Source organism: Nocardioides mangrovi, assembly GCF_020073815.1.
In the GTDB taxonomy this organism is placed as follows: domain Bacteria; phylum Actinomycetota; class Actinomycetes; order Propionibacteriales; family Nocardioidaceae; genus Nocardioides; species Nocardioides mangrovi.
This window is the reverse complement of the sequence record NZ_JAIQZJ010000005.1, coordinates 111198-166399: the sequence shown is the minus strand read 5'-3', so window position 1 is coordinate 166399 and position 55202 is coordinate 111198. Positions and strand designations below refer to the sequence as shown.

The window sequence follows — 55202 nt, the reverse complement described above, 5'->3', positions numbered from 1 at the left end:
CAGCCCGTCGACCACGTTGCGCCAGTCGACGCCGTGCGACCGGGCCGCCGCGACCTGGCCCTCGAGGAAGGCGGCCATGCCGTCGGCGGTGAGCGGCCCCGGCGGGACGTCGCTCACCCACGCGGTGGACTGCTGCTCGATGTGGGCGAAGGGCAGCAGCCCGTGACGGCTGACCATGATCGCGCGACGCGCCGGCTCCTCCTCCAGCAGCGTGATGACGGTGTCGACGGCGGTCAGGCCCATGCCGACGATGACCACGGTCGCGTCACCCGGGAGCGCGCGGATCGCGGCGAGGTCCCACGGGTTGGCGATCAGGCCCGGCACGCCGGCGAGCTCGCGGAGCTCCTGCGGGGCCTGGTTGCCGTAGGCGAGCACGACGGTGCCGGCCGTGGTGACCCGGTCGCGGGTGTGCAGCTCGAAGCCGCCGGGCACCGGCACGACGTCGTCGACCCGGCCGGCGCTGATCGTGAGCCGGTGGTCGGCGACGTCCGCGAGCGTGTCCTGCAGGTAGGCCGCGAACTCCATGCGCGGCAGGAAGCCGAGCGGGTCCGGGTCGCGGCCGGCGCGGCGCGCCCAGTCGAGGAGGTCGGAGGGCGCGTCGGCGTACGCGCTCATGTGGCGCGCCCGGACGTTGAGCAGGTGGCGGGGGTCGGAGGTGCCGTAGGCGACGCCGCGGCCGAGCACCCCGGTGGCCTCGTGGACGGTCACGCGGACCGGGTCGTCCGGGCGCCTGAGCAGCTGGAACGCCGTGAGTACCCCGCTCGCGCCGCCACCGACGATGGCGACCTCGTCAACCGTCATGCGGTAAGTCTAGCGACACAGTTGGCTTAGTCAGCGCTGGGCCGCGGCGAGCCGTCCCTTGAGCAGGGGGACGGCGGGGTGCGGGGTGCCGGAGAGCCGGTGGAGACAGGCCTCGACGACCTCGGTGTCGTACGGCGCGAGCTCGCTGTAGCGGACCACCGCGTCGGGCTGGGGGTCGGCGAGCAGGGCCTCGCGGACCGCGACCGCGACGTACTCGGCCAGCTCGGCGAGGGCCGGGGAGTTGGTGCCGGGCAGCAGGTCGCCGCCGTAGGCCTCCACGGCGGCACCGACCCGGCCGCCGCGCAGCAGCGAGAGGACGAGGTCGACGTCGGTCTGCACGGGCATGGTCAGTCGGTAGGGCCGGGACGCGAGCTGGCCGCCGAGCGCCGCCCGCAGGTGGGAGACCTCCGCCTTGAGGGTCGAGAGCGTGACCGCCTGGTCGCCGTAGACGAGCGCGTGGAGGTGCTCGAGCGAGAGTCCCTCGGGGTGCATCGCGAGCAAGGTGAGCACCTCGGTCTGGCGGCGGTTGAGGAGCAGCCGCTGACCGTCGAACCACGTCTCCGCCGTGCCGAGCACCCGCAGCACCAGACCCGGATCGGTGGCCTCGTCGAGGACGCCCGCCACCGGGTGACCGTGCGAGAGCGGCATCGCGGTCTCGATCAGCCGGGCCAGCACGCGGGCGGTCGCGAGGCCGATCGGGTGGGTGCGGTCCCAGGTGGTGGAGATGTCGATGACGCCGAGCTGGGTGCCGGTGACCGGGTCGTGCAGCGGCGCGGCCCAGCACACCCAGTTGTGCACGATCGGCGCGTAGTGCTCCGCGCTGAAGACCATCGCCGGCGTGGCGGTGCGGTTGGCGAGGTCGAGCGCGTTGGTGCCGACCGACTCGTCGTCCCAGCGACCGCCGACCACGAAGTTGACGGTCTCCGCCTTGCGGCGCATCACGCGGCCGCCGTACGTCCAGAGGATGCGGGTCTCGGGGTCGGTGACCGCGACGACGAGGTCGCCGTCCTCGGCGGTGCGGCGCAGCTCGGCCTCGACCCGCTCGACCGCGGTCTCGAGCGGTGAGCCGCGCCAGTAGGCCGCGGTCTCGGACTCGTCGGCCAGCGGCGCCTCGCGGACGTCGGTCGAGATGGCCGCCTCGGAGCGGGTCCAGCTGGTCAGGATCTCGGGCCGCACCAGCGACGCGAGGTCGTCGCCGTGCTCGACGAACGCCGTCCAGGCACGGACCGCGTCCGTCCTGCGCGTCTGGAGCTCGCCGCGAGGCATGTCGCCGAAGGTAGCACTGGCACCGTGACGGGGGTCACACGTCGTCAGCGCGGCTCACGCGAGGTCCCGGTGGATCCTGCCGTCCAGGGCGGCCAGCGGCTCTCCGGTGCCGCCCCAGCGGCCGGCGACGATCTCGGCGGCGATGCTGATCGCGGTCTCCTCCGGCGTCCGGGCGCCGAGGTCGAGGCCGATCGGGCTCGAGAGCCGGGCGATCTCCTTGTCGTCGATGCCGGCCTCGCGTAGCCGCGCCAGCCGGTCCTCGTGGGTGCGTCGCGAGCCCATCGCGCCGACGTACGCGACCTCGGGAAGGCGGAGCGCGACCTCGAGGAGGGGGACGTCGAACTTCGGGTCGTGGGTGAGCACCGTGATCACGGTGCGGCCGTCGATCCGGCCGGCGTCGGCCTCGGCGCGGAGGTAGCGGTGCGGCCAGTCGACGACCACCTCGTCGGCGTCGGGGAAGCGGGTGGCGGTCGCGAAGACGGGCCGGGCGTCGCAGACGGTGACGTGGTAGCCGAGGAAGCTGCCGACCCGCGCGACCGCGGCCGCGAAGTCGATCGCCCCGAAGACGAGCATCCGCGGCTTGGGCGCGAAGGCCCACACGAAGACCCGCATCCCCTCACCGCGGCGTTCGCCGTCGGGTCCGTAGGTCAGGGTCGCGTTCGAGCCCGAGGCGAGCAGCCCGAGCGCGTCGTCGTGGACCGCGTCGTCGGCGCGCGCCGAGCCGAGCGAGGAGGCCAGCGGCTCGTCGGGTCGTACGACGAGGCGCCGGCCCAGCCAGGCCGGGTCGGGGTGCTCGATGACGGTCGCCAGAGCCACCGGGCGGCCGGACTCGATGTCCGCGGCGATCGCCTCGAGCTCGGGGAACGAGTCGCGGCTGATCTTCTCGACGTACACGTCGAGGATGCCGCCGCAGGTGAGCCCGACCGCGAAGGCGTCGTCGTCGGAGACGCCGTAGCGCTCCAGGACCGGCGTGCCCGAGCCGACCACGGACTCGGCCAGCTCGTAGACCGCGCCCTCGACGCAGCCGCCGGAGACGGACCCGACCGCGGTGCCGTCCGGACCGACCAGCATCGAGGCGCCGGGCGGGCGCGGCGCGGACTGGAAGGTCGCGACGACGGTGCCGACGCCGATCGTCTCGCCGGCGCGCCACCAGGTCAGCAGCTCGGGGAGGACGTCACGCACGCGAGACCACCTCCGTCAGCTCGGCGAACGTGGCCAGCGAGTGACCGGCCACGAAGTCGTCGCAGTGCGGCAGCGCGGCGAGCACGCCCTGCTGGACCGGCTCGTAGCCGTCCTTGCCGCGGTGCGGGTTGACCCACACGACCCGGTGCGCGACGCGGCGCAGCCGCGCCATCTGCTCGCCGAGCAGCGCCGGGTCACCGCGCTCCCAGCCGTCGCTGAAGACCACCACCACCGCGCCGCGGGCCATGCCGCGCTGCCCCCACCGGTCGAGGAAGAAGCGCAGCGTCTCGCCGAGCCGGGTGCCGCCCGACCAGTCCGGGACCGTCTCCCCCGCCGCGACCAGCGCGCGCTCGGGGTCGTGGCTGCGCATCGCCCGCGTCACGTGCGTGACGCGGGTGCCGACGGTGAAGGTCTCCACCGACGGCGAGGCCTGGGTGAAGCGGTGGGCCAGGCGCAGCAGCGCGTCGGCGTACCCGCTCATCGAGCCGGACACGTCGATGAGCAGCACCATCCGGCGCGGCCGGACGCCCCGCCGGCGCCACGCGATCTCGGCGGGCTCGCCCATCCGGCGCAGCGACGCCCGCAGGGTCGCCGGCGCGTCGACCTGGCCGCGGTGCCACCGCTGGTGCCGCGCCGTACGACGGAGCGGGGGCCGCGGCCGCAGGGTCGCGAACATGCCGGCCAGCCGGTGCTTCTCCGCCGCCGAGAGCGTCGCCACGTCACGGTGCCGCAGCACCTCGGTGTCGCTGGCCCGGGCGCGGACGACGTCGTCCTCGGCCGGCCCGCCGTCCCCCGAGCCGTCGGTGTCCGGGAGGCCGGAGAAGCCGGGCACGCCGTCGCTCTGCGCGGGCCGCGGGCGGGGCAGGCCGTCGCGACCGAAGAAGGCCGTGAAGACCCGGTCGTAGCGGTCCAGGTCGTCCGGACCCGCGCAGAGCGTGGCCCGTCCGGCGAGATAGGTCGCGCGCTGGTCGTCGAGCCCGAGCACCGCGGTGGCCTCGAGGAAGCCCCGGGCACGGTCGTGGGTGACCGGCACCCCGGCGGCACGCAGGGCACGGGTGAAGGCCAGGAGGAGCTCGTCGCCGCCGCGGTCCATCAGGCCCTCAGCATCTGGTCGAGCGCGTGCCGGACGCGGTCGGCGTCCTCGCGGTACTTCACCAGCGCCCCCAGCGTGGCGGACGCGGCGGCGAGGTCGATCTCGGCGGTGCCGAGGTAGGTCAGCGCCCGGGCCCAGTCGAGGGTCTCGGCGACACCCGGCGGCTTGACCAGGTCGCCGCGCTCGCGCAGGCCCTGGACCACGCCCACCACCTGGCGGGCCAGCTCGGCCGACACCTCGGGCGCGCGGGAGCGGACGATCTCGACCTCACGCTCCAGACCCGGGTGGTCGATCCAGTGGTAGAGACAACGGCGCTTGAGCGCGTCGTGCAGCTCGCGGGTGCGGTTGGAGGTCAGCACCACGACGGGCGGGGTCGCGGCCCGGACGGTGCCGAGCTCGGGGATGCTCACCTGGTAGGTCGAGAGCACCTCGAGCAGGAACGCCTCGAACTCGTCGTCGGCCCGGTCGACCTCGTCGACCAGCAGGACCGCGGGGCTCTCCTGGAGGGCCTGGAGCACCGGTCGCGCGAGCAGGAAGCGCGCGTCGTACAGGCTCTTCTCGGCCTCGGTGACGTCGGCACCACCCGCCGCCTCGAGGGCGCGCAGGTGCAGGATCTGCCGGGGGAAGTCCCAGTCGTAGAGCGCCTGCGTGGCGTCGATGCCCTCGTAGCACTGCAGTCGCACCAGCGGCAGGTCGAGGCTCTCGGCGACGGCCTCGGCGAGCGCGGTCTTGCCGGTGCCGGGCTCGCCCTCGAGCAGCAGCGGGCGCTGCATCCGCAGCGCGAGGTAGGTGACGGTGGCCAGCGCGTCGTCGCAGAGGTACCCGGTGGCGCCGAGGCGCTCGGCGACGGCATCCGGGGACTCGAGGACCATGCCTCCAGGCTACGCGGCGAGGTGTTGGCCCGAGGTTGGCAGAAGTCGCCAGAGCTCGCCGTCAGCGACTGTCGCGGCTGTCGACGTCGGCGCCGCTGGCCAGGTCGCCGCACTCGACGAGGTCCACGGGCCGGGTGGCGAGGTAGTCGCGGGCGCCGCGGTCGCCGGCGGCGGTCCCGACGATCGCGTCCCAGTGGTCGCGGCCGATGACGACCGGGTGGCCGGGCACCCCGTCGTACGCCGCGCGCCGCAGGGTGGCGCCCGTGACGCCCGGCTCGAGGACCCGGCGTACGACGGCCGCCGTGACGTCGGGGAGGTCGACCAGGGTGACCACCACGGCGTCGGCGTCCGTGCCGAGCGCGGCCGTGAGGCCCGCTCGCAGCGACGCCGACATCCCCTCGTCCCAGTCCGCGGCCACGACGGCGGTGGCACCGGTCCCCTCCAGCAGCGGGAGCGCCTCCTCCGCCCCGGCACCGAGCACCACGTCGACCTGCGCGCACCCGCCGTCCTGCAGCACGCGCACCGCGCGGAGCAGCCATGGGGTGCCGTCGGGATCGGTGACCAGCGCCTTCGGCATCCCCATCCGGCGACCGGCGCCCGCCGCGAGCAGCAACCCGTGCATCGACCCCTGCATCGACCCCTGCATCGGCCCGTGCATCAGCCCGGGAACGCCTCGTCGTAGAGCACGGCGAGCTGCGGGGAGTAGGGGCCGCTGAGGCCGCAGACCGCGACCTTCCCGCCCTGGGCCGCGACCAGGTAGCGCTGCCCGGCGCGGAAGTCGACCGACACCAGGAGCTGGGACAGCTCCTCGGCGGGGGCCACCACGCGGGCCAGGTCGGTCTCGGTGCCGGCGTACCAGTGGGTGACGTCGAGGGTGACCATCTGGTCGGTGACCGCGGTGACGGTGCCGTCGAAGGCGACCGGCAGGCCGCGGAGCACCTCGGCGTCGGGGACCATGCAACGACCGTCCGCGGCGCTGGCCGAGGGGACCGCGAGGTCGGTCACGGTCTGCGCGTCGGCCGCGGTCGGCGGCGCGGCGGGGTCGTCGCCGTGGCCGACCAGGGCGAAGACGCCGATGCCGGCGATCACCACGAGTGCGGCCGCCGCGACCAGCCAGGTGAGGGTGCCGCGACCCCGGGTGCCGGTGGCGCGGTTCTCGCTGGTCAGCTCGGTCGCCATCACGTCCTGGAGCAGCGCCTCGACCCGGGCCGGTTCCTCGACCGGCAGGTCGCGGGCCGGGTCGGCCGCGCGGAGGCGGTCGCGGAGCTCGTCATCGACGGGGTCGTTCACGGGGTCGGTCATGCCTGCTCATGTCCGGCACGGGCGCTGCTCTTTCGCAGCTCGTCGCGGAGCTTGGCGCGCGCCCGGGTCAGCCGGACGCTGACGGCGTTGGGGGTCGTCTCGAGCACCTCGGCGATCTCCCGCGGCTCGAGCCGCTCCCAGGCCCAGAGTCGCAGCAGCTCGGCGTCCTCGGCGCGCAGCCGGCCGAGCGCGACGTGCACCTCGACCGCCTCCGGCGGCCCGGGATCGACCGGCTGGGCCGCGAGCCGGGCGGCGGCCCGACCCTGCCGCCGCGCGGACCGTTCGGCGTTGCGCAGGCAGTTGCGCGCGACGCCGTACGCCCACGGCAGCGGCTCGTCCGGCAGCTCGGTCACCCGACGCCAGCAGACCAGCAGCGTCTCGGCCAGGACGTCCTCGGCGGTGTCCGGATCGGTCCGCCGGGCCAGGTAGCGGCGCAGCGGCTCGACCAGTCCCGGCGCGATCTCCTCGAAGCGATCTCGTCGGCTCTCGTCCACGGCTCCAGCCTCACACAGCCCGGGTCACGGACGTACGGCGACCGCCTCGACCACCCGATGCCGTCGTACCTGACGGGATGGTCGTGGATCGGCCCGGATCGCGACCACTCGGTCAGGTACGACGAACGGCCCCGGTCCGCAGGGGACCGGGGCCGTTCGGGTGGTGCTAGGGAGCGGGGGTGCTCAGAAGTCCATCCCGCCCATGCCGCCGGTCGGGTCGCCACCCATGGGCGCGGCCTTCTCCGGCTTGTCGGCCACGACGGCCTCGGTGGTGAGGAAGAGCGCCGCGATGGAGGCGGCGTTCTGCAGCGCGCTGCGGGTCACCTTGGCGGGGTCGATGATGCCGTTGGCCAGCATGTCGACGTACTCGCCGGTGGCCGCGTTGAGGCCGTGACCCGGGGTCAGGTTGCGCACCTTCTCCGAGACGACGCCACCCTCGAGGCCGGCGTTGATCGCGATCTGCTTGAGCGGGGCCTCGGTCGCCACGCGGACGATGTTGGCACCGGTGGCCTCGTCGCCCGACAGGTCGAGCTTGTCGAAGGCCGTCGCCGACGCCTGGACCAGCGCGACGCCACCGCCGGGGACGATGCCCTCCTCGACGGCCGCCTTCGCGTTGCGAACGGCGTCCTCGATGCGGTGCTTGCGCTCCTTGAGCTCGACCTCGGTGGCCGCGCCGACCTTGATGACGGCCACGCCGCCGGCCAGCTTGGCGAGGCGCTCCTGGAGCTTCTCGCGGTCGTAGTCGGAGTCCGACTTCTCGATCTCGGCGCGGATCTGGTTGACGCGACCGGCGATCTGGTCGGCGTCGCCCGCACCCTCGACGATGGTGGTCTCGTCCTTGGTGATGACGACCTTGCGGGCCTGGCCCAGCAGCTCGACACCGGTCGACTCGAGCTTGAGGCCGACCTCCTCGGAGATGACCTGGCCACCGGTGAGGATCGCGATGTCCTGCAGCATGGCCTTGCGGCGGTCACCGAAGCCCGGGGCCTTGACGGCGACGGACTTGAAGGTGCCGCGGATCTTGTTGACGACCAGGGTCGACAGCGCCTCGCCGTCCACGTCCTCGGCGAGGATCAGCAGCGGCTTGCCCGACTGCATGACCTTCTCGAGGAGCGGCAGCAGGTCCTTGACGTTCGAGACCTTCTGGTTGGCGATGAGGATGTAGGGGTCCTCGAGGACCGTCTCCATGCGCTCCGGGTCGGTCACGAAGTAGGCCGAGATGTAGCCCTTGTCGAAGCGCATGCCCTCGGTGAGCTCGAGGTCGAGCCCGAAGGTGTTCGACTCCTCGACGGTGATGACGCCTTCCTTGCCGACCTTGTCCATCGCCTCGGCGATGATCTCGCCGACGGTGGTGTCAGCGGCCGAGATGGACGCGGTAGCAGCGATCTGCTCCTTGGTCTCGATCTCGGTGGCCATGCCGAGCAGCTGCTCGGAGACCGCCTCGACGGCCTTCTCGATGCCGCGCTTGAGGCCCATCGGGTTGGCGCCGGCGGCCACGTTGCGCAGGCCCTCGCGGACCATCGCCTGGGCCAGGACCGTCGCCGTGGTGGTGCCGTCACCGGCCACGTCGTCGGTCTTCTTGGCGACCTCCTTGACCAGCTCGGCGCCGATCTTCTCGTAGGGGTCCTCGAGCTCGATCTCCTTGGCGATGCTCACACCGTCGTTGGTGATCGTGGGGGCGCCCCACTTCTTCTCGAGGACGACGTTGCGGCCCTTGGGGCCGAGGGTGACCTTGACGGCGTCGGCGAGCGTGTTCATGCCACGCTCGAGGCCGCGCCGGGCCTCCTCGTCGAATGCAATCAGCTTCGGCATAACTCCAGCGATTCCTTCGCGTGCTGAGTATGTGGACCGGGGCGGCGGGTTGCCCGCGACGGAACGGTTCCACTGGCCCCGGCGAACCCTTTCTCGCCGGGCAGGGAGACCTCAACGTCGCCGTACCGGGTTGTCACTCTCATGGCGAGAGTGCCAGCGTCATGTTTAGCACTCGACCCCTACGAGTGCAAGCGCCGCCCGGCCCGCTCGACGATGGTCAGGACGGCGTCGGCGAAGGGCTCGGCGTTCTGCGGTCGTACGTCGAGGTAGAGCCCCGGCTCGGTCACCTCGATCTCGCTGACGACCAGGCGGCCGTGGTGGCGCATCAGGTCGACCCGTGCGTAGACGATCTCGGTGCCGAGCAGCTCGGTGGTCACCGCGACCGCCTCGGCGGCCAGCCGGGCCGCCTGCGGGTCGAGGGTGACCGGGCGCGAGGTCCCGCCGAACTGCTCGTGGACCCGGATGTCGGTGGTGCTCGGCAGCTTGTCGACCTGGGAGACGGGACGGCCGGCGAAGACGAAGACCGACGACTCACCGTCGTGGTGGATCGACTCCACCAGCGGCTGGACGATCCACGGGCCGACCGAGGCCGGGCCGGGCTCCCACGCGAGCGGGGCGTCGATGACCGCGAGACCGCGGCCGCCCGCGCCCACCCGCGGCTTGACCACGGAGAGTCCGAGCTCGCGGGCCGCGGCACGCACCTCGAGCACGGTGTCGGCGGCCCGCGTCGGCACCACCGGGAGGGCAGCCGCGTGCAGGTCGAGGAGGTAGCGCTTGTCGGTGTTCCAGCGGAACGCCTCGACGCCGTTGAGCAGCGCCGGCCCGATCCCGGAGGCCCAGCCCAGGAACTCCCCGACCCGGCCGTCGTAGTCCCACGTCGAGCGCACGGCGACGACGTCGGCCTCGGCCCAGTCGACGCCCTCGTCGTCCCAGCAGGCCCACCGGCTGTCGAGGCCGCGCGCGTCGAGGGCCGCGTCGAGCGCCGCGTGCCCGGGCTCGCCCTCCGGGAACCACTGACAGGTCGCCAGGAGGACGAGCGGGCGCGAGGTCATGGCGTGACCCTACTGTCCGCGGGCGTGCGGACAGGGGCGGTTCAGGTGGTGGCCCGGACCACCAGGTGCGTGCTCAGCATCCTCCCCGCGGGAGCCTCGGCGGGCACCGTCGAGGAGGCGAGCAGCATCTCGACCATCGCCCGGCCCATGTCCTCCGGCGACTGGTGCACGGTGGTCAGCGGCGGGGTGGTCGAGGCGGCGATCGGGGCGTCCTCGAAGCCGACCACGGCGACGTCCTCGGGCACCCGGCGACCGGCGTCGGAGAGCGCCCGCAGCGCACCCGCGGCCATCAGGTCGTTGGCGCAGAAGACCGCGTCGAGGTCGGGCACGCGGTCGAGGAGGGCGTGCATCGCCTGCTCGCCGCTCGCCTGGCCGAAGTCGCCGCGCGCCACGAGCCGCTCGTCGAGCGTGCGGTCGGCCGCGGCCAGACCCTCGACGTACCCCTGCAGGCGCGAGCTGCCGGCGACCATGTCGGCCGGGCCGGCGATGGTGGCGATCCGCTGCCGGCCGCGCTCGACGAGGTGGGCGACCGCGAGCTCGGCGCCCTGGACGTTGTCGACGTCGACGTAGCCGACAGCGCTGCCACCGCTCGGCCGGCCGCCGACGACGACGGGCAGGCCGTGCGCGCGGATCCGGTCGGGGAGCTCGTCGTCGTCGTGCAGCGAGAGCAGGAGGACGCCGTCGACGTGCTGGCGGGTGAGGTACTGCTCGAGGTCGCCGCGCCGGGCCGAGGCCTGGGCGAAGAGCAGCACCAGCTGGCGGTCGGCCTCGTTGAGCGCGGTGCCGATGCCGCGGATGGTGCCGGCGAAGAAGGGCTCGCCGAAGACCCGCTCCTCCGACTCCGCGATGACCAGCGCGACGGTGTTGGTGCGGCGGGTGACCAGGGCGCGGGCCGCGGCGTTGGGCACGTAGCCGAGCTCCTCGATCGCCTCCTCGACGGCCTGGCGGGCCCGCGCGGAGACCTTGTCGCCGCCGTTGATGACGCGCGAGGCGGTGCCTCGGCCGACGCCCGCCCGGGCGGCGACCTCCTCGAGCGTCGGGCGGGTCCGTGGCGGGCGCGTCATGGCGTCAGTATGGCGGGCTGCCGACCGGGAACGGCCGCAGTGGGACCGAACGGCGGGCCCGGGACGTCGAGGAGTTCCCGGGCCCGCCGCACGCAGGGTCCCGCCGCGCAACCGCTGCTGCGGGCGGGTGCTCCCCCACGGGACTGCGAGGCCATCACGCGGTCCACCCCTCGTTCGTCCGTGGATGTGGGAGCGTTCCCACTGCTCACTCTGGGACCTGCCGGTTGCGGTGTCAAGGGATCGCCTGTCGATTTCACCGGGGCCCGCCCGTCATCGCGGTGACAGACTCACCAGCACACGAGAGGACACCACCATGACGACGTACGTCGTGCTCCTGCCCGGGGACGAAGCCACCTGGGAGAACGCCTCCGAGGAGGCCCGTTCCGCCATGTACGCCCGGCACGGGGAGTTCGCCCGCATGCTCGCCGAGCGCGGTCACCAGGTCACCGGTGGCGCCGAGCTCACCCACTCCCGCGAGGCCCACGTGGTCCGCCGCAGCGACAGCGGCATCACCGTCACCACCGGCCCGTACGCCGAGACCGTCGAGCAGCTGACCGGCTACTACGTCGTCGAGAGCGACGACCTCGACGACCTGCTCGAGGTCGCCGGCCACCTCGCCGGCGCCGAGGGCGTGGTCGAGGTGCGCGCGGCCGTCGGCGGCGGGGACGGGCCCGACGCGTGAGGTTCCTCGTGCTCCTCACCGAGGACGACCACTTCGCGAGGTGGGAGGCCCTCGACGACGCGGAGCGGGAGCGCGCGTTCGCGGACTACCGCGCCTTCTCCGGCGCGGTCCGCGAGCGCGGCTCGATCCTGGCCGGCGACGCGCTCCACGAGCCCGGGGCCGCACGCACCGTGCGACCCGGCCCCGAGCGCGCCGTCACCGAGGGCCCGTACGCCGAGACCGTCGAGCAGCTCGGCGGCTTCTACCTCATCGACGTACCGACGCTCGCGGACGCGCTCGCGGCCGCCCGGCTGCTGCCGGAGGAGTACACGATCGAGGTCCGGCCCACGCTCGAGGTCGAGGTCTGACCCCGCTCGAGCGGCTGCTGCGCGAGGAGTGGGGCCGGCTGCTGGCCCTGCTCGTCGCGCAGTACCGACGTCTCGACCTGGCCGAGGACGGCCTGGCCGACGCGTTCGAGGCGGCGGCCCGGACCTGGGACGCCGTCCCCGGCAACCCACCGGCGTGGCTGCTCACCGCCGCCCGGCGGCGGATCGTCGACCGGCTGCGCGCCGAGGCGGTCGCGGCCCGCAAGCTGCCGCTGCTCGCCGTGGAGTCGTCGCTGCAGGAGGAGGCCGCACGCGTGCTCGCCGACGACGGCACCATCGCGCTCGACGAGCGCCTGCGCCTGGTGCTGCTCTGCGCCCATCCGTCATTGGCGGCGGAGTCGGCGGCCGCGCTGACCCTGCGGCTGGTGCTCGGCGTCTCGACGGAGGACGTCGCGCGGCTCTTCCTGGTCCCGACGCCGACGATGGCGGCCCGGCTGACCCGGGCCCGCAAGCGGCTGGCCGGCGAGTCCTTCGCGGTGCCGGTTGACGCGGCCGAGCTCACCCCCCGTGTCGCCGGGGTGGCCGCGATCGCCTACCTCGCCTTCACGGCCGGCTACGCACCCGGCTCGGGCCCGGACGTGGTGCGCGCCGAGCTCGCCGGCGAGGCGATCCGGCTGGTGCGGGTGCTGCGCACCGTGCTCCCGTACGACGACCCCGAGCTCGACGCGCTGCTGGCGCTGATGCTGCTGCAGCACTCACGCCGCGACGCCCGGATCGCGGCCGACGGCACGCTCGTGCTGCTGCCCGACCAGGACCGCACCCGGTGGCGCGTCGAGGAGATCACCGAGGCGCTCGACCTGCTGCGCCCGCTCGTGGGTGCGCCGCCCGCGCCGTACCTCCTCCAGGCGCTGGTGGCCGCCGAGCACGCGATCGCGCCGACGGCCGCGGCCACGGCGTGGGACCGGATCGTGCTGCGCTACGACGAGCTGCTCGCCCTCGGCGACTCACCCGTGGTGCGGCTCAACCGCGCGGTCGCCGTCGCCGAGGCGTCCGGACCGGAGGCCGGTCTGGCCGCGCTCGACGGCGTCACCATGCCCGGGCACCGGCTGCCCGCCGTCCGCGCCGAGCTCCTCGCCCGGGCGGGCCGGGCGGACGAGGCGCTCGCGGCGTACGACGAGGCCATCGGCCGGTGCGCCAACCTCGCCGAGCGCGACCACCTGGTCGCGCGGCGGGCAAACATGTAACGCGGGGTTATGGGGTCTTCCGAGGCGTTGTGCCGGCTCAGCAGGCCCCATAACTCCGCGTTACATATCTCGCCGGACGCGATTCAGCCTCCGGCGACCGCCGGAATGACCGAGATCTGGGTGCCGTCCGGGGTGGGCGTGGCGAGGTTGTCGAGGAAGCGGACGTCCTCGTTGCCGACGTAGACGTTGACGAAGCGGCGCAGCTCGCCGGACTCGTCGAGGATCCGGCCCTTGATGCCCGCGTGGTGCGCGTCCAGGTCGTCGAGCACCTCGGCGAGCGTGCCGCCCGCGGCCGACACCTCGGACTCGCCACCCGTGTAGGTGCGCAGGATGGTGGGGATCCGGACGGAGACGGGCATGAGCTCCTCTTTCAGGCGAGTTTCAGGCGAGGCCGGTGGCGGCGAAGGCGGCGTACGTCGGGTCGATGGTCGCGGCGGGGCCGACCGAGCCGGAGACGGCGTCGAGCGTCTTGAGGCCGTGGCCGGTGTTGATCGCGACCGTCTCGAGCGTCGGGTCCAGCTGACCCGTCTCGACGAGCTTCTTGAGGACCGCGACGGTGGTGCCGCCCGCGGTCTCGGTGAAGATCCCCTCGGTGCGCGCGAGCTGCACGATGCCGGCGCGGATCTCGTCGTCGGTGACGTCCTCGACGGCGCCGCCGGTCTGCTTGCAGATGTCGAGCACGTAGATCCCGTCGGCCGGGTTGCCGATCGCGAGGCTCTTGGCGATGGTGTCCGGCTTGACCGGGCGGATCGCGTCGACACCGGCCTTGTAGGCGACCGACACCGGCGAGCAGCCCTCGGCCTGGGCGCCGAAGACCTTGTAGGGCTTGTCCTCGACGAGCCCGAGCTTGATCAGCTCCTGGAAGGCCTTGTGCACCTTGGTCAGCTGCGAGCCGCTCGCGACCGGGATGACGATCTGGTCGGGCAGCCGCCAGCCGAGCTGCTCGGCGATCTCGTAGCCGAGCGTCTTGGAGCCCTCGGCGTAGAAGGGGCGCACGTTGACGTTGACGAACGCCCAGCCCTCCTCCTCGCCGGCGATCTCGGAGGCCAGCTTGTTGACGTCGTCGTAGTTGCCGTTGACGGCGACCAGCGACTCGGTGAAGACGGCCGAGTTGACCTGCTTGGGCTGCTCGAGGTTGCTCGGGATGAAGACGACGGTCTTGATGCCGGCGCGGGCGCCGGCCGCGGCCACGGCGTTGGCGAGGTTGCCGGTCGAGGGGCAGGCGAAGACCTTCGCGCCCAGCTCGCGGGCCGCGCTCAGGGCGCAGGCGACGACGCGGTCCTTGAAGGAGTTGGTGGGGTTGGTCGAGTCGTCCTTGACCCACAGGTTCGTGATGCCGAGCTCCGCCGCGAGGTTGTCGGCCTTGAGCAGCCGGGTGAAGCCGGGCTCGGTGTTGGGGCTCGACTCGATGTCGTCGGGGACCGGCAGCAGCGCCTTGTAGCGCCAGATGTTCCGCGGACCGGCCTCGATCTGCTCGCGCGTGACGGTGCCGAACTCGTAGGCGATCTCCAGCGGGCCGAAGCACTCCGGACACGCGTAGTGAGGGCCCAGCTCGACCTGGTGGCCGCACTCGCGGCACGACAGGGCCTGGGCGTTGCCGAAGGCGCCCTCGCGCAGGGCCGGCTTCTCTACAACAACGGCGCTCATGAAGTCCTCCTTCTCATCTTCCCCGGCTGCGACGGTCGCGCCGGGCGGAATTGGCACCGTTTCCGCGAACCGCTTCCGACTGTCGTCGGGGGCGGAGGCTCGCGGCGGTTGCCGGGACTTCATCGGGCCGTATCCCTCAGTCCCTCTGGATGAGCTGAGACAGACAGTACGCCGCCCGTCTCACATGGTGCACATCGGTCCCAGATGCTGGGACCTGAGCGAAGCCAGGCAGTGAGACGGGCGGCGTACCGGGTCGAGCAGGGTCAGGCGGCGGTGGAGGCGGCGGCCTCCGAGGCCGTGGCGAGCGCCCCGCGGACGACGTCCATGACGTCGCCGACGACGTGGACGGTGAGCGCCTCGAGGACGTCGGCGGGGACGTCGTCGAGGTCGGGCTCGTTGCGGAGCGGGACGAACACCTCGGTCAGGCCGGCCCGCTGGGCGGCCAGCAGCTTCTGCTTGAGCCCGCCGATCGGCAGCACCCGGCCGTTGAGGGTGACCTCGCCGGTCATGCCGACCTCCGAGCGCACCGGGCGTCCGGTGAGCAGCGAGGTCAGCGCGGTGACCATCGTGATGCCCGCGGACGGTCCGTCCTTGGGCGTCGCGCCGGCCGGCACGTGCACGTGGATCGCCCGCTCGAAGACCGACGGGTCGATCCCGAGCTCGGCCGCGTGCGACCGGACGAAGGACAGCGCGATCTGCGCGGACTCCTTCATCACGTCGCCCAGCTGGCCGGTCAGGGTCAGCCCAGCCGTGCCGTCGGCGGCCGACGCCTCGATGAAGAGGACGTCACCGCCCAGGCCGGTGACCGCGAGACCCGTCGCGACGCCGGGGACCGACGTACGCTCCGCCGACTCCGGCGTGAACCGCGGCCGGCCGACGAGGTCCTTGAGGTCCGCCTCGTCGACGTCGACGTGCTCGGCCCCCGTGGCCAGCCTGGTCGCGGCCTTGCGCAGCGCCTTGGCGAGCAGCCGCTCGAGCTGGCGTACGCCGGCCTCGCGGGTGTAGTTGGCCGCGAGCTCGCGCAGCGCGGCGTCGGTGACGGTCACCTCGTCGGCGGTCAGTGCCGCGCGCTCCAGCTGCCGGGGCAGCAGGAAGTCGCGGGCGATGGCGACCTTGTCGTCCTCGGTGTAGCCGTCGAGGGTCACCAGCTCCATCCGGTCCAGCAGGGCCGAGGGGATCTGCTCCACGACGTTGGCCGTCGCGATGAAGACGACGTCGGAGAGGTCCAGGTCGAGCTCGAGGTAGTGGTCGCGGAACGTGTGGTTCTGCGCCGGGTCGAGCACCTCGAGCAGCGCCGCCGCGGGGTCGCCGCGGTAGTCGGAGCCGACCTTGTCGACCTCGTCGAGCAGCACGACCGGGTTCATCGATCCGGCCTCCTTGACGGCCCGCACGATCCGGCCGGGCAGCGCGCCGACGTACGTGCGCCGGTGGCCGCGGATCTCGGCCTCGTCGCGGACGCCGCCGAGGGCGACGCGCACGAACTTCCGACCGAGCGACCGCGCGACGGACTCGCCGAGCGAGGTCTTGCCGACGCCGGGAGGGCCGGCGAGCAGGATCACCGCGCCGGAGCCCCGGCCGCCGACGACCTGCAGGCCGCGCTCCGCGCGCCGGGCCCGGACCGCGAGGTACTCGACGATCCGCTCCTTGACCTCCTCGAGGCCGTGGTGGTCCGCGTCGAGCACGGCCCGCGCGGCCGCGATGTCGGTCGAGTCCTCGGTCGTCACCGACCACGGCAGCTCGAGGACGGTGTCGAGCCAGGTGCGGATCCAGGCCGCCTCCGGGTTCTGCTCACTGGCCTGCTCGAGCTTGTCGACCTCCTTGAGCGCCGCGGCACGCACGTGCTCGGGCAGGTCGGCGCCCTCGACGCGGGTGCGGTAGTCCTCCGCACCCTCGGGCTCGCCCTCGCCGAGCTCCTTGCGGATCGCGGCCAGCTGCTGGCGCAGGAGGTACTCCCGCTGCTGCTTCTCCATGCCCTCGCGCACGTCCTCACCGATCTTGTCGGTGAGCTCGGACTCGGCGAGGTAGTCGCGGGTCCAGCCGATGACGCGCAGCAGCCGGGACTCCACGTCGGGGTCCTCGAGCAGCTCGCGCTTGCGGTCGACGGAGAGGTACGGCGCGTAGCCGGCCGTGTCGGCGATCGCGCTCGGGTCGGTCATCTGGTGGACCTGGTCGATGACCTGCCAGGCCTCCCGGCGCTGGAGGACGGCGACGACGAGCCGCTTGTACTCGTCGGCCAGCTCGTGGGCGCGGTCGGTGACCACGTCCTCGACGGGGTCGACCTCGACCCACAGGGCGGCGCCGGGGCCGGTGACCCCGCTGCCGATGCGGGCACGGGTGCCCGCCTTGAGGACCGCTGCCGGCGATCCGCCACTGAAGCGGCCGACGCGGTCGATGGTGGCGATGACGCCGTACGACGCGTAGCGGTCCTCCAGGCGCGGGGCGACCAGCACCCGGTTGTCGGAGCCCGCCCGGGCCGCGTCGATGGCGGCCTGCGAGGACTCGTCCAGCTCCAGCGGCACGACCATGCCGGGGAGCACCACGACGTCGTTGACGAAGAGAACGGGAAGCTTCTGGGACATGCCTCCACAACGTGCCGCCGTCGGCGGGTGTTCCGGAGGGAGCCTCCAGTTCACCGTGGGCGAACAGGCGGTCGCGATACTCCCGCACGTTTTCGCGGTCGAAAGCGGTGCTGACCGCGAAAACGTGCGGGACTACCGCGCTCAGGCCTCCCGCGACCGCATCCCGTCGAGCAGGACGTCGAGCAGGCGGGGCACCCGGGCGGCCCACTCCTCCTCCTCGACATGTGCGAGGAACCAGGACAGGAGGATCACGTCGCGAGGGTCGAGGTCACCACGGAGCACCCCTTGCGTACGGCCGGCCTCGAGCAGCACGCCGAGGGCCTGGCCGAGCTTGCCGGGTGTCCGGGCCGAGATGTCGCGCCACACGGAAGCCTCCACGACGGCCATGACGCCGAGCTTCACCCGCGCGTACGCCGCGAGCTGGGCGAACCACCGCTCGAGCGCGACGTCGGGCGGGTACTCCTCGAGCAGCCGGTCCGCATGGGCGACCAGGTCGTCGATCTCGTCGTCGTAGAGGGCGCGCAGCAGGTCCTCCCGGGTGGCGAAGTGCCGGTAGAGCGTGGCCTGACCCACGCCCGCCTCCCGCGCGACGGTGCTCAGTCGGAGCTCGCCGGGTCGCGCGGCGGCGGGTCCGGCCACCAGGTCCCGCGCGGCAGCCAGGATCGCCGCCCGGCTTCGCGCCGCGTCCTTGCGCTCGCCCATCTGCCCTCCTTGAAAACGGACACATTGTCCGCTTTGATGAAACGGACAATGTGTCCGTATCGATCAGGAGGCTAGTGATGGGCTCGCTCGACGACAAGGTGGTTGCCATCACCGGCGCCAGCAGCGGGATCGGCGCGGCGACCGCGCGGCGACTGGCGGCCGCGGGTGCCGCCGTGGTGCTCGGCGCCCGGCGGACCGAGCGGCTCGACGCGCTCGCCGAGGAGATCCGGGCGACCGGGGGCAGAGCGGCAGCGGTGACCATCGACGTCACCCGCGCCGACGACCTGCACCGGCTGGTCGAGACGGCCCGCTCGACGTACGGCCGGCTCGACGTGCTCGTGAGCAGCGCCGGCATCGGCCCGATCTCGACGCTGTCCTCGCGGCGCTCCGCCGACTGGGAGGCGATGGTCGACGTCAACCTCCGCGGCGTCCTCCATGGGATCGACGCCGCACTCCCGGTCTTCGAGGAGCAGGGGCGCGGTCACTTCGTCACCATCGTGTCGACGGCCGGGATCAAGATCGTGCCGACGATGGCGGTCTACGCCGGCACCAAGAACGCCGTCCGCACGCTGCTGGAAGGCCTGCGCCAGGAGTCGACGGACGGCAGGGTGAAGACCACCGCGATCTCACCCGGGTACGTCGCCACGGAGTTCGGCGACTCGGTCACCGACCCGGCGATACGCGCGCAGGTAGGCCAGGGCATGGCCGAGTTCGCCCTCGACCCCGACGCCGTCGCCCGGACCGTGGAGTTCTGCGTCGACCAGCCGTGGGAGGTCGAGATCGGCGAGCTGTCGATCCGACCCACGGTGCAGGGCTAGGCCTCCCGCGCGTCGGCGGTCAGCCGACGAAGGAGGTCGAGGACGCCCTCGGGGCCCTTGACCACGACGTCGGAGAGCGGGACGAGCGCGCTCTCCTCGGAGGAGGCGGAGCAGACGAGCAGGGTGGGCATCCCGCCGTCGCGGAGGGCGGCGACGGCCTCGAAGGCCTCCATGTCGCCCAGGTCGTCGCCGGCGAAGAGGAAGCCGCCCGCGTCGAGCTCGTCGACCAGGGTCTGGACGGCGAGGCCCTTGTGCATGCCGTGCGAGCGGACCTCGAGCACGTTGCGGCCCGGCTCGGCGATCAGGTCGTGCTTGGCGGCGAGCTCGGTGAGCACCGGGCGGATCCGCTGGAAGGCCGCGTCCGGGTCGGGCAGCCGGCGCGTGTGCACGGCGACCGCGAGGCCCTTGTCCTCGATCCAGGCGTCGGCGGCGTCGGCCCGGCGCAGGACGCCGGTCAGCTCGCGCTCGAAGGAGGCCAGGCCGCGGGGCGGGCGGGGCGAGTGGATCCGGCGGTTGCTGGAGGACCAGCGCTCGTTGCCGTACTGGCCGAAGACGTAGAGGTCCGTGCCCTCCTCGGCGAGCGCGATCCCGACGTCCTCCAGGCCGCCGAGGTCGAGCACCTGCCGGGCCGGGCGTCCGGTGATCACGGCGACCGCCGCGACCGCCCGGGCGAGGTCGACGAGGACCTCGGACGCGTCCGGGTGGATGTGCGCGGACTCGGGGTCGTCGACGATCGGCGACAGGGTGCCGTCGAAGTCCAGTCCGACCACGGTCCGCGACGCCGCCCGGACGAGCGCGGCGTACCGCTCTTCGGCCTCAGCGGAGGTGAACTCCATGACCCCAGCCAATCATCCGGCGCCGTCCGCGTGGGAGCGGGCCGGTGAAATGTGGCCGACTCCTCAGGACAGGTCGCCGGTGAGGATGATCGTCAGCCGGTCGCGGCGCATCGGGTCGACCGCGGGCGCGGTGCGGTGGATGCCGAGGTCGAGGGCGAGCTGCTTGGCCGCCGCCTTGAGCCGGGCCGGGTAGTAGACGGTCGTGGCCGGGATGGTGCCGTACCAGTTGTCGGTGCCGACCACGCGCCAGCCGATGCCGCTGGCGCGCTCGCCCACCCGACCAGCCAGGCCGGTGATGCCGGAGTTGTTGTAGACCTCGACGTAGACGCTGCCGCGGCGTACGGCGGGCTGCGTCGGCTTCGGGTCGGGCTTGGGGGTCTTCGAGGTCGAGGCCGACGGGTCGGCCGTCGGGCTCTCGTGGGCGACCTGGGTGGCGACCTCGCGCTCGGTCGGGTCGCCGCCGCGGGTCGCGACGAAGGCGATGCCGGCCATGGCGACCGCGACGACGCTGAGCATCACGACCGGGGACGGCGCGGCGACGCCGCGCTGGTTGCGGACTCGGGGGGAAGGACGAGTCATCGCGATCAGACCTCGAAGCCGAGACGGCGGGCCGAGCGCTGGCGCTGGCGGGCGGCGCGCAGGCGCCGCAGGCGGCGAACCAGCAGCGGGTCGGCCTCGAGCGCCTCCGGGCGGTCGATCAGGGCGTTGAGGACCTGGTAGTAGCGGGTGGAGGACATGTCGAACTTCTCCCGGACCGCGGTCTCCTTGGCGCCGGCGTACTTCCACCACTGCCGCTCGAACTCGAGGATCTCGCGGTCGCGCTCGCTCAGGCCGGGCGTGGCCTCGGCCTGGCTCTCGAAGGCGTTCGCGGCGTCCATGGTGCTCCTCCCCGGGAGGCTCGGCCGACGATGTCGACAGTGCTGGTCAGCGTCACTATAGAGCGGCGAACCACAGCCGTGTGATTCGCCGGCGGCGAGTCGCGAAAGGGAGGACCACCGCTCACAGGAAGCGCACAAGCGATCCACAGCGCAGGGCCGGACTCCCCGGGCAGGTTGATCCTCGTCCACCGCACCCGACGCAGGAGCTCCCCATGTCGCACATCCCCGACCCCGACCAGACCCCCGAGGGCCCGGCCTTCGAGGGCCGCGTCCTCCCGCGGCCCGAGGACGAGGTGGTCGACCAGGGCGCCCGCTTCGACATCGCGACCCTGGTCACCCGCCGCCGGGTCCTCGGCGTCGTCGGCGTGGGCGCCGGCGCGCTCGCGCTGGCCGCCTGCGGCTCCGACTCCTCGGGGTCCTCCGGCTCGTCGACCGCGTCAGGATCCACGGGCTCGGGATCCACGGGCTCGGGATCGACGACCAGCTCGACCACCTCCGACGGCGAGATTCCCGAGGAGACCAACGGCCCCTACCCCGCCGACGGCACCAACGGCGTCAACGTCCTGGAGGAGTCGGGCATCGTCCGCAGCGACATCACCTCGAGCCTGGACGGCGGCACCACGGTCGACGGCGTCCCGCTCACCTTCACCTTCACGCTGACCGACATGGTCAACGACGCACCCTTCGAGGGCGCCGCCGTCTACGTCTGGCACTGCGATGCCCAGGGGCTGTACTCCATGTACTCCGAGGGCGTCGAGGACGAGACCTACCTGCGCGGCATCCAGGTCGCCGACGCGAAGGGCCAGGTGACCTTCCAGACGATCATGCCGGCCTGCTACTCCGGCCGCTGGCCGCACATCCACTTCGAGGTCTACCCGGACGCCGACTCGGCGACCACCGCCGACAACGCGATCGCGACCTCGCAGGTGGCACTGCCCGAGGACGTCCTCGCCGACATCTACGCCCTCGACACCTACGCCGGCTCCGCCGAGAACCTCTCCCAGGTCTCGCTCGACACCGACAACGTCTTCAGCGACGGCTACGACCTCGAGCTCGGCACCTTCAGCGGCGACGTCGACTCCGGTTTCGTCGGCTCGCTCGCGGTCGGCGTCGACACCAGCACCGAGGCCGGTGGCGGCGGCACCGCTCCCGCGGCCGGCGGCGGTGGCACCGGCGGCACCCCGCCCGACGGAGGTACGCCGCCCAGCGGCGCGCCGTCCGCCAACTGACCCGACCACCCGTTCGAACCATCCACCCAGGAGATCCCCATGCTGCAGAACCTGTCGGGCTGGCACGCCCTCGTCATCCTCACCATCGTCCTGCTCATCTTCGGCTCCGCGAAGCTGCCCACCCTCGCCAAGAGCGTCGGTCAGTCGGTGCGGATCCTCAAGGACGAGGTCCACGAGACCACCGCCGTGAGCGCTGAGGCCGCCGGCACCGAGACCCGGACCCCGCCGACCGCTCCCGTCGACGCCGTCGCGGAGCGCCGCGCCTCATGACGACCGCCACCGTCGCGCGCGGCACCATGCCGCTCGCCGACCACCTGCGGGAGGCCCGCCGGCGCGGGGTCCGCGCGGCGGTGGCCCTCGCCGTGGGCGTGGTGGCGGGCTACCTGCTCTCCGACCAGGTCCTCGACGTCCTGCGCGCCCCGATCGAGCAGCTTGCCGAGTCCCGCAACGCGAGCCTCAACTACGACACGGTCACCGGCGCCTTCGACCTGAAGCTGAAGATCGCGATCTTCGCCGGGGTGGTGCTCTCCAGCCCGATCTGGCTCCTCGAGCTCTTCGCCTTCGTGACCCCCGGCCTGACGCAGCGGGAGCGGAAGTACACCTACGGCTTCGTGCTGAGCGCCGTGCCGCTCTTCGCGGCCGGGTGCACGTTCGGCTTCCTGCTCTTCCCGCACATGGTGCGGGTGCTGACCGGCTTCTCCTCCGACCAGGACAGCACGATCCTCACCGCGTCCTACTACGTCGACTTCGTGCTCAAGCTCGTCCTCGCCATCGGGATCGCCTTCGTGCTGCCCGTCTTCCTGGTGGCCCTCAACCTCCTCGGCCTGCTCCCCGCCGCCACCCTGCGCCGCAGCTGGCGGGTGATCGTCGTGGTGATCGTGCTCTTCAGCGCACTGGTGACCCCGGCCGCCGACGTGCTCTCGATGTTCTTCGTCGCCGCCCCGATGACCGCGCTCTTCGGAGCCGCCGTCACCATCGCCGCCGTCCACGACCGCCGCGCCGAGCGACGGGCCCTGACCACCCCGTGACCACCAGGCAGGAGTAGCCACCCATGTTCGGACTGACCTTCGAGAAGCTCTTCCTGGTCGCGATCATCGCCGGGGTCGTCATCGGACCGCAGCGGCTCCCCGTGTACGCCGCGAAGCTGGCCGAGACCATCCGCGCCCTGCGCGGGTTCGTGGAGGACTCGCGCACCCGGGCCGAGACCGAGCTCGGCGTGACCCGCGCCGAGTGGGAGTCGCTCGACCTGCGCCAGTACGACCCGCGGCGCGTGGTCCGCGACGCCCTCCGCGAGCCGCCGGCCGCGGCCGCCACGGACCCCGAGCCGGAACCGGACGAGGAGGCCGACGCCCCGCTCGACGCCGCGCTCCTCGCCGAGGCGAGCCGCGTGCGGCCCGGCCAGCAGTACGTCGTCACCGGGTCGGCCGCCCACCCCCGCCGGGTCCGCATCGACGCACTCCCCGCCGACGACCCGCGCCGGGTGGCGGCACAGATGCCATAGCCTGCGGCCATGACGACGCGTTGGGGCATCCTGGCCACCGGAAAGATCGCGCAGACCTTCGCCCGCGACCTCGCGCTGGTGCCCGACGCGGAGCTCGTCGCCGTCGGCTCGCGCCGGCTCGAGAGCGCCGAGGCCTTCGCGGCCGAGCACGGCCCAGGGGACGGCACCGCGGCGTACGGCTCCTACGAGGAGCTGGTCGCGGACCCGGCCGTCGACGTCGTCTACATCGCGACCCCGCACGCCTTCCACCTCGACAACGCGAGGCTCTGCTTCGAGGCCGGCAAGCACGTCCTGTGCGAGAAGCCGGTCACGCTCGACACCGCCGACGCCGAGGAGATGATCCGGCTCGCGCGCGAGCACGACCGCTTCCTCATGGAGGCGATGTGGACCGCCTGCCACCCGGTCATCCGAGAGCTGCGGACCCGGCTCGCCGCCGGTGAGTTCGGCACGCCGCGGCACCTGCACGCCGAGCTCGGCTTCCGGGTCGACGCGGGTCCCGACGACCGGATGCTCGACCCGGCGCTCGGCGCCTCCGCGCTCCTCGACATGGGCATCTACCCGCTGACGGTCGCCCACCTGCTCCTGGGCGAGGCCGAGCGGCTGACCGCCACGGCCGACCTGTCCGACCGCGGCATCGACCTCGACGTCGCGGTCGCCGGCCGCTACCCGGGTGGCGCGCTCGCCACCCTGACCGCGTCGATGACCTCCTACTCCTCGCGCACCTGCTCGATCGCCACCTCCCAGGGCCGGATCGACTTCACCGACTTCCACCACCCGACCAAGGCCGTCTTCACGCCCTACGCCGAGGCACCGGGCAGCTGGGCGGTCGCGCCGGGCGAGCCCGTCGTGGTGCTCGGCGAGGAGCCGGTGATCGGCCAGGGCTACGGCAACGAGATCGCCGAGGTCGGGCGCTGCCTGGCCGAGGGCCTGCGGGAGAGCCCGCTGGTGCCGCACGAGCAGACGCTGACGATCCTGCGGCAGATGGACGACCTGCGCGCGCAGGTCGGCGTCAGCTTCCCGGCCTGATCAGGAGCGCAGGAAGGCCAGCACGGCGGCGACCCGGCGGTGCGCGGTGTCGTCGTCGGGCAGCAGCCCGAGCTTCGCGAAGATCCGCTGCGTGTGCTTCTCGACGCCCGCGAGCGAGACCGACAGCGCCTCCGCGATCGCGGCGTTCGAGCGGCCCTCGGCCATCAGCGACAGCACCTCCCGCTCGCGCGGGGTCAGGTCGGCGATCGGATCGCGGTGGCGGCCCATCAGCTGCCGCACCACGAGCGGGTCGAGCACGGTGCCCCCGTTGGCGACCGCCTGCACGGATCCGAGGAAGTCGTCGAGGTCGCTGACCCGGTCCTTGAGCAGGTAGCCGATCCCGCCGTCCCCCGTCGCGAGCAGGTCGTCGGCGTAGGACACCTCGACGTACTGCGACAGCACGAGCAGCCGTGCCTCCGGCCACGACCGGCGTACGTCGACCGCCGCGCGCAGCCCCTCGTCGGTGTGGCTGGGCGGCATCCGGACGTCGACGAGACCGAGGTCGGGCCGCAGCTCGAGCATCGCGGCGACGAAGGCCGGCCCGTCGCCGACCGAGCCGACCACCTCGTGGCCTGCCTCGGCGAGCAGCAGCTGCAGCCCCTCCCGCAGCAGCAGGGAGTCATCGGCCACCACGACCCTCACAGTGCCCTCCTCACAGGGGGATCCTCGCAACCACCGCGGTCCCGGCGCCCTCCAGGGAGGTGACCTCGAGGGTGCCGTCGACCGCGGCGAGCCGCTGCCGCAGGCCGGCCAGGCCCAGCCCCTTGGCCGGGTGGGCACCGCCGACGCCGTCGTCCTCGACCCGCACCTCGAGCTCGGCGCCGTCGACCACGACCGACACCTCGGCGCCGCTCGCGCGGCTGTGCTTGGCGACGTTCGTGAGCGCCTCGGCGACCACGAAGTAGACGGCGGTCTCGACGTGCGGCGGCAGGTCGGCGGGGACGTCGACCCGCGACTGCACCGGCACCACGCTCTGCGCGGTCATCTCCTCGAGCGCGGCGGCGAGGCCGCGGTCGACCAGCAGCGGCGGGGCGATGCCGCGGGAGAGCGAGCGGAGCTCGGCCACCGTCTCGCGGGCCTGGGCGAGCGCCGCGTCCAGGGTCTCGGCGGCCCGGTCGGGGTCCTCCGCGACCTGCTTCTTGGCGCGGCCGAGGTCCATGGTCAGCCGCACGAGCCGCTGCTGCGGGCCGTCGTGGATGTCGCGCTCGAGCCGGCGCAGCGACTCGGCCTCGGCCATTCGGGCCGCCTCACGGCCGCCCTCGACGCGGGCGACCTCGTGCTGGAGCTCGGCCCGGCTGCACAGCAGCACGGACGCGAGGCTGGCGTGGATGGTCGCGACCAGCCGGACCGCCCAGGGGAGGGTGACCAGCGCGACCACCCCGAGCGCGAGCTGCACCAGGCTGGCCGCCGTACGCCCGTCGCCGAGCCCGAGGTAGTAGGCGAGCTCGTGGTCGCCGGGCTGCCGGTCGGGCAGCCACTGCTGCCAGAACCAGTAGGTGAGTCCGGCGCCGGTGGCGGCCCACCATGCGAGCGTGACCGCGAAGGCGAGCGTTCCGGTGACGAGGCCGACGATCGCCCAGACGACCTCGAGCCACGACTGCGGGTCGCGCAGCGGGTAGAGCTGGCGCTTCCAGAAGCCGGCGCCCCGCTCGGCCCACAGGTAGTGCGGCGTCGGCGCGGATCGGCCGAGCATCCCGCGCATCCGGATCCGCTCGAAGCGCGCGAAGCCGCGGGCGACCATGATCCCGACGCTGATCAGCAGCACGCCGCCGATGAAGATCGACAGCGCCAGCCCGAGGGTGAGGTCGACGATCACCACGACGAACGCCACGAGGGCGATCGGGAAGGCCGAGATGCCGTACGCCGACTCGTAGAGCACCCGGCGCACGCCGCGTGGGCGCGCCGGCGCGGCGGGTGCCGCCGGGGTGATCAGGGTGGTCAAGGGCAGGGTCTCCGTCATGCGGAAAACGCTAGGAACCAGTGGGGGTCCCGCACGATCCTGCCAGCCCGACAGTGGGTGTCGGGCCAGCCCGACACCCACTACGCGAAGGCGTCGATGCCGGTGACGCCGGCCGACCAGGCCCAGAGCCGCGCGGCGGCGTCCGGGTCGACCGCGTAGCCGCGCACGCCGTACGCCGTCTGCGGCCCGTCGGGCACGACCTCGGCGACCGTGCAGTCCTCGAGGTAGAGCCCGCCGCGGCCGACCAGGTCGGGCGAGGTGGCCGCCCAGACCGCGGTCGCCGCGCCCTGCTCGGGCGAGCGGAAGTCCGGGATCTCGACGTCCTCGAGGTCGGCCATCTGCAGGTGCCGGCCGAGCGGGGTGATGATCGCGCCCGGGTGCAGCGAGAAGGCCCGCACGCCCCGCTCGCGTGCCAGCGCGTCGAGGTGGACGGCGAAGAGCACGTTGGCGGTCTTGGACTGCCCGTAGGCGAGCCACTTGTCGTAGCCGGTCGCGAACCACGGGTCGTCCCACCGGATGTCCGAGAGGTGGTGCCCGGTCGACGACACGCTCACGACTCGACCACCCGGCACGAGCTGCGGGAGCAGCCGGTTGACCAGCGCGAAGTGGCCGAGGTGGTTGGTGGCGAGCTGGAGCTCCCACCCGTTGCCGAGGCGGGTCTCGGGGCAGGCCATCACCGCGGCGTTGCCGATCAGCAGGTCGATCGGACGCCCGGCCAGGCTCGCGGCGTACGCCGCCACGCTGGCCTGGTCGGCGAGGTCGAGGGCTCCGATCTCGACACGGTCGACCCCGGCCAGCGCCTCGGCCGCCGGGTCCGGGCGACGGGCCGGGACGAGCACCGCCGCGCCGGCGCCGGCCAGCGCGCGGACGACCTCGATGCCGATGCCGGAGTAGCCACCGGTGACCAGCGCCGTGCGACGGGTGAGGTCGATGCCGTCGAGGACCTCGGCGGCGGTGGGGAGGTCGCTCATGCCGGAAAGTCCACGTCGACGGTCACGTGCTCCCACGCGTCGATGTCGGCGAGCAGCGCGGTGAGCTTCTCGCGTGCGGCGGCCAGCACGTCCTTGCCGAGCAGCAGCCGCAGCGGCGGGTCGTCGAGCCCGACGACCATCACGACGGCGGCGCCGACCTTCCGCGGGTCACCCGGCAGGTGGTCCGCGAAGGCGCGGATCAGCTCCTTGCGGGCACCCACCTCACCGGCGTACGCGTCGATCGGCGCGCCCGACTCGTGCATCGACCGCCTGGCCCAGTCGGTGCGGAAGGCACCGGGCTCGATGGCCGTCACCTTGATGCCGAGCGGCCCGACCTCCTTGGCCAGGCCCTCGGTCAGCGCCTCCATCGCGTGCTTGGTGGAGGAGTAGTAGACGTTGGGCGGGTTGGCCACCAGGCCGGCCATCGAGGAGATGTTGACGATGTGGCCGCTGCCCTGGGCGCGCATGCCGGGCAGCACCGCCTTGATGGTGTCGACGACGCCGAAGTAGTTGGTGTCGAAGAGCCGCCGCACCGCCGCGTCCTCGCCCTCCTCGACCGCGCTGAGGTAGCCGTAGCCGGCGTTGTTGACCAGCACGTCGAGACCGCCGAACGCGTCGTGGGCCGCGGCGACGGCCAGTCGGATCTGCGCCGGGTCGGTGACGTCGAGGTCGACGGCGCGGGCGCTGCCCGGGTGGGCCGCGACCAGGTCGACGACGGTGGTCGAGTCGCGAGCGGTGACGAGGACCTGGTGCCCGGCGGCCAGGGCCGCGAGGGCGATCTCGCGACCGATGCCGGTCGAGCAACCGGTGACCAGCCAGCGGCTCATCGGGCTCGCTCCGGGAGGCGGCGCAGGTACGCCGTACGCCGCTCGGTCAGCTGGGCGGCGCGCTCGGCGGCGGTGACCCGGGGCAGGTCGGGCAGCTCGCGGTCGAGGTCGTCGAGCCGCACCACCCGGCCGCTCGCGGCCAGGTCGGGCCGCGGGCCACCCTCGGGGAACTCCGCCATCCGCAGCGTCAGGATGCCCTCGCGCAGGCCGTCGGTGTCGACCCAGTTGTGCACGCCGGGATCCTCGGGCGAGATGACGAACGTGTAGGTGCCGTCGGGGTTGGGCCGGGACTGCGCCTTGTTGAGGCTGCCGGTCCGGTCGAGCAGGTCGAGGGTGGTGCCCCAGATGTTGGAGAGCGGCACGGTGAAGTAGTCGGCTCCCCCGTCGCTGACGTCGATCACGAAGGCCTCGCCCGGCTCGAGCAGGAAGCGGCCGGCGACGTACACCTGGTGGCGCATCGCGCCGGAGTGGTCGGCCGACCAGCCGAGCGAGAAGTGGTTGGGCCGCAGCTTGTACATCCCGTGGCTGAGCTTGCCGGTGAAGTCGGCGAAGTGGGCCATCATCCGTGCGGTCGCCTCGGCCTGCTCGTCGCGGGTGAGCGCCGGCGTCGGGGGCGCGGCACCCAGTCGCTCGATCGTCAGGTGGTTGGGGTCCTCGGTCGCCCAGTCGCAGAGCACGTCGCGGATGTAGAGCTCGTGCGCCTCGGGCGAGGACTGCACGTGGTTGGGCCGGCCACCGGCGGGCGAGGAGTCGACCGTGACGGTGAAGCCGCCGTCGCCGTCGAGCTCGAGCGCCTTGCCGTCGAGGACGTCGACGGTGCCCATGTGGGGGTTCCAGAGCGTGAAGTAGTTCTCCGTCATCCGGGTCGCGCCGACCCGGCCATGGAGGAGGTAGCGCTCGTCACCGGAGATCGGGATCACCCGGTAGACGCTGTCGGGGTTGTCGATCCCCCACCGCGACCCCGGTACGGCACGGCCGTGGACGTCGTGGGCGAGCCGGGTGATGCAGGTGACCCTCGGGCGCAGCGGGTCCTGGTTGGCCGACCACACCGCGGCGGAGAACATCACCTCCTCGTACGCCGCCTCGAAGCGCTCGCGCATCGCGTCGGACGCCTTCGCCCGGGACAGCCAGGTCTCGGCGACGGAGCGGTACGCCGCGCGCACGGTCGGGTGCTCGACCAGCTCGAGCGCGGCCAGCTCGTGGGCGTGCTGCTCGGCGGTCGCGACCGCGTCCTCCGAAAATGTCAGTCCTGACATAATGGTCAGCATGACGAAGTCGGAGCGGACGCGCAATGCCCTGCGCGAGGTCGCGCTGAGGCACTTCGTCGCCGACGGCTTCGAGGCCGCGAGCGTGCCGGCGATCGCGGCCGAGGTCGGCGTGACGGAGCGGACCTTCTACCGCCACTTCGCGACCAAGGACGAGGTGCTCTTCGGCGACGTGGCCACCCGGCTCGAGTGGTTCGGCAGCGCGCTGCGCGCGCGGCCCGCCGAGGAGGACCTGGTCCGGTCGGTGCTCGCCGCGCTCGGCGCCGCGCCCACCGACCCGCAGCTGCTCGCCGAGATCGCCCGGCTCCGCGTCGAGCTGCTCAGCGCGGCCCGGATCGAGCGGGTCTTCCGCGACCGGCAGGGCGCGATGGCTACCGAGCTGCGGGCGCTGCTCGTCGACCGCGGCTCCGACCCGCTCGCGGCCGCGGTCCGCGCCGAGGCCGTCGCCGGCGCGGTCTTCGCCGCCCTCGCGGTCTGGACGGAGGCGCCACCGCCGCACGACCTCGGCCGGCTCGGCGAGCTCACCGAGACCGCGCTGGAGCAGGTGCGGCCGGTGCTCAGCCCGCCGGGAACCGAGCCCGGATCAGCTCAGGGGTGAGGCCGTAGTCCTCGGGCATGTACGCCGGCCGCCCGGCCTCGCGCGGACGCCGCTCGAGCCAGTCCTCCATCGCGGCGACCGCGTCGGCGGTGAGCTCCAGCCCGATCGCGTCGTACACCTGCGAGATCTGGCCGACCGGGTCCGCGACCACGTCGGCGAAGTCCAGGTGGGTGACCAGCCCGGCCGGCCAGCGGCGCTCGCTCGCCCGGGCGCGGGCGTCGGTCCAGGCCATCCGCTCCAGCCACTCGCGCCCGATCCGTCGGTCGTCGACGACGTCGGCGTGCATCCGGTGGAGGGTCGCGTTGAGGCTCGCGCCGGACGCGACGGTCTCGACCGGGTCGCGGTGCAGGTGCACGACGTGCAGGTCCGGGAAGCGGCGACGGAGATCGTCGAGGTAGCCGAGGTGCGCGGGCGTCTTGAGCACCCACCGCGCTGCCGTCTCCCGGGCGGCCTCCTCGCGCTGCCGCTGCTGCCACTGGAGCAGCTGGAGCATCCGGTGCAGGTGGTCGTAGGCCGGCGCGAGGTCCTGGTCGTCGAGCCAGCGGCGGTAGTCCGGTACGTCGGCGCCCGACTCGGGCACGTGGGAGAGGAACGCGTCGGCGAGGAAGACGATCTCCTCCTCGGCCTCCAGCGCGTGCATCGGGTGGATCGCGTAGAGCTCCGGCACCCACTGCCGCGACTGCTCCTCGCGCACCTGCGCCTTCGCGATCCGCGGGTCGGCGACGTCGAAGCGCTGGTCGAGCGCGGGCGCGACCTCGACGACCTCCCAGCCACGGGCGCAGCGGAAGCGCGTGTCCGCGGCGAGCAGCCGCTGCACCAGCGTGGTGCCGCTGCGCATCATTCCGACCACCACGACCGGGTCGGTGACCACCTCCTCGGCGATCTCGGGGTGCCGGCGGAACCACTCCTGCGCGCGCAGCCGCATCCGCAGGCTGTGCACCAGCCCGCCGCGGATCAGGTGCCGGCCGACCTCGTTGAGCCCGGCGCCGTCGTACGCCGCGGCGAGGACGCCGAGCGGCTCGCGGAAGTCGCCGGGCCCATAGTCCTCGAGCCCCTCCTTGGCACGGGCGGCCGCGATGAGCTCTTCCGGATCCACGAGGCGTCACTATGAGGTGGCGCGGCCAGGGATGTCGAGCGGGGCGTCGTTCCAGTGCGTGCAGGAGTGCCGCCGACGAGGGAGCCGTGCCGGAGGCACGGCGACTGAGGAGAAGGTGCTCAGGTGCGTGCTGGGGCGGCGGCCCGCCGACAGCCTCCCTGGCCGTGCGACCTCATAAACTCTCGGCGTGGCCGACTCCGCACGCGAGATCGAGAACCTGCTCTACACGTACGCCGCGCGCATCGACGCCGGCGACCTCGACGGGGTCGCGGACCTCTTCACCCACGGCCGGATCCTCGGGCAGGAGGACGGGCCGCCGGAGTCGGCCTTCGAGGGACGCGACGCCGTACGCCGCCTCTACGGCGGGTCCACCCGCATCTACGAGGACACCGGCACCCCCAAGACCCACCACGTCACGACCAACGCGCGGATCGAGGTGGACGAGGAGGCCGGCACCGCGACGTGCGCGTCGTACTACCTCGTCACGCAGGCCACCGACGAGCTGCCGCTGCAGATCATCATCACCGGCCGCTACCGCGACACCTTCCACCGCGTCGACGGTGCGTGGTGGTTCGAGAGCCGCACGATGTACGTCGACCAGGTGGGCGACCTGTCGCACCACCTGAAGTGGTGAGCGTCGCCTCCACCCCACGTGGATAGGGTGGAGGCGTGGCTTCTCCTGGCTCGTCCGACCTCGTGATCGTGGCCAACCGACTGCCCGTGGACCGGATCGAGAACCCCGACGGCTCCCCCGGCTGGCGGACCTCGCCGGGCGGTCTCGTCTCGGCACTCGAGCCGGTGCTGCGCGCCAACGACGGCACCTGGATCGGCTGGCCGGGCGGCACCGAGTCCGACCTCGAGCCGTTCGAGGCCGACGGCATGGACCTGGTGCCGATGGCGATGAGCGCCCGGGAGATCGAGGAGTTCTACGAGGGCTTCTCCAACGCCACCCTGTGGCCGCTCTACCACGACGTCGTCGAGAAGCCGCTCTTCCACCGCGAGTGGTTCGACACCTACGTCGAGGTCAACCAGCGCTTCGCCGAGCGGGCCGCGGAGGTCGCCGCCGAGGGCGCGACCGTGTGGGTCCACGACTACCAGCTCCAGCTGGTCCCCTCGATGCTGCGCGAGCTGCGCCCGGACCTGCGGATCGGCTTCTACCTGCACATCCCCTTCCCGCCGGCGGAGCTCTTCCAGCAGCTGCCGTGGCGCCGCCAGCTCCTGGAGGGCCTGCTCGGTGCCGACCTGGTCGGCTTCCAGCTGAGCGGCGCGGCGCAGAACTTCGTGCGGCTCGTCCGGCAGCGCGTCGGCCACAAGACCCACCGCGACCTCGTCTACCTGCCCGACGGGCGCACCGTGCGGGCCGCGGCGTTCCCGATCTCGATCGACTTCAACCTGTACGCCGACCTCGCGCAGACCGAGGGCGTCGCGGCTCGTGCGGAGGAGATCCGGGAGGCCGTCGGCAACCCCAGCAAGGTCTTCCTCGGCGTCGACCGGCTCGACTACACCAAGGGCATCTACGCGCGGCTGCGCGCCTTCGGCGAGCTCATCGCCGACGGCCACCTCGACGTCGAGGACGCCGTCTTCGTCCAGGTCGCGACGCCGTCGCGCGAGCAGGTCGAGCAGTACCGCATCCTGCGCGACGACATCGAGCGGCTGGTCGGGCGGATCAACGGCGACCTCGGCAAGATCGGTCGCCCCGCGATCCACTACCTGCACGCGTCCTACCCCCGCGAGGAGATGGCCGCGCTCTTCCGGGCCGCCGACATCATGGTCGTCACGCCGCTGCGCGACGGCATGAACCTCGTCGCGAAGGAGTACGTCGCCTGCTGCCACGACGACCTCGGCGCGCTGGTGCTGTCGGAGTTCGCCGGCGCCGCGGAGGAGCTGCGGCAGGCCTGGCTGATCAACCCCTACGACATCAACGGCATGAAGTCCGCGCTGCTCGACGCCTACCGGACCGACGAGCGGGAGGCGAGCCGCCGGATGAAGGCGATGCGCAAGACCGTGCGCCAGCACGACGTCGCCGCCTGGGCCGACAGCTTCCTCGCCGAGCTCGCCGCCGTACGCCCCTCGCACGGCAAGTCCGTGCGACCGGCCAAGCGGTCGTGATGGTCACCATCTCGACCGACCCGGCGCTGCTCGACGTCGACCGGGTCCACCGCTGGCTCTCCACCGACGCCTACTGGGCGCTCGGCCGCCACCGCGACGTGCTGGAGCGCGCGATCGCCGGGTCGCTGTGCTTCGGCGCGTACGACGAGTCGGGCCAGGTCGGCTTCTGCCGGCTGGTCACGGACCGCGCCACGTTCGCCTGGCTGTGCGACGTCTACATCGACCCGGCCACCCGCGGCCGCGGCGTTGGGATCTCGCTGATGGAGGCGGTCGACCGCGAGCTGGCGGGCATGCAGGTCGGCCGCGCGGTGCTCGCGACCGCCGACGCGCACGGGCTCTACGCCCGCTTCGGCTTCGCGGTGATGGACCAGCCCGAGCGCTGGATGCTGCGACGGTACGACTCGCCCTCGTCCGGGTAGGTTCGGGGCATGGACCTGCTGCCCAAGCCGGACCAGGTCGTCGCCGCCGCGGGCAACGTCGCGCACGCGGTGCTCTACGGCGGCCTGGCTGATGTGCGCCCGATGCCGCGGACCCTGGTCGACCAGGGCACCCTCCGTGCCGTCTACCACTACGCGCCCGACCCGGCGATCGACGCGGCCGGCGACCCGGTGCTGCTGGTGACCCCGCTGGCCGCTCCGGCCACCTGCTTCGACCTGCGCCGCGGCTGCTCCCTGGTCGAGCACCTGGTCTCGACCGGGCGTCCGACGTACCTCGTGGAGTACGGCAACGTCTCCTTCCGCGACCGCGGGCTCGGCCTGGAGCACTGGGTCGAGGAGGTCGTGCCGACCGCGGTGCGGGAGGTGTCGCGCCACGCCGGCGGACGGCCGGTGCACGTCGTGGGCTGGAGCCTCGGCGGCATCTTCGCGATGCTCGCCGCCGCCGGCGCGGAGCTGCCGATCGCCTCGCTATCGGTGCTGGGCTCGCCGGTCGACGTGACGAAGGTGCCGTTGGTCGCCCCGCTGCGTCCGCTGCTCGACCTCACCGCCGGCCGCGGGCTGATCACGCGCACCTACCGGGCGGTCGGAGGGGCGCCGACTCCCTTGGTGCGCTGGGCGTTCCAGCTCTCGTCGTTCCAGAAGCTGGTGACCAAGCCGCTCGCGATCGCGGCCCACCTCGACGACACCGACTGGCTCGCCCAGATCGAGGCGGTCGACCGGTTCACCGACGCGATGACGGCCTACCCGGGCCGCAGCTTCGGTCAGCTCTACCACCGCTTCGCCAAGGGCAACGCGCTCGTCACCGGCACCGTCCAGCTCGGTGACCACGAGGTCTCGCTCGCCGACGTCACCACCCCGACCCTCGTCTTCGCCGGCGCCACCGACGGCATCGCCCCGGTCGCCGCCGTCCGCCCCTCGGTCGACCTCCTCACCGGCTCGCCCGAGGTCCGCTTCGAGATCGTCCCCGGCGGCCACCTCGGGATGCTCACCGGCCGCGCCGCCCGCGGCACCACCTGGGTCGCCCTCGACCAGTGGTTCGCACAGTGGGACGGCGCGTCCGTGCCGAAGAAGAAGGCGGCTCCCAAGAAGAAGCCGGCCGCCGCGAAGAAGGCGCCCGTCAAGAAGGCACCGTCCGCGAAGAAGGCGCCTGCGAAGAAGACCGCGGTGAAGAAGGCCACGGTGAAGAAGGCCGCGTCGCCGGATGCCATCGGCGCCAACCCCCAGCGCCGCTACTCCTCCGCCGGCTCCCGCGCCCTCTCCCGCTGACCTCTCGATGGTCGAGGCGCGAAGGCGCCCTGACGCCCGGCCTTCTCGCTGGTTGAGGTGCGAGGAGCGCCAGCGACGAGCCTCGAAACCCCGGAAAGCCGACCATGGCCTGGTGTCCTGGGATCCGACTCGTGGCGTCTTCCCGTCGGCGCCAGTGTTCGTCCTCCGACGGTGAGGTCAGGGGTTCGCTTCGCCGCTTCGCGCCCTTGACCTCACCGTCTCCGGACGAGTTGGCGCCTATCGGGACGACGCCGACCTGCGGTCAGCGAGCAGGCGTTCTGGCGCGGTATTGCAGCTCGCGATCGTGACCATCCTGTGACCCAGAACCCTGTGGATATGGGGGTTCTGAGCATCTCAGTGTCGGTGGCCAGTGCTTGAGTGAAGACATGGCAACGACCGCGACTCCCACCCACCGAGTGTCGGTGGCGGTCGCGCACGCCCGCCATGATCTGACCTCGATCGCGGACACTCCGGCATGGTCGATGACTGACACCGAAGTAGCCGACGCCCTCGTCGAGCTCACCCGCCTCGAGGCCCAGGTCACCGAGCTCAAAGGCCGGGTCGCCGCGCACGCCGACGAGCAGCAGGTCGGCCAGGACCGCGGCGCGTCGTCGACCGCCGCATGGCTCGCCTACGAGACGAAGCAGACCCGTCCGGCGACGCACCGGATGGTGAGGCTTGGCCAGGACCTGCAGCGTCACCCCATCACCCGTGAGGCACTCGCGGCCGCCGTGATCTGCCCGGAGCAGGCGGCGGTGATCCTCCGGTGGGTCGACACCCTCCCCGAGGAGATCGACCAGCAGCTACGCGACAACGCCGAACGGCACCTCCTCGAGCTGGCCAAGCTCCACGACGCCAAGGGCCTCAACCGGCTCGGCCGGCGGCTGTGGGAGGTCATCGACCCCGATGGCGCCGACGCCCGTGAGGCCGGGATCCTCGAACGCCAAGAAGCCAAAGCGCTGCGATCGATGTACCTGAAGGTCTGGGACGACGGCGAAGGGTCGACCTGTGGGTCGTTCAAGATGCCGCACCTCGGCGGCGCGGCGTTGCGGAAGATCCTGGCCGCGGTGATGGCTGCCAAGCACCAGAACGCCACCAAGGGCGCCGGCACCGGCCACCTCGCCGCTGTCCGGACCGGGCCCGAGGCTCAGGGGCAGGCGTTCTACGAGCTGCTGATGCGCTACCCGGCGAGCAAGCTCCCCAAGATCGGCGGCCTCAACGCCACCCTGCTCGTGACGATCTCCGAGGAGTCGCTGCTGGGGCGGCTCGAGCAGGCCGGGACCATCCTGGACACCGGCGACCGCATCTCCCCCGCGCTCGCCCGGAAGCTGGCCTGCGAGGCCGGGATCCTCCCGGTCGTCATGAACGGCAAGTCCGAAGTGTTGGACCTGGGCCGCGAGCAGCGGCTCCACTCCCAGGCCCAACGCATCGCCATCACCCTCCGCCAGCACGGACAGTGCGCCACCGACGGTTGCGACCGCACGACCGGCCTGCATGCCCACCACGTCGTGGAGTGGTCGAAGGGCGGACCGACCGACCTGGCCAACGCCATCGGGCTCTGCCACTGGCACCACATGAAGGCCCACGACAACGCGTACGGCATGAGCCGCGGCCCGACAGGCTCGGTCACCTTCCACCGGCGCGAATAGGCCGACCCGGCACACGCTCACACCTTCCCCCGGACGCCGACTCCCGGCCCACCGGGTTTCGAGGCTCGTCGCTGACGCTCCTCGCACCTCAACCAGCGGGAAGCCCGCGCGCCCCGACCACAGGACGGCGTCCTCCCGACAGGCGCCAACCCGTTCGGAGCCGGTGGGACAGTCCGATCCCAGGACACCAGGCGGCGGTTGGGTTTCCGGGCGTCGAGGCTCGTCGCTGACGCTCCTCGCACCTCAACCAGCGGGAAACATGGGCAACCCCGAGCACATGAGGACGGCGTTCGCGGTCACCGTCCGCCAGCACCGGCGGTCTCGGCGACCAGACGGTCGAACTCGTGCCAGACGTGCTCGACCCAGTCGATGCTGAGGTGGCTGTGGTCGGCGTACACCATCCTGGCGCCCGCGAAGGCGGGGCAGCGTCCGTCCTGGCAGGCCAGCTGCGCGACCGGCACGAACGGCACGCCGGCGGCGTTTGCAGCACGACGGCCGAGCCGGTTGGCCACCACGGTCCGCTTCTTCTCGGTGGCGGTGCAGGAGGCCATCGTGGCGTGCCGGTCGGTGAGGCAGTCGGCCGGCTCGAGGCCGATCATGCTGACGTCGCCGATCATCCGGACGTCGGGGGCGAGCTCGGTGAGATCGGCCAGGGCGGAGGCGACGCCGTCGTACCAGGCCGCGTCGGCATCGCTCCCCCGGACCGTCATGTTGGGCGGCATCGCCCGCGAGCCGACGTACACGAGGTCGGGCTGGAGCTCGGCGATCTGGTCGAACGCCCAGCGCCGGAAGTCGGCGCACTCGGTGTAGTTACGGCTCCTGTTCTCGGTGAGCAGGGCGACGGGGTAGGGCACGCAGCCGTACTTGATCACCGGGACGAGTCGGTAGCCGTCGCGCTGCGCCATCAGGTCCAGGGCGGGCAGCCACTGGCCGGCGTGCGAGTCCCCCAGCACGACCATCGTCCGGTCCGCGTCGATGTCGCCGACCGGACGCAGGCGCGTGCTGGTCCGGTCGTGGTACGCGTTGCAGGTGTACCGCCGGTGCCACCGGTCGTCCTGCAACCTCTCGATCTGGTCGGCGCTCACGAGCGGGAAGGCGATCGGCGCGCCGTCGTCGGCGAGCTGCAGCGAGTAGGTCAGCTCCGCCCCGACCGTCGGCGCCTGGTCGCGGAGCGCGGCCCACTTCTGCGAAGCGGCGACCCGGTCGGCGAGCTGGTCGGACGCGATCCGGTCGGCGGCGAGGACGCTGCAGCCGACGAGCGCCAGGGTCCCCGGCCACAGGGCGAGGCTGCGGAGGGACGGCCGGAGCCGAGGACTCCTGCGGACGGGGTTCTCGACGAGGTAGTAGCTCGCGGCGGCCAGCGCCAGGACGGCCAGCAGGAGGACGGCGGTCTCGACGCCGGTACGCCGGTGCCCGAGCCGCGCGCCGGCGAGCACGAGGACCGGCCAGTGCCACAGGTAGAGCGAGTACGACAGGTCTCCGATCCACGTCATCGGCCGCACGCTCAGCACCCGGGCGACACCGACGGGCTCGGAGCCGACGCCGGCGGCCAGGACCGCGACCGTCCCCAGCACGGGCACCAGGGCGTGGTAGCCGGGAAGTGCCGTGGTCGCGTCGTAGGTCGTCATCGCCAGCCCGATCGCCACCAGGCCGGCCAGTGCGAGGCAGTGACGGGCGAGGCGAGGGAGGAGGAGCAGGCGCGTCGCGGCGAGGGCGAGCAGGGCTCCGGCACCGAGCTCCCACGCCCGCGCGAGGGAGGAGAAGAAGGCCGCGGTCGGCGCCGAGGCGGTGTGCACGACCGACCACGTCAGCGACGCCGCGCAGCACCCGGCCAGCACGGCCGCGACCAGTCGTCGGGGGGACGCGATCCGGCGCCGACGAGCGACGAGGAGGAGCGCTGCGATCAGGGCCGGCCACACCAGGTAGAACTGCTCCTCGACCGCGAGCGACCAGTAGTGCTGCACCGGCGAGGGCGGCAGGCCGGCGGAGAAGTAGTCGGTGCCGGACCGGGCGAAGTGGACGTTCGCCAGGAACGCGGCGGCCCACCGGACGTCGTCGAGGACCCGGACCGTCCGCACGTAGGAGAGCTCGCTCGCCGAGTAGATCGCGACCGCGACCAGGACGACGGTCGCCGCGGGCAGGATCCGACGGGCCCGGCGGGCGTAGAAGCCACGCAGGGAGATCCGCCCGTCGCGATCCGCCTCTCGGAGCAGGAGGCTCGTGATGAGGAAGCCCGAGACGACGAGGAAGACGTCGACGCCGACGTACCCGCCCGCGAGGTGCCGGACACCGGCGTGATCGGCCACGACCGCGCCGACGGCGACGCAGCGGAGCCCCTGGATGTCGAGGCGCACGTCGGGTGAGCCCACGCCTCCGAGGGTGCCTGGCAGTCGCCCCCACGCGCTAGCCTCCGCCCATGTCTGCGACCGACGCCCAGCCGCACGAGCTGCCGCGCCAGCTGCCCCGAGGTGTGCGGATCGGCTACGGCTCGGGATCGGTGGCGACCGGTGCGTTCGGCACGGTCCCCGGCCTGATGCTCCTGCCGTACCTGACCGACAGCCTCGGCATCGCCGCGGTCCTGGCGGGCTTCATCGTCTTCGTGCCGAAGGCGTGGGACGTCATCCTCAATCCCATCGCGGGGCGGATCAGCGACCGCACCACCGACCCGCGCGGGCCGCGGCGGCCGTGGCTGCTGCGGGCCGGCATCGCGCTGAGCGTGGCGTTCGCGCTGCTCTTCGCGGCACCCGGCATGGCGACGTGGCTCGAGGCGGCGTGGGTGCTGGTGCTGTTCCTGGGGTGCGCGACGGCGTACGCCTTCTTCCAGGTGCCGTACGTCGCGATGCCCGCCGAGATGACGTCGTCGTACGACGAGCGCACCCGCCTGATGACGTGGCGGGTCGCGATCCTCGCCTTCACGATCATGCTCGCCGGCGCCAGCGCGCCCGCGATCCGCGACGCGGTCGGCGGGCGTGACGGCTACCGGGTCATGGGTCTGGCGATGGCCGTGATCATCCTGGTCGGCACCGTCGGCGCGTACGTCGGCACCCGCCGCGCGCCGGTCACCGCGGCCCAGCCGGGAGCGGGCGGCCTGCGCGACCAGCTGCGGGTGGTCGCCGAGGCACGCGACTTCCGCTGGCTGCTGACGACGTTCGTCATCCAGGCGCTCGCGACCGGCTCGATGCTGGCGGGCGTCGACTACCTGGCCAAGGACGTGCTCGGCAAGGACGGCGCCTCGACGATCCTCTTCGTCTGCTTCGTCGGCCCGGCCCTGGTGCTGACCCCCGCGTGGTCGGCGGTCGGCACCCGGATCGGCAAGAAGCGCGGCTACCTCATCTCCTCGGTCGTCCTCACCGCCGGCGCCCTGCTCGCCGCCACCGCCCAGAGCGCGCCGGCCGCCGTCGTCTTCCTGGCCGTCGGCCTGGTCGGGGTCGGGTACGCCGGCTGCCAGGTCTTCCCGATGGCGATGCTCCCGGACGCGGCCGCCGTCGACGCGCGCCGCACCGGTAGCAACCGGGTCGGCGTCTACACCGGCGTCTGGACCGCCGGCGAGACCCTCGGGCTCGCCCTCGGCCCCGGCGTCTACGCCCTCGTGCTCGCGATCGGCGGCTACCGGTCGTCGACCGACGACGTGCACGTCCTCCAGCCGGACTCGGCGCTCACCGCGATCACGCTCGGCTTCTCGGTGCTCCCGGCCGTGCTGATGGTGCTGAGCCTGTGGTGGCTGCGGAGGTACTCGCTCGACTCCGCGCAGGTCGATGAGAGGGTCACCGCATGACCGACGTCCTCGCCCGGCTCCGTGAGATGCAGGCGGCCGACCTGCCCGTCCACGGCGGCCGCACCCTCGCCTACGTCTACGACTCCGGGCTGCCCGACGTCGACCGGATCGGCCGCGAGGCGGTGGCGGCGTACGCCGGCTCAAACGGCCTGGACCCCACGGCCTTCCCGAGCCTGCTGCAGATGGAGAACGAGCTGGTCGGCTTCACCGCCGACCTGCTCGACGCCCCGGACGGCGCGGTCGGCACCGTCACCTCCGGCGGCACCGAGTCCTGCCTGCTGGCCGTCCAGGGCGCGCGCGACAGCCGGCCGGACGTGACCCGGCCGCGGATGGTCGTGCCGTCGACCGTGCACGCGGCGTTCCTCAAGGCCGCGCACTACTTCGGCGTCGAGGCCGTGGTCGTCCCGGTCGGCCCCGACTTCCGCGCCGACGCCGCCGCGATGGTCGCGGCGATCGACGCGGACCCCGGCCGCACGGTCCTGGTCGTCGTGTCCGCGCCGTCGTACGCACACGGCGTCGTCGACCCCGTGCCGGCGGTCGCGGCGCACGCCGCCGAGCGCGGGATCCGCTGCCACGTCGACGCCTGCATCGGCGGCTGGGTGCTGCCCTACGCCGCACGGATCGGCCGCGACGTGCCGCCGTGGACCTTCGCGGTCGACGGCGTCACCTCGATCTCGGTCGACACGCACAAGTACGCCTACGCCCCCAAGGGCACCTCGGTCCTGCTGCACCGCTCGTCGGCCCACCGACGCCCGCAGTACTTCGCGCACGCCGACTGGCCCGGCTACACGATGCTCAACTCGACCATCCAGTCCACCAAGTCCGGCGGCCCGCTCGCCGGCGCCTGGGCGGTGACGACCACGCTGGGGCACGCCGGCTACGAGCGGCTCACCCGTGACGTCTTCGAGGCCGTCGACCGGATCGTCGCCGGCGTCGCCGAGATCCCCGAGCTGAGCCTGGTGGCCACGCCCGACTCCACGCTCGTCGCGCTGGTCACCGACGCCACGTGCGACGCCTTCACGGTCTGCGACGAGATGGCGCTGCGCGACTGGTACGTCCAGCCACAGATGGCCTACGCCGGCCAGCCGGCCACCATCCACCTCTCGGTCAGTGCCGGCACCCTCCCCCACGCCGACGACTTCCTCGCCGCCCTGCGGGAGTCGGTGGCGGCCGCGGTCGCCGCCGGCCCGACCGCCGTCGACCCGGAGGTGGCCGCGTTCATCGCCGCCCTCGATCCCGCCGCGCTCACCGACGACGACTTCGACGGGCTGCTGCTCGCGGCCGGCCTCACCGGCGGGGACGACCTGTCGCTCCCCGACCGGATGGCCGACGTCAACGCGATGCTCGACCTGGCCACACCCGCGATGCGCGAGGCGCTGCTGGTGGCCTTCCTCGACCGGCTCGCCCGGCCGGTGCGGGCTACCAGGTCGTGAGGTTGCGGTAGACGATCCGGCCGCGCGCCGGGATGTGCCCGACGTACCAGCCGGGCCGGCCGCGCACGTCGAAGGTGCGCGGCAGCCGCGCGTGCCGTGAGTACGTCGGGTTACCCCAGCGCGGCCGCGCGACCCGCCCGAGCGGCCAGACCAGGAAGGACACCCGGAGGTCGACCACCCGGAGGCAGACCCGCCACGGCAGCGTGTAGAGCCGCGTGGGCGAGGCGCCCACGGCGCCCGACATGTCGAACTGTCCGACCTTGCGCCACGGGTCGCCACGACGGGCGGTGTCCCACGTCAGGATGTTGAAGATGTAGTGGACGTTGAAGATCGTGTTCTTCGTCAGCGTCACGGCCCGGCGCCGGTGACCGTCCTCGCGGATCCGGACAGCCAGGCCCTCCTGGGCCATCGGGCTCGTCGCGCCGTGCCAGGTGGCGCAGCTCCCCTGGTCGCGGGTGACCTCGGCGCCGCGCTGGTGGAAGACCTCGCGCCGGTTCTCGTCGGCGCCGCGCAGCCGGCCCGCCGCCACCCGGATGCCGGCGTCGGTCGGCCGGTAGCGGTAGTGGGACCCTTCGGCGGTCAGGACCGTCCGCACGTACGGCGGCTGCGCGGCGACCGGGTCGGGCCGGCCGGCCTGCGTCGGAGCGGCCACGGCCAGCGGCCCCAGCGCGATCACGAGCAGCAGCGGAAGGGCCCTCACGCGGTCACTGTAGAACGCGTTCTTCGTCGCCGGTCAGCCCTTCGTCGCCGCGGAGGCGGCGAACGCCTCGACCGCGGCGAGGTCGTAGCTCCCGGCGTCGGTGCCGAGGCCGCCGGCGACCTGCGCCGCGGTGGCGCAGCCGAGCTCCGCCGCGCCGCGCAGGTCCCGCCCGAGCGAGAGCCCGCGCAGGAAGCCGGCCGAGAACGCGTCGCCGCAGCCGGTGGTGTCGACGACGTCGACGGCGTACGCCGGCACCTCGACCACCTCGTCGGCGGTGACCACCAGCGCACCCCGGGCGCCCTGGGTCACCGCGACGCAACCCGCGCCCCCGGCGACGAGGGCCTTCGCGCCGTCGACGAGCGACGCGGCGCCGGTGAAGCCGAGCACCTGCTCGTCGTTGGGGAGCAGGAAGTCGGTGTGCGGCAGGGCGTCCGCGATCCAGGCGAGCATGTCCGGATCGCCCGGCGCGAGGATGTCGAGCGAGGTGGTCGCGCCCGCAGCGCGCGCGTGGGCGAGCAGCTGCCCGGCCGCCTCGCCACCGAGGAACTCCGGCCCACCCAGGTGCACGTGGGTGCGGTCGTCGAGGCTTGCGAGGTCGAGGTCGTCGAGGGTGAAGGCGCCGTTGGCGCCGATGCAGTGCCACGCCGGGCGGTCGCCGTTGGGGCGCACCGGGAGCACGGACGACGAGGTCTGGTGCGCGGGCTTGCGGACCAGCCCGGCGACGTCGACGCCCTCCTTCGCGAGCAGCGCCAGCAGGGCGTCGGCGATCGGGTCGTCACCGACCGCGCCGTGGCTCCGCACCTCGGCGCCCAGGCGGGCGAGCACCACCGCCGTACCTCCGGCCGTGCCCGCGGGCGACCAGCGGATCGTCTCGACGAGCTGGCCGTCCGAGCTCGCGGGAATCGACTCGATGCCGATGACGTGGGTGTCGAGGACGTGGACGCCGACGGTCGCGATCTTCATGTCAGTCACGGGTTCTCCTGGGGGGTGCCGTAGTTGCGGGCGAGGGCCTGGGTGATGACGTCGGCCTGTTGCTCGTCGGTGAGCACGCGCGGGGTGCCGAGCGTGGACGCGTGCACGTGCAGGCGGGCGAGCCACTCGAGCAGCAGCGCGTGCTCGACCGCACGGTCGAGGGTGTCGCCGAGCGCGACGGAGCCGTGGTTGGACATCAGCGCCGCCTGGCGCCCGTCGAGCGCGGCGACCACGTGGCGGGCGAGCTCGGGGGTGCCGAAGGTGGCGTACGGCGCGACGCGCACCGCTCCGCCGAGGGTGAGCTGCTGGTAGTGCAGCACCGGCAGCTCGGCGAGGACGCAGGCCACGGCGGTGGAGTAGGGCGCGTGGGTGTGCACGACCGCCCCGGTGCCGGTGGCGGCGTACACCCCGAGGTGGAGGTCGAGCTCGGACGTCGGGACCAGCGCACCCTCGAGGACCTCGCCGCTCGTCGACACGATCGTCACGTCGTCGGGCGTGCACCGGCCGAGGACGACTCCGGTGCCGGTGACCGCGACGCGGTCGCCGTCCCGGACCGACACGTTGCCCGCCGTCCCGACGAGCAGGCCCTCGTCCGCGAGCCGGCGGGCGGCCACGGCCACGTCGTCACGCACGGGTCGCCTCGAAGCGCTGCAGGTAGGCGGTGACCATCGCGATGCCCTCCTCGATGAGGGCGTCGTCGCCCTCGATGTCGTCCTCGTAGGCGAGCTGGAAGATCCGGTCCCCGACCTCAACCGCGAGCTCCGCGGCCTGGACCGTGAGCTCGTCGTGGGCGATCTCGGACTCGAGTGCGTAGGCACGCAGACCCTCGGCGATCTGGCGGTTGTGGTCGCGGCCGAAGCGGTGCAGCGCGGGGTTGGTGCGGCCGCGCAGGTAGATCTCCACGAAGGCGGGGCGGCGGCGGTAGACCTGCACGAAGGCGAGCATCGTGGTCCGCACCAGGCTGCGCACCGAGAGCACCTCGACCTCCGCGAGGTCGGCCGCTACCTGCGTGTCCATCTCGGCCATGTCTCGTTGTGCCAGCGCGAGGAGGACGTCCTCCTTGTCGGCGAAGTACTGGTAGAGCGAGGCGACCGGAGCCCCGGCGGCCGTGGCGATGTCACGGGTGGTCAGGGCCTCGACCCCGTGCTCGACCACCAGCCGGGCCGCCGCGTCGAGGAGGTCCTCGACCCGGCGGCGACTGCGCTCCTGGCGCGGCACCCGGCGAGTGATGCCCGTCGCAGACGGCTTCACGGACGACATGACCCCACTGTAGGGTCAAAACAAGAATCTGACACATATTCAGGTTTAACGGAGGTGCACATGTCGGCTCCCACGACTCCCCGCTCCCTGGGCCGCCGCGCGCTGCTGGGCGGCGCGTCCGCCGTCGGCCTCGCCGTCGGCACCGGCGCCCTGCACGAGGCCGTCGCCGCGAGCTCCCGGCAGGGCCGGCTGCCCGCGACCGCCGACGCGGTCGTGGTCGGTGGCGGCATCTCCGGCCTCGTGGCCGCGCGCAAGCTGGCCGCGAAGGGGCTCGACGTCGTGCTGCTCGAGGCACGCGGACGGGTCGGCGGCCGGGTGCTCAACCACCACCTGTCCGGCCCGGGCACCCGCGGCGCCACGATCGAGTCCGGCGGCGCCTTCGTCGGGCCGACCCAGGACCACGTCCTGAAGCTCGCGAAGGAGCTCGGGGTCAGGACCTTCCAGGAGTACAACGAGGGCAACAGCGTCTACGTCTCGTCGCTGACCGGTCGCCAGGAGTACTCCGGCACCGTGCCTCCGGACCCCACGATCCTGCCCGACGCGGCCGTGCTGCTGAGCCGGATCGACTCGATGGCCGCCGAGATCCCGGTCGACGCGCCGTGGACCCACGAGAGCGCCGCCGATTGGGACCAGCAGACGCTCGGCGAGTGGATCCGTGCCAACGCGATCAACGCCGACGGCATCGAGAACCTCATCAAGAGCTGGACCCAGCCGGGCTTCGGCGCCGACCCCGACGAGCTCTCACTCCTCTACGTGCTCTGGTACGTCGCCTGCTCGGGCAACGAGACCAACGTCGGCACCTTCTCGCGCAACTCCGACACCGCGGACGGCGCCCAGGAGAGCCGGATCGTGGGTGGCTCCCAGCTCATCCCGCTCGGCCTGGCCAAGAAGCTCGGCGACATCGTCACCCTGCACGCGCCCGTCCGCCGGATCGTCCAGCAGCACGGCCGGGTCGAGGTCCACAGCGACCGCGGCACCGTCCGCGCCAAGCGGGTGATCGTCGCCGCGCCGCCGCCGCTCGTGCTCGACATCGACTGGTTCCCCCACCTCCCGACCAAGCGGCTCCAGCTGCTGCGCCACCTCGACATGGGCCAGCTGATGAAGTGCGACGCGGTCTACAAGAAGCCCTTCTGGCGCGACGCCGGCCTCAACGGCTTCGGCCTCAACGACTCCGGCGCGGCCCGGGCGGTCTTCGACAACTCGCCCAAGACCGGCGAGCCCGGCGTGCTGCTCGCCTTCGTCGGCGGCGCGACCTGGCGCGAGTACGGCGTCCTGCCGAAGGACCAGCGCAGGCAGGCGATCCTCGAGGGCTTCGCCGCCCTCTTCGGCGAGGAGGCCCTGCACCCGATCGACTACGTCGAGCACGACTGGACCAAGGAGCGCTGGACGACGGGCGCGCCGGTGGCCAACTACGCGCCGGGCACGATGGTGCAGTTCGGGCCGTCGATCCGGAAGCCGTTCGGCAGGGTGCACTGGGCCGGCACCGAGACCTCGACGTACTGGACCGGCTACATGGACGGCGCGGTCCGCGCCGGCGAGCGGGCCGCGATCGAGGTGGCGGAGCAGCTGCGATGACGACCCGGGTGCGGAGCCTCCTGGTCGCCGCCGTCGCGCTCCTGCTGGCGGCGGGCGGCCCCGCCGCCGCGGCCCCCGCGGAGCCGGCCACTCCCACCACCACGGTCTTCTCCCTGGTGCCCGCACCCGGCTTCCCGGCGTACGTGCACGTGCACACCAACGGCCGCGTCTACGCCGGCACGTACACCGACTCCGGGAGCTCGGCGCCGTCGAAGGTCTTCGAGTGGAGCAGCGACGGGACGCTGCTGCGGTCGTGGACGCTGCCAGCGCAGCGGCTGGATGCGGACCACGGCGTCCAGGTCGCCAACCAGACGCGCTCGGGACGTCTGGTGCTGCTCGAGACCTCGACGGCGTCGGTCCGCACCCTCGACGTGCGCACCGGCCGCTTCCGCACGGTCGCCCGCTTCCCCGACGGCGCGATCCCCAACTACGCCACGTGGGGCCCGCACGGTGATCTCTACGTCACCGACTACGGCGACGGTGTCGTCTGGCGGCTGCCCGCCGGCTCACGCAAGCCCGAGCGGTGGTTCGAGTCGCCCGCCCTGGAGGGCGCGATCGAGTTCGGCACCACCGGCATCCGCTACCGGCCCGGCCGCGGCGACCTGGTGATCGCCCAGCAGAACGCCTCGGACGGCAGCACCCTGCCGACCAACGGGCACCTCTACTCCCTGCCGGTCAAGGCCAACGGCAAGCCCGGCGAGCTCGCGACGCTGTGGACCTCGCAGCCGGGCGACCTCCCGGACGGCTTCGGCCTCGGCCGGTCCGGGCACCTCTACGTCGCGCTCGCCGGCCTCGCCAACCAGCTCGTCGAGCTGACCGGCACGGGCGAGGAGGTCCAGCGGATCGGCACCGCCCTCACCGGCGACAACGGCTCGGACATCCCCTTCGACACCCCGTGCAGCGCGACCTTCCTCGGCACCGAGGTGCTGGTCGCCAACCAGTCCGCGATCGCCGGCGACGCCTCACACCAGGCGATCCTGGCGGTCGACGTGGGCGAGCGCGGGCGCGCGCCGTACCTGCCGAAGTCAGCTCACTTCTGAGCGGGGACGGCTCCCGGACCGGGTCGCGGCGCGGCCTCGCGGCGGTCGGCGAGCCGGTGGCCGGCCTCGCAGACGAGCTCGGCGTGGACGAGCTCGCCGCAGCCGCGGTGCTCGACCTCGACGGGCGGGCCGGCGGGGTCGGCGAGGTAGCGCGCGCCCCAGTCGGCGATGGCGACCAGGACCGGGTAGAGGTCGAAGCCCTTGGGAGTGAGGCGGTACTCGTGCCGCTCGCGCCCGCCCGGCGGGCGGTAGGGCCGGCGGTCGAGGACGCCCTCCCCGACCAGCGTGGCGAGCCGGTCGCTGAGCACCTGGCGCGGGATGCCGCTGTGCCGCTGGATGTCGTCGAAGCGCCGTACGCCGTTGAAGACCTCGCGCAGCACGACGAAGGTCCAGCGCTCGCCGAGCACGCCCATCGCCCGGCCGACCGTGCAGTTGGCGGTCGACCAGGCCAGCGCGGGGATCTCCAGGACCTCGGGCTCGGTGGGCATGGTCACATGCTAGTTCACCTGAGTCTTGTTGACAGACCCAGCAAGCGGGGACACGCTGGGTCCATGACGCAGACCCAGCCGCTCGACCTGGCCGCGATGAGCGGCCTCGACCAGCTCATGGCCATCCGCGACGGCCTGCTCCCCCCGGCGCCGATCGCCGAGACCCTCGGCATGGTCGACTTCGACGGCGAGCACGGCTCCATGTCGGTGTCGCTCGACCCCGAGCACCGTCACTACAACCCGCTCGGCACGGTCCACGGCGGCGTCATCTCCACGCTGCTCGACACCGCGGCGGGCTGCTCCGTGCACTCGACCCTGGCGCCCGGCGAGGGCTACACCTCCCTCGACCTGTCGGTGAAGTTCCTGCGGCCCGCCACCGTCGACTCGGGCCGCCTGACGGCCGTCGGCAAGGTGCTCCAGCGCGGGCGTCGTACGGCGCTCGCGGAGGCGCAGCTCGTCGACGCCCGGGGCAAGCTGGTCGCGCACGCGACCTCGAGCTGCATGATCTTCGCCTGACCCTCTTCTAGGCTGCGGGGCGTGAGCGCGCTCGCGGGACTCGTCGACCAGGGCCTGATGGCCGCGGACTGGGCCGAGGCACTGGCGCCGGTCGACGAGCAGATCGCGGGGATGGGCCGCTTCCTGCGCGAGGAGCTCGCGGCCGGCCGCGGCTACCAGCCGAGCGGCGACCGGGTCTTCCGGGCCTTCGAGCGGCCACTCGCCGACGTGCGGGTGCTGATCGTGGGCCAGGACCCCTACCCGAACCCGCAGCACCCGATCGGGCTGAGCTTCGCCGTCCGTCGCGACGTGTGGCCGCTCCCGCCGAGCCTGGTCAACATCTACACCGAGCTCCGCTCCGACCTCGACATCATGCCGCCGCGGCACGGCGACCTGACCGCCTGGGCCGACCAGGGCGTGATGCTGCTCAACCGGAGCCTCACCGTCCAACCGGGCGCGTCGAACAGCCACCGCGGTCGCGGCTGGGAGCCGATCACCGAGCGGGCGATCGCGGCGCTGGCCGCCCGCGGCGGCCCCTGTACGGCGATCCTCTGGGGCTCCGACGCCCGGAAGCTCAAGCCACTCCTCGATCCGATCCCGTCCGTGGAGTCGGCGCACCCGTCGCCACTCTCGGCGTACCGGGGCTTCTTCGGGTCGCGACCCTTCAGTGCCGCCAACACGCTGCTGGAGCAGCAGGGCGGATCTCCGGTCGACTGGTCCCTTCCGCCGGGGGACGCGTCGGAATAAGGTTGAAGTCTCAACCATTGGAGTGATCATGACCCGGATGCCCGCTCTCTACATCGGCCACGGCGCGCCGCCGCTCCTCGACGACCCCACCTGGTCGGGACAGCTCGCCGCCTGGGCACAGGACCTGCCGCGCCCGAAGGCGATCCTGATCGTCAGCGCCCACTGGGAGTCCGCGCCGGTGATGCTGTCCGCGAGCCGGGCGCCGCTGGTCTACGACTTCGGCGGCTTCGACCCGAAGTACTACCGGATGACCTACGAGACCCCCGACGCCACCGCGCTCGCGACCCGGATCGCCGCGATGATGCCGGCGACCGAGCCGGTGCACCAGCACACCTCGCGCGGGCTCGACCACGGGGCGTGGGTGCCGCTGCGGATCATGTACCCCGACGCGGACATCCCGGTCCTCCAGATGTCGCTGCCGACCGACGACCCGGTGAAGCTGATGGAGCTCGGCGCCCGGCTGCGCCCGCTGCGCGACGAGGGTGTGCTCATCATCGGCTCCGGCTTCCTCACCCACGGCCTGCCGTTCCTCACCGAGTGGCGCATCGACGCGGCCGTCCCCGGCTGGTCGGCCGACTTCGACACCTGGGCCGGCGAGGCGCTCGCCCGCGGCGACGTCGACGCCCTCGCCGACTACCGCCACCAAGCCCCCGGACTCCCCTACGCCCACCCGACCGTCGAGCACTACACGCCGCTCTTCGTCACGCTCGGCGCCGCCACCGACCCCGAGGCCCCCGGCCTCCAGGTCATCGACGGCTTCTGGATGGGCCTCTCGAAGCGGTCGCTGCAAGTCGCCTGAGGTCGAGTCCGGACTCAACCGGTCGTGACTGCGTCCAGCTCGACCAGGTCCTCCTCGGACGGCTCCCAGCGCAGCGCCGCGGCGTTGGCGCGCACCTGGTCGCCGGAGGTCGCGCCCGAGATGACCGAGGCGACGGCGGGCTGGGCGGCGAGCCCGGCGATGGCGACGTCGAGCGGGCTGAGGTCGCGGGCGGCGGCGTACGCCTCGAAGGCCTCGATGCGGTCCCAGTCCGCGGTGGCCAGCCAGGACGATCGGCTCGGGTCGAGGTCGGCGCGGGAGCCGGCGGGCGCGGCCTCTCCCCGGCGGTACTTGCCGGTCAGCAGGCCGTACTCCAGCGGGAAGAACGGCAGGACGCCGAGGCCGTACTCCTCGCACGCGGGGACCACCTCGTCCTCGACGGTGCGGTCGAGCAGCGAGTAGCGGTTCTGCACCGACACGAAGCCCTCGAGGCCCGCCGTACGCGCGGTCCACGCGGCGTCGGCGACCTGCCAGCCGTCGAAGTTGGAGCAGCCGAGGTAGCGGACCTTGCCCTCGCGGACCAGGTCGGTCAGCGCCGAGAGCGTCTCCTCGATCGGCGTCACACCGTCGGGGGTGTGCAGCTGGTAGAGGTCGATGTGGTCGGTCCCGAGCCGCCGCAGCGACGCCTCGACCGCGCGGCGCACGTAGCGGCGCGAGGCGCGCGCGCCGAAGTCGTTGCCGTTGGCGCCCTGCATGTCCATGCCGAACTTCGTGGCCAGCACGAACTCGTCGCGCTGTCCGGCGAGCGCCTCTCCCAGCAGCTCCTCCGAAGCACCCGGCGGCGCGCCGTAGATGTCGGCCGTGTCGAGCAGCGTCACACCGGTGTCCCGGGCCGCGGCCAGGATGCCGCGCACCCCGTCGAGGTCCACCCGCCGGCTGAACGCGTTGCAGCCGATCCCGACCGCGCTCACCATCAGGCCCGAGTCACCCAGGGGGCGGTAGGTCATCTCGCTCACGGGAGCGACAGTACGACGCGCCCGGTCAGGTCAGCGGCCGGCAGCGTGGCGCCGCGGCGGAGCCGCATCGGGCGGAGCCCGATTGCGACGCGCTCGGCCCCTTCAGATCGGGTCAACGGATGCGGGTCTTCCGCATCATCTTCAGACCGCCGAGCATCCCGGCGACGTACGTGTCGTAGTCCTGGCCGGGCTTGGCACCCATGACCTGCTTCTTGAGGACGGCGAGGTTCTGGACGTCGGTGTACTTGAGCATGCCCTGGTCGCCGTGCCGGGCGCCGACGCCGGACTGCTTCACGCCGCCGGACGGCGTGCCCTTGGACGCGAACGCCGTGGCCAGGATGTCGTTGATGTTGACGTTGCCGGACTCGATCCGCATGCCCACCTGGCAGGCGGTCGCGACGTCGCCGCCCCACACCGAGGCGTTGAGGCCGTAGTCGGTGTCGTTGGCCAGCGCGACCGCCTCGTCGACGGTGCGGTAGCGGTGCAGCGCGACGACCGGCCCGAAGGTCTCGGTCACGCCGGCGAGCATGTCCTTGGTGACGCCCTCGAGGATCGTCGGCTCGAAGAACGCCGGCCCGAGGTCGGGCCGCGCCTTCCCACCGGTGAGCACGGTCGCGCCCTTCGCGACCGCGTCGTCGACGTGCGCGCGCACCCGCTCCATGTGGTCGGGCGAGACCAGCGAGCCCATGTCGGGACCGAAGTCGTACGCCGCTCCGATGGTCAGCGCCTCGGTCGCCGCGACGAAACGGTCGCGGAACTCGTCGTACCGCGACTCGGGGAGGTACATCCGCTCGATGTGCATGCAGATCTGGCCGGTGTTGCCGAAGGCGCCGAAGATCGCGCCCTGGACGACCTCGTCGAGGTCGGCGTCCTCGAGGACGATCATCGGGTTCTTGCCGCCGAGCTCGAGGCAGCAGCCGATCAGGTTGCGGCCGGCGCGCTCGCCGATCACCCGCCCGGTCGAGGTGGAGCCGGTGAACATCACGTAGTTGGCGTGGTCGATCAGCGTCGGGCCGACGTCCGGGCCCTCACCGCACACGACCTGGAAGAGACCCTTCGGCAGCCCGGCCTGCTCGAGCATCGAGATGCCGTAGAGCGGCGAGAGCGCGGTCTTGTTGTCCGGCTTGAGCACGATCGCGTTGCCGGCCATCAGCGCCGAGATGGAGTCGGAGATACCGGTGGCGAAGGGGAAGTTCCAGGGCGCGATGATCGCGACCACGCCCTTGGGCTGCCGGATCTCGGTCGAGGTCGACAGCATCGGGATCGGCCCGCCGCGCTTGACCGGCTTGAGCAGGTGCGGCGCCCGCTTGAGGTAGTGGCTCATCACCATCACCGGGTCGCAGGTCTCCTCGATCGCCATCCGGCGGTTCTTGCCGCTCTCGGCCTGGATCAGGTCGGTGGTGGTCTGGGCGTTCTCGATGAAGAGCGCGTGCGCCCGCTTGAAGACCGCCAGCCGCTCCTTGAGCGGCCAGGCCGCCCACTCCCGCTGCGCCGCCCGCGCCTCGGCGTACGCCCGCTCGATGTCGGCGGGCGTCGACTGGGGGAGCTCGACGAGGAGGTCGCCGGTGTAGACCTCGGTGAGCTTCCACGAGCCGCCGCTGGTCGACGGCACCCGGGCGACGAGGCCCTGGAGGAAGTCGTCGGTGAGCGAGGCCGGACGCTGGAGTGCCATGGCTGAGCCTTTCTAACGACCGAGCACGAGGTCGGCCCCGCGCTCTCCGATCATGATGGCCGGTGCGTTGGTGTTGCCGCCGGTGATCGACGGCATCACGGAGGCGTCGCAGACCCGCAGGCCTTCGACGCCCTTGACCTTGAGGTCCGGCGTGACGACGGCGAGCTCGTCGACGCCCATCCGGCAGGTGCCGACGCCGTGGTAGACCGACGTCGCGCGCCGCCGGATCGTCTGCCGCAGCTCGTCTCCGCGTACGCCGGCGCCGGGGTGCAGCTCGCCCGGGATCGAGCCGCCGAACGCCGCGCTTCCCATGATCTCGCGGACCATCTCCGAGCCTTCGGCGAGGACGTCGAGGTCGGCGTCGTCGGAGAGGTAGCCGAAGTCGATCGCCGGCGAGACCGTCGGGTCGGCCGACGCGAGCCGCAGCGTGCCCCGGCTGCGCGGGTAGATCAGCGTGCTGAGGATCGTGATCGCCGGCTTGGTGTCGACCTCGTGCCGGATCGGCTCGTCCTGGTTGCCGGCCGGGTAGGCCCACGGCAGCAGGTGCAGCTGGAGGTCGGGCGCGTCCGTCGCGAGCGAGGTACGCACGAAGGCGACCGACTCGAAGACCGAGTTGGCCAGGAACGTCTTCCCGGGCCGCAGCGCCTCCTGCAGCACCCCCTTGGCGAAGAACGCCGGGGTGCCGCGCATCCGCGACGACGTGGCCCGGAAGGTCAGCGCGTGGAAGAGGTGGTCCTGGAGGTTGTCGCCCACCGGCAGGTCGGCGACGACCTCGATGCCGTGGTCGCGCAGGTGCTGGGCGTGGCCGATGCCGGAGAGCATCAGCAGCTGGGCCGAGCCCACGAAGCCGGCGGAGAGGATGACCTCCTTGGCCGCCCGCACCGTCCGTCGTACGCCGTCCTTGTCGGTGACCTCGACCCCGGTGGCGCGGCCGTTCTCGATCACCACGCGGCGGGCGAGGACCTCGGTCTGGATCTCCACCGTCGGCGGCGCGAGGTGGTGGAGGTAGCCCCGGGACGCGGAGTAGCGCAGGCCGCCGGCGGCGTTCTGCTGCATCCGGCTGACGCCCTCCTGGGACGCGGCGTTGTAGTCGTCGAGCACCTTCACGCCGAGTGCGTCGGCGGTCGCCTGCAGGAACTGCAGCGACCCCTCCTGCGGGGCGGCGTTGCGGGTGACCCGGATCGGGCCGCCGGCCCCGCGGTAGTCGTCGGCGCCGTCCTCGAAGTCCTCCATCCGGCGGTAGGCCCGGTTGACGGTGTCGGCGTCCCAGCCGGCGCACCCCTCGGCGGCCCAGGAGTCGTAGTTGGCGCGGTTGCCGCGCACGTAGACCATGCCGTTGATCGAGCTGGATCCGCCGAGGACCTTGCCGCGCGGCACCGGCATGGTGCGGTCGAGCAGGTGCTTCTGCGGGGTGGAGTAGAGGCCCCAGTCGACGCGCCGCTTGAGCTTCGGCTCGGCGTGCATCGGGCCGATCATCCCGGGCTTCTTGACGAGGTACTGCTCGTCGCTCTTGCCCGCCTCCAGCACGATCACGCTCGCACCCGACTGTGCGAGCCGACCGGCGATCGTGGCGCCCGAGCTGCCGGAGCCCACGACGACGTAGTCGGCTTCGTTCGTGTACTGCTTCTTCGCCACCAGGACCCCATGACATACCGACGGAATGTGAACCGGGCCAACTGTAACTTGTTCTAGTTCGCGAGCCAACGGCGCGCCGCGAGAAGATCGACCGGTGCAGATCCTCTCCATCCAGTCCTCGGTCGCCTACGGACACGTCGGCAACTCCGCCGCCGTCTTCCCGCTGCAGCGCCTGGGCCACGAGATCTGGCCGGTCCTCACCGTGCACTTCTCCAACCACACCGGGTACGGCGCGTGGCGCGGACCGCTCCTGCCACCCGAGGACGTCCGCGAGGTGATCGCCGGCATCGACGACCGGGGCGTGCTCGGCGAGGTCGACGCGGTGCTGTCCGGCTACCAGGGCGACCCGGCGGTCGGCGGCATCATCCTCGACGCGGTCGCGCGGGTGAAGGAGCTCAACCCGGACGCGGTCTACTGCTGCGACCCGGTGATGGGCGACGTGGGTCGCGGGATGTTCGTGCGGCCGGGGATCCCGGAGTTCATGCGCGACACGGTCGTGCCCGCGGCCGACATCCTCACGCCCAACCACTTCGAGCTCGACTTCCTCGCGGGGCGCACGACCTCGACCCTGACGGAGATCCTCGACGCCGTCGACGACGTGCGCGACCGCGGCCCCCGCGACGTGCTGGTCACCAGCGTGCTGCACGGCGACGTGCCCGAGGGCAAGCTCGACGTCATCGCCGTCTCCGACCAGGGCGCCTGGGCGGTCGAGACTCCCCTGCTGCCGATCACCCCCAACGGCTGCGGCGACGTCACCGCCGCCCTCTACCTGGCCCACCTGCGCACCACCGGCTCCGCCGCCGAGGCGCTCGCGCGCACGACGTCCTCGGTCTTCGCGATCCTCGAGCGGACCATCGCCGCCGGCACCCGTGAGATCCAGCTGGTCGCGGCCCAGGACGAGATCGCCGAGCCGCCGATGACGTTCGTGACCCGTCAGCTCCGGTAGGCGTCAGCCGAGGACCACGCCTCGACCGTGCCGTCCGTGTGGACCACGAGCCCGCTGCGGCCCGGCCGCGCGCGCAGCCAGTCGATCCCGTCGACGCCGAGCGCGAAGGCGGCCGTCGCCTCGATGTC

Annotated in this window: 57 protein-coding genes and 1 riboswitch (2 of these 58 cut by a window edge); of the genes, 23 read left to right on the top strand and 34 right to left on the bottom strand. The window is 72.8% G+C overall.

Annotated elements, in window-relative coordinates; genetic code table 11:
• From K8U61_RS10765 to K8U61_RS10715, 11 genes are all read right to left on the bottom strand, one after another.
• Window positions 1–801: the 5' portion of an FAD/NAD(P)-binding protein gene (locus tag K8U61_RS10765; protein WP_224123010.1), read on the bottom strand. Its footprint begins 549 nt before the window's first position; only the first 801 of its 1350 coding nucleotides appear in the window; it begins with the start codon at window positions 799–801; its stop codon lies beyond the left edge, outside the window.
• 30 nt (window positions 802–831) lie between these two features.
• Window positions 832–2067 carry a sigma-54-dependent transcriptional regulator family protein gene (locus K8U61_RS10760; protein WP_224123009.1) on the bottom strand — a complete coding sequence of 412 codons (1236 nt, stop codon included), beginning with the start codon at window positions 2065–2067 and terminating at the stop codon, window positions 832–834.
• A gap of 54 nt (window positions 2068–2121) precedes the next feature.
• Window positions 2122–3249 (bottom strand): XdhC family protein, encoded by a 1128-nt coding sequence (locus tag K8U61_RS10755; protein WP_224123008.1) that lies wholly within the window; start codon window positions 3247–3249, stop codon window positions 2122–2124.
• Window positions 3242–4342: a vWA domain-containing protein gene (locus tag K8U61_RS10750; protein WP_224123007.1), complete on the bottom strand. Its 1101-nt coding sequence runs from the start codon at window positions 4340–4342 to the stop codon at window positions 3242–3244. The genes K8U61_RS10755 and K8U61_RS10750 overlap by 8 nt, the downstream gene beginning before the upstream one ends.
• On the bottom strand, window positions 4342–5214 hold the full coding sequence (locus K8U61_RS10745) for an AAA family ATPase (protein ID WP_224123006.1): 873 nt from the start codon (window positions 5212–5214) through the stop codon (window positions 4342–4344). The genes K8U61_RS10750 and K8U61_RS10745 overlap by 1 nt, the downstream gene beginning before the upstream one ends.
• 61 nt (window positions 5215–5275) lie before the next feature.
• On the bottom strand, window positions 5276–5872 hold the full coding sequence (locus K8U61_RS10740) for a nucleotidyltransferase family protein (protein WP_224123005.1): 597 nt from the start codon (window positions 5870–5872) through the stop codon (window positions 5276–5278).
• On the bottom strand, window positions 5872–6516 hold the full coding sequence (locus K8U61_RS10735) for a hypothetical protein (RefSeq protein WP_224123004.1): 645 nt from the start codon (window positions 6514–6516) through the stop codon (window positions 5872–5874). The genes K8U61_RS10740 and K8U61_RS10735 overlap by 1 nt, the downstream gene beginning before the upstream one ends.
• The gene (locus tag K8U61_RS10730; RefSeq protein WP_224123003.1) at window positions 6513–7010 is read right to left on the bottom strand and encodes an RNA polymerase sigma factor; all 498 of its coding nucleotides are present in this window, start codon (window positions 7008–7010) and stop codon (window positions 6513–6515) included. Before K8U61_RS10730 ends, K8U61_RS10735 begins: the two co-directional genes overlap by 4 nt.
• 183 nt (window positions 7011–7193) lie before the next feature.
• Window positions 7194–8822, bottom strand: coding sequence for a chaperonin GroEL (gene groL, locus K8U61_RS10725; RefSeq protein ID WP_224123002.1), 1629 nt, complete (start codon window positions 8820–8822; stop codon window positions 7194–7196).
• Between the two features lie 179 nt (window positions 8823–9001).
• On the bottom strand, window positions 9002–9874 hold the full coding sequence (locus tag K8U61_RS10720; RefSeq protein WP_224123001.1) for an ATP-grasp domain-containing protein: 873 nt from the start codon (window positions 9872–9874) through the stop codon (window positions 9002–9004).
• Between the two features lie 41 nt (window positions 9875–9915).
• The gene (locus K8U61_RS10715; RefSeq protein ID WP_224123000.1) at window positions 9916–10938 is read right to left on the bottom strand and encodes a LacI family DNA-binding transcriptional regulator; all 1023 of its coding nucleotides are present in this window, start codon (window positions 10936–10938) and stop codon (window positions 9916–9918) included.
• Between the two features lie 313 nt (window positions 10939–11251).
• On the opposite strand from K8U61_RS10715, the gene K8U61_RS10710 reads away from it, so the two are divergent.
• The 3 genes from K8U61_RS10710 (at window position 11252) to K8U61_RS10700 (ending at window position 13169) form a co-directional block, all read left to right on the top strand.
• Window positions 11252–11620 (top strand): YciI family protein, encoded by a 369-nt coding sequence (locus tag K8U61_RS10710; RefSeq protein WP_224122999.1) that lies wholly within the window; start codon window positions 11252–11254, stop codon window positions 11618–11620.
• Window positions 11617–11967 (top strand): YciI family protein, encoded by a 351-nt coding sequence (locus K8U61_RS10705; protein ID WP_224122998.1) that lies wholly within the window; start codon window positions 11617–11619, stop codon window positions 11965–11967. Before K8U61_RS10710 ends, K8U61_RS10705 begins: the two co-directional genes overlap by 4 nt.
• Before the next feature lie 239 nt (window positions 11968–12206).
• Window positions 12207–13169, top strand: coding sequence for an RNA polymerase sigma factor (locus K8U61_RS10700; protein WP_308043138.1), 963 nt, complete (start codon window positions 12207–12209; stop codon window positions 13167–13169).
• Between the two features lie 83 nt (window positions 13170–13252).
• On the opposite strand, the gene K8U61_RS10695 is transcribed toward K8U61_RS10700, so the two are convergent.
• From K8U61_RS10695 to K8U61_RS10680, 4 genes are all read right to left on the bottom strand, one after another.
• Entirely contained in the window at window positions 13253–13528 is a 276-nt protein-coding gene (locus K8U61_RS10695) for a MoaD/ThiS family protein (RefSeq protein WP_224122997.1), read from the bottom strand.
• 22 nt (window positions 13529–13550) lie between these two features.
• On the bottom strand, window positions 13551–14816 hold the full coding sequence (gene thrC, locus K8U61_RS10690) for a threonine synthase (RefSeq protein WP_224122996.1): 1266 nt from the start codon (window positions 14814–14816) through the stop codon (window positions 13551–13553).
• Between the two features lie 10 nt (window positions 14817–14826).
• Window positions 14827–14972, bottom strand: a riboswitch (SAM riboswitch).
• Between the two features lie 107 nt (window positions 14973–15079).
• On the bottom strand, window positions 15080–17395 hold the full coding sequence (lon, locus tag K8U61_RS10685; RefSeq protein WP_224122995.1) for an endopeptidase La: 2316 nt from the start codon (window positions 17393–17395) through the stop codon (window positions 15080–15082).
• A gap of 141 nt (window positions 17396–17536) precedes the next feature.
• Window positions 17537–18097 (bottom strand): TetR/AcrR family transcriptional regulator, encoded by a 561-nt coding sequence (locus K8U61_RS10680; protein WP_224122994.1) that lies wholly within the window; start codon window positions 18095–18097, stop codon window positions 17537–17539.
• Between the two features lie 77 nt (window positions 18098–18174).
• Here K8U61_RS10680 and K8U61_RS10675 point away from each other — a divergent pair, with 77 nt between their 5' ends.
• A complete protein-coding gene (locus K8U61_RS10675; protein ID WP_224122993.1) occupies window positions 18175–18915 on the top strand; it encodes an SDR family oxidoreductase in 741 nt (246 codons plus the stop codon).
• Here K8U61_RS10675 and otsB read toward each other — a convergent pair.
• From otsB to napA, 3 genes are all read right to left on the bottom strand, one after another.
• Complete coding sequence (otsB, locus tag K8U61_RS10670; RefSeq protein WP_224122992.1) at window positions 18912–19751, bottom strand: trehalose-phosphatase; 840 nt, start codon at window positions 19749–19751, stop codon at window positions 18912–18914. The genes K8U61_RS10675 and otsB overlap by 4 nt on opposite strands.
• A gap of 63 nt (window positions 19752–19814) precedes the next feature.
• The gene (locus tag K8U61_RS10665; RefSeq protein WP_224122991.1) at window positions 19815–20330 is read right to left on the bottom strand and encodes a LytR C-terminal domain-containing protein; all 516 of its coding nucleotides are present in this window, start codon (window positions 20328–20330) and stop codon (window positions 19815–19817) included.
• Between the two features lie 5 nt (window positions 20331–20335).
• Entirely contained in the window at window positions 20336–20629 is a 294-nt protein-coding gene (gene napA / locus K8U61_RS10660; protein WP_224122990.1) for a nucleoid-associated protein NapA, read from the bottom strand.
• Between the two features lie 212 nt (window positions 20630–20841).
• Here napA and K8U61_RS10655 point away from each other — a divergent pair, with 212 nt between their 5' ends.
• The 5 genes from K8U61_RS10655 to K8U61_RS10635 are packed head-to-tail and all read left to right on the top strand — an operon-like array spanning window position 20842 to window position 24385.
• The gene (locus K8U61_RS10655) at window positions 20842–21858 is read left to right on the top strand and encodes an intradiol ring-cleavage dioxygenase (RefSeq protein ID WP_224122989.1); all 1017 of its coding nucleotides are present in this window, start codon (window positions 20842–20844) and stop codon (window positions 21856–21858) included.
• A 39-nt stretch (window positions 21859–21897) separates the two neighbouring features.
• Window positions 21898–22128 (top strand): twin-arginine translocase TatA/TatE family subunit, encoded by a 231-nt coding sequence (gene tatA / locus K8U61_RS10650; RefSeq protein ID WP_224122988.1) that lies wholly within the window; start codon window positions 21898–21900, stop codon window positions 22126–22128.
• Window positions 22125–22886, top strand: a complete 762-nt coding sequence (tatC, locus tag K8U61_RS10645) for a twin-arginine translocase subunit TatC (RefSeq protein ID WP_224122987.1) — start codon at window positions 22125–22127, stop codon at window positions 22884–22886. The genes tatA and tatC overlap by 4 nt, the downstream gene beginning before the upstream one ends.
• Window positions 22887–22909: 23 nt before the next feature.
• Window positions 22910–23359, top strand: a complete 450-nt coding sequence (locus tag K8U61_RS10640; RefSeq protein WP_224122986.1) for a twin-arginine translocase TatA/TatE family subunit — start codon at window positions 22910–22912, stop codon at window positions 23357–23359.
• A gap of 9 nt (window positions 23360–23368) precedes the next feature.
• Window positions 23369–24385, top strand: coding sequence for a Gfo/Idh/MocA family protein (locus K8U61_RS10635; RefSeq protein ID WP_224122985.1), 1017 nt, complete (start codon window positions 23369–23371; stop codon window positions 24383–24385).
• On the opposite strand, the gene K8U61_RS10630 is transcribed toward K8U61_RS10635, so the two are convergent.
• The 5 genes from K8U61_RS10630 to K8U61_RS10610 form a co-directional block, all read right to left on the bottom strand.
• Window positions 24386–25027, bottom strand: coding sequence for a LuxR C-terminal-related transcriptional regulator (locus K8U61_RS10630; protein WP_224122984.1), 642 nt, complete (start codon window positions 25025–25027; stop codon window positions 24386–24388).
• Between the two features lie 10 nt (window positions 25028–25037).
• Window positions 25038–26345 carry a sensor histidine kinase gene (locus tag K8U61_RS10625; protein ID WP_224122983.1) on the bottom strand — a complete coding sequence of 436 codons (1308 nt, stop codon included), beginning with the start codon at window positions 26343–26345 and terminating at the stop codon, window positions 25038–25040.
• A gap of 80 nt (window positions 26346–26425) precedes the next feature.
• The gene (locus tag K8U61_RS10620; RefSeq protein ID WP_224122982.1) at window positions 26426–27316 is read right to left on the bottom strand and encodes an oxidoreductase; all 891 of its coding nucleotides are present in this window, start codon (window positions 27314–27316) and stop codon (window positions 26426–26428) included.
• A complete protein-coding gene (locus tag K8U61_RS10615; RefSeq protein ID WP_224122981.1) occupies window positions 27313–28143 on the bottom strand; it encodes an oxidoreductase in 831 nt (276 codons plus the stop codon). Before K8U61_RS10615 ends, K8U61_RS10620 begins: the two co-directional genes overlap by 4 nt.
• Entirely contained in the window at window positions 28140–29399 is a 1260-nt protein-coding gene (locus tag K8U61_RS10610; RefSeq protein WP_224122980.1) for a hypothetical protein, read from the bottom strand. Before K8U61_RS10610 ends, K8U61_RS10615 begins: the two co-directional genes overlap by 4 nt.
• Before the next feature lie 10 nt (window positions 29400–29409).
• On the opposite strand from K8U61_RS10610, the gene K8U61_RS10605 reads away from it, so the two are divergent.
• A complete protein-coding gene (locus K8U61_RS10605; protein WP_224122979.1) occupies window positions 29410–30006 on the top strand; it encodes a TetR/AcrR family transcriptional regulator in 597 nt (198 codons plus the stop codon).
• Here the strand turns inward: K8U61_RS10605 and K8U61_RS10600 are convergent.
• Window positions 29966–31102, bottom strand: a complete 1137-nt coding sequence (locus tag K8U61_RS10600; RefSeq protein ID WP_224122978.1) for a sulfotransferase family protein — start codon at window positions 31100–31102, stop codon at window positions 29966–29968. The two genes, K8U61_RS10605 and K8U61_RS10600, sit on opposite strands and share 41 nt — an antisense overlap.
• A gap of 187 nt (window positions 31103–31289) precedes the next feature.
• Here K8U61_RS10600 and K8U61_RS10595 point away from each other — a divergent pair, with 187 nt between their 5' ends.
• From K8U61_RS10595 to K8U61_RS10575, 5 genes are all read left to right on the top strand, one after another.
• Window positions 31290–31736 carry a nuclear transport factor 2 family protein gene (locus K8U61_RS10595; protein ID WP_224122977.1) on the top strand — a complete coding sequence of 149 codons (447 nt, stop codon included), beginning with the start codon at window positions 31290–31292 and terminating at the stop codon, window positions 31734–31736.
• Between the two features lie 35 nt (window positions 31737–31771).
• Window positions 31772–33211: an alpha,alpha-trehalose-phosphate synthase (UDP-forming) gene (locus K8U61_RS10590; RefSeq protein WP_224122976.1), complete on the top strand. Its 1440-nt coding sequence runs from the start codon at window positions 31772–31774 to the stop codon at window positions 33209–33211.
• Window positions 33211–33630, top strand: coding sequence for a GNAT family N-acetyltransferase (locus K8U61_RS10585; protein ID WP_224122975.1), 420 nt, complete (start codon window positions 33211–33213; stop codon window positions 33628–33630). Before K8U61_RS10590 ends, K8U61_RS10585 begins: the two co-directional genes overlap by 1 nt.
• A gap of 9 nt (window positions 33631–33639) precedes the next feature.
• Window positions 33640–34914, top strand: coding sequence for an alpha/beta fold hydrolase (locus K8U61_RS10580; RefSeq protein WP_224122974.1), 1275 nt, complete (start codon window positions 33640–33642; stop codon window positions 34912–34914).
• Between the two features lie 482 nt (window positions 34915–35396).
• On the top strand, window positions 35397–36563 hold the full coding sequence (locus tag K8U61_RS10575) for an HNH endonuclease (RefSeq protein WP_224122973.1): 1167 nt from the start codon (window positions 35397–35399) through the stop codon (window positions 36561–36563).
• A 296-nt stretch (window positions 36564–36859) separates the two neighbouring features.
• Here K8U61_RS10575 and K8U61_RS10570 read toward each other — a convergent pair whose 3' ends face one another.
• On the bottom strand, window positions 36860–38932 hold the full coding sequence (locus K8U61_RS10570) for an acyltransferase family protein (RefSeq protein WP_224122972.1): 2073 nt from the start codon (window positions 38930–38932) through the stop codon (window positions 36860–36862).
• Window positions 38933–38979: 47 nt separating this feature from the next.
• On the opposite strand from K8U61_RS10570, the gene K8U61_RS10565 reads away from it, so the two are divergent.
• Both K8U61_RS10565 and K8U61_RS10560 read left to right on the top strand, forming a co-directional pair.
• On the top strand, window positions 38980–40338 hold the full coding sequence (locus K8U61_RS10565; protein WP_224122971.1) for an MFS transporter: 1359 nt from the start codon (window positions 38980–38982) through the stop codon (window positions 40336–40338).
• The gene (locus tag K8U61_RS10560; protein ID WP_224122970.1) at window positions 40335–41771 is read left to right on the top strand and encodes a pyridoxal phosphate-dependent decarboxylase family protein; all 1437 of its coding nucleotides are present in this window, start codon (window positions 40335–40337) and stop codon (window positions 41769–41771) included. The genes K8U61_RS10565 and K8U61_RS10560 overlap by 4 nt, the downstream gene beginning before the upstream one ends.
• Here the strand turns inward: K8U61_RS10560 and K8U61_RS10555 are convergent.
• The 4 genes from K8U61_RS10555 to K8U61_RS10540 are packed head-to-tail and all read right to left on the bottom strand — an operon-like array spanning window position 41758 to window position 44703.
• Entirely contained in the window at window positions 41758–42471 is a 714-nt protein-coding gene (locus K8U61_RS10555) for a hypothetical protein (protein ID WP_224122969.1), read from the bottom strand. The genes K8U61_RS10560 and K8U61_RS10555 overlap by 14 nt on opposite strands.
• Before the next feature lie 33 nt (window positions 42472–42504).
• Window positions 42505–43434, bottom strand: coding sequence for a carbohydrate kinase family protein (locus K8U61_RS10550; protein ID WP_224123037.1), 930 nt, complete (start codon window positions 43432–43434; stop codon window positions 42505–42507).
• 5 nt (window positions 43435–43439) lie between these two features.
• The gene (locus K8U61_RS10545; protein ID WP_224122968.1) at window positions 43440–44075 is read right to left on the bottom strand and encodes a class II aldolase/adducin family protein; all 636 of its coding nucleotides are present in this window, start codon (window positions 44073–44075) and stop codon (window positions 43440–43442) included.
• Window positions 44068–44703 (bottom strand): TetR/AcrR family transcriptional regulator, encoded by a 636-nt coding sequence (locus tag K8U61_RS10540; RefSeq protein ID WP_224122967.1) that lies wholly within the window; start codon window positions 44701–44703, stop codon window positions 44068–44070. The genes K8U61_RS10545 and K8U61_RS10540 overlap by 8 nt, the downstream gene beginning before the upstream one ends.
• 60 nt (window positions 44704–44763) lie before the next feature.
• On the opposite strand from K8U61_RS10540, the gene K8U61_RS10535 reads away from it, so the two are divergent.
• Together K8U61_RS10535 and K8U61_RS10530 are read left to right on the top strand one after the other, a co-directional pair.
• Entirely contained in the window at window positions 44764–46278 is a 1515-nt protein-coding gene (locus K8U61_RS10535; RefSeq protein ID WP_224122966.1) for a flavin monoamine oxidase family protein, read from the top strand.
• On the top strand, window positions 46275–47318 hold the full coding sequence (locus K8U61_RS10530) for an SMP-30/gluconolactonase/LRE family protein (RefSeq protein WP_224122965.1): 1044 nt from the start codon (window positions 46275–46277) through the stop codon (window positions 47316–47318). Before K8U61_RS10535 ends, K8U61_RS10530 begins: the two co-directional genes overlap by 4 nt.
• Here the strand turns inward: K8U61_RS10530 and K8U61_RS10525 are convergent.
• Window positions 47309–47806: a winged helix-turn-helix transcriptional regulator gene (locus K8U61_RS10525; protein ID WP_224122964.1), complete on the bottom strand. Its 498-nt coding sequence runs from the start codon at window positions 47804–47806 to the stop codon at window positions 47309–47311. The genes K8U61_RS10530 and K8U61_RS10525 overlap by 10 nt on opposite strands.
• A 63-nt stretch (window positions 47807–47869) precedes the next feature.
• Here K8U61_RS10525 and K8U61_RS10520 point away from each other — a divergent pair, with 63 nt between their 5' ends.
• Genes K8U61_RS10520 through K8U61_RS10510 form a run of 3 tightly spaced genes read left to right on the top strand, consistent with a single transcriptional unit; the run spans window position 47870 to window position 49847 of the window.
• Window positions 47870–48322 (top strand): PaaI family thioesterase, encoded by a 453-nt coding sequence (locus K8U61_RS10520; RefSeq protein ID WP_224122963.1) that lies wholly within the window; start codon window positions 47870–47872, stop codon window positions 48320–48322.
• Between the two features lie 57 nt (window positions 48323–48379).
• Window positions 48380–49048 (top strand): uracil-DNA glycosylase, encoded by a 669-nt coding sequence (locus tag K8U61_RS10515; protein WP_224123036.1) that lies wholly within the window; start codon window positions 48380–48382, stop codon window positions 49046–49048.
• A 37-nt stretch (window positions 49049–49085) separates the two neighbouring features.
• On the top strand, window positions 49086–49847 hold the full coding sequence (locus K8U61_RS10510) for a dioxygenase family protein (protein WP_224122962.1): 762 nt from the start codon (window positions 49086–49088) through the stop codon (window positions 49845–49847).
• Window positions 49848–49861: 14 nt separating this feature from the next.
• Here the strand turns inward: K8U61_RS10510 and K8U61_RS10505 are convergent, their stop codons facing one another.
• The 3 genes from K8U61_RS10505 to K8U61_RS10495 form a co-directional block, all read right to left on the bottom strand.
• Window positions 49862–50812, bottom strand: a complete 951-nt coding sequence (locus K8U61_RS10505) for an aldo/keto reductase (protein ID WP_224123035.1) — start codon at window positions 50810–50812, stop codon at window positions 49862–49864.
• Window positions 50813–50933: 121 nt separating this feature from the next.
• Entirely contained in the window at window positions 50934–52493 is a 1560-nt protein-coding gene (locus K8U61_RS10500) for a succinic semialdehyde dehydrogenase (protein ID WP_224122961.1), read from the bottom strand.
• Between the two features lie 12 nt (window positions 52494–52505).
• On the bottom strand, window positions 52506–54128 hold the full coding sequence (locus tag K8U61_RS10495) for a GMC family oxidoreductase (protein WP_224122960.1): 1623 nt from the start codon (window positions 54126–54128) through the stop codon (window positions 52506–52508).
• A 94-nt stretch (window positions 54129–54222) separates the two neighbouring features.
• Here K8U61_RS10495 and pdxY point away from each other — a divergent pair, with 94 nt between their 5' ends.
• Entirely contained in the window at window positions 54223–55074 is an 852-nt protein-coding gene (pdxY, locus tag K8U61_RS10490; protein WP_224122959.1) for a pyridoxal kinase PdxY, read from the top strand.
• Here the strand turns inward: pdxY and K8U61_RS10485 are convergent.
• Window positions 55062–55202, bottom strand: partial view of an FAD:protein FMN transferase gene (locus tag K8U61_RS10485; protein ID WP_224122958.1) — the end only. It continues 618 nt past the right edge of the window; the window shows 141 of its 759 coding nt (coding positions 619–759); its start codon lies off the right edge, out of view — the gene reads right to left on this strand; its stop codon occupies window positions 55062–55064. The two genes, pdxY and K8U61_RS10485, sit on opposite strands and share 13 nt — an antisense overlap.

Coding starts and splice junctions, on each gene's coding strand:
- K8U61_RS10760 (WP_224123009.1), bottom strand. CDS start 2,067: ATGCCTCGCGGCGAGCTCCAGACGCGCAGGACGGACGCGGTCCGTGCC.
- K8U61_RS10750 (WP_224123007.1), bottom strand. CDS start 4,342: ATGGACCGCGGCGGCGACGAGCTCCTCCTGGCCTTCACCCGTGCCCTG.
- K8U61_RS10745 (WP_224123006.1), bottom strand. CDS start 5,214: ATGGTCCTCGAGTCCCCGGATGCCGTCGCCGAGCGCCTCGGCGCCACC.
- K8U61_RS10740 (WP_224123005.1), bottom strand. CDS start 5,872: ATGCACGGGCCGATGCAGGGGTCGATGCAGGGGTCGATGCACGGGTTG.
- K8U61_RS10735 (WP_224123004.1), bottom strand. CDS start 6,516: ATGACCGACCCCGTGAACGACCCCGTCGATGACGAGCTCCGCGACCGC.
- groL (WP_224123002.1), bottom strand. CDS start 8,822: ATGCCGAAGCTGATTGCATTCGACGAGGAGGCCCGGCGCGGCCTCGAG.
- K8U61_RS10720 (WP_224123001.1), bottom strand. CDS start 9,874: ATGACCTCGCGCCCGCTCGTCCTCCTGGCGACCTGTCAGTGGTTCCCG.
- K8U61_RS10715 (WP_224123000.1), bottom strand. CDS start 10,938: ATGACGCGCCCGCCACGGACCCGCCCGACGCTCGAGGAGGTCGCCGCC.
- K8U61_RS10710 (WP_224122999.1), top strand. CDS start 11,252: ATGACGACGTACGTCGTGCTCCTGCCCGGGGACGAAGCCACCTGGGAG.
- K8U61_RS10695 (WP_224122997.1), bottom strand. CDS start 13,528: ATGCCCGTCTCCGTCCGGATCCCCACCATCCTGCGCACCTACACGGGT.
- thrC (WP_224122996.1), bottom strand. CDS start 14,816: ATGAGCGCCGTTGTTGTAGAGAAGCCGGCCCTGCGCGAGGGCGCCTTC.
- lon (WP_224122995.1), bottom strand. CDS start 17,395: ATGTCCCAGAAGCTTCCCGTTCTCTTCGTCAACGACGTCGTGGTGCTC.
- K8U61_RS10680 (WP_224122994.1), bottom strand. CDS start 18,097: ATGGGCGAGCGCAAGGACGCGGCGCGAAGCCGGGCGGCGATCCTGGCT.
- K8U61_RS10675 (WP_224122993.1), top strand. CDS start 18,175: ATGGGCTCGCTCGACGACAAGGTGGTTGCCATCACCGGCGCCAGCAGC.
- otsB (WP_224122992.1), bottom strand. CDS start 19,751: ATGGAGTTCACCTCCGCTGAGGCCGAAGAGCGGTACGCCGCGCTCGTC.
- K8U61_RS10665 (WP_224122991.1), bottom strand. CDS start 20,330: ATGACTCGTCCTTCCCCCCGAGTCCGCAACCAGCGCGGCGTCGCCGCG.
- napA (WP_224122990.1), bottom strand. CDS start 20,629: ATGGACGCCGCGAACGCCTTCGAGAGCCAGGCCGAGGCCACGCCCGGC.
- K8U61_RS10655 (WP_224122989.1), top strand. CDS start 20,842: ATGTCGCACATCCCCGACCCCGACCAGACCCCCGAGGGCCCGGCCTTC.
- tatA (WP_224122988.1), top strand. CDS start 21,898: ATGCTGCAGAACCTGTCGGGCTGGCACGCCCTCGTCATCCTCACCATC.
- tatC (WP_224122987.1), top strand. CDS start 22,125: ATGACGACCGCCACCGTCGCGCGCGGCACCATGCCGCTCGCCGACCAC.
- K8U61_RS10640 (WP_224122986.1), top strand. CDS start 22,910: ATGTTCGGACTGACCTTCGAGAAGCTCTTCCTGGTCGCGATCATCGCC.
- K8U61_RS10635 (WP_224122985.1), top strand. CDS start 23,369: ATGACGACGCGTTGGGGCATCCTGGCCACCGGAAAGATCGCGCAGACC.
- K8U61_RS10625 (WP_224122983.1), bottom strand. CDS start 26,345: ATGACGGAGACCCTGCCCTTGACCACCCTGATCACCCCGGCGGCACCC.
- K8U61_RS10620 (WP_224122982.1), bottom strand. CDS start 27,316: ATGAGCGACCTCCCCACCGCCGCCGAGGTCCTCGACGGCATCGACCTC.
- K8U61_RS10615 (WP_224122981.1), bottom strand. CDS start 28,143: ATGAGCCGCTGGCTGGTCACCGGTTGCTCGACCGGCATCGGTCGCGAG.
- K8U61_RS10610 (WP_224122980.1), bottom strand. CDS start 29,399: ATGTCAGGACTGACATTTTCGGAGGACGCGGTCGCGACCGCCGAGCAG.
- K8U61_RS10605 (WP_224122979.1), top strand. CDS start 29,410: ATGACGAAGTCGGAGCGGACGCGCAATGCCCTGCGCGAGGTCGCGCTG.
- K8U61_RS10585 (WP_224122975.1), top strand. CDS start 33,211: ATGGTCACCATCTCGACCGACCCGGCGCTGCTCGACGTCGACCGGGTC.
- K8U61_RS10580 (WP_224122974.1), top strand. CDS start 33,640: ATGGACCTGCTGCCCAAGCCGGACCAGGTCGTCGCCGCCGCGGGCAAC.
- K8U61_RS10575 (WP_224122973.1), top strand. CDS start 35,397: ATGACTGACACCGAAGTAGCCGACGCCCTCGTCGAGCTCACCCGCCTC.
- K8U61_RS10565 (WP_224122971.1), top strand. CDS start 38,980: ATGTCTGCGACCGACGCCCAGCCGCACGAGCTGCCGCGCCAGCTGCCC.
- K8U61_RS10560 (WP_224122970.1), top strand. CDS start 40,335: ATGACCGACGTCCTCGCCCGGCTCCGTGAGATGCAGGCGGCCGACCTG.
- K8U61_RS10550 (WP_224123037.1), bottom strand. CDS start 43,434: ATGAAGATCGCGACCGTCGGCGTCCACGTCCTCGACACCCACGTCATC.
- K8U61_RS10540 (WP_224122967.1), bottom strand. CDS start 44,703: ATGTCGTCCGTGAAGCCGTCTGCGACGGGCATCACTCGCCGGGTGCCG.
- K8U61_RS10535 (WP_224122966.1), top strand. CDS start 44,764: ATGTCGGCTCCCACGACTCCCCGCTCCCTGGGCCGCCGCGCGCTGCTG.
- K8U61_RS10530 (WP_224122965.1), top strand. CDS start 46,275: ATGACGACCCGGGTGCGGAGCCTCCTGGTCGCCGCCGTCGCGCTCCTG.
- K8U61_RS10525 (WP_224122964.1), bottom strand. CDS start 47,806: ATGCCCACCGAGCCCGAGGTCCTGGAGATCCCCGCGCTGGCCTGGTCG.
- K8U61_RS10520 (WP_224122963.1), top strand. CDS start 47,870: ATGACGCAGACCCAGCCGCTCGACCTGGCCGCGATGAGCGGCCTCGAC.
- K8U61_RS10515 (WP_224123036.1), top strand. CDS start 48,380: ATGGCCGCGGACTGGGCCGAGGCACTGGCGCCGGTCGACGAGCAGATC.
- K8U61_RS10510 (WP_224122962.1), top strand. CDS start 49,086: ATGCCCGCTCTCTACATCGGCCACGGCGCGCCGCCGCTCCTCGACGAC.
- K8U61_RS10505 (WP_224123035.1), bottom strand. CDS start 50,812: ATGACCTACCGCCCCCTGGGTGACTCGGGCCTGATGGTGAGCGCGGTC.
- K8U61_RS10500 (WP_224122961.1), bottom strand. CDS start 52,493: ATGGCACTCCAGCGTCCGGCCTCGCTCACCGACGACTTCCTCCAGGGC.